This is a genomic window from Bradyrhizobium sp. URHD0069 (assembly GCF_000701345.1).
In the GTDB taxonomy this organism is placed as follows: domain Bacteria; phylum Pseudomonadota; class Alphaproteobacteria; order Rhizobiales; family Xanthobacteraceae; genus Bradyrhizobium.
The window spans coordinates 56,154-99,638 of record NZ_JNIJ01000024.1; the positions used below are offsets into that span (position 1 = coordinate 56,154).

General features: G+C 61.9%; 42 protein-coding genes and 1 pseudogene (1 of these 43 cut by a window edge). 12 read left to right on the top strand and 31 right to left on the bottom strand.

What is annotated here, in order from left to right; all coding sequences use genetic code 11:
- A protein-coding gene (locus N554_RS0116110; protein WP_029584404.1) for a cystathionine gamma-synthase family protein crosses the window boundary here: on the bottom strand, positions 1 to 1,220 show its 5' portion. It extends 64 nt beyond the left edge of the window; 1,220 of the gene's 1,284 nt are visible here — the first part of the coding sequence; its start codon is at positions 1,218 to 1,220; its stop codon lies off the left edge, out of view.
- A 63-nt stretch (positions 1,221 to 1,283) separates the two neighbouring features.
- Positions 1,284 to 1,531: pseudogene (locus tag N554_RS42060) on the bottom strand (ATP-binding protein); the annotation flags it as partial.
- Between the two features lie 268 nt (positions 1,532 to 1,799).
- Between N554_RS42060 and N554_RS40015 the strand changes: the two are divergent.
- Entirely contained in the window at positions 1,800 to 2,030 is a 231-nt protein-coding gene (locus N554_RS40015) for a hypothetical protein (protein ID WP_029584405.1), read from the top strand.
- Positions 2,031 to 2,499: 469 nt separating this feature from the next.
- Here the strand turns inward: N554_RS40015 and N554_RS0116125 are convergent, their stop codons facing one another.
- The gene (locus tag N554_RS0116125) at positions 2,500 to 3,270 is read right to left on the bottom strand and encodes an AAA family ATPase (protein WP_029584406.1); all 771 of its coding nucleotides are present in this window, start codon (positions 3,268 to 3,270) and stop codon (positions 2,500 to 2,502) included.
- A 250-nt stretch (positions 3,271 to 3,520) separates the two neighbouring features.
- Between N554_RS0116125 and N554_RS0116130 the strand changes: the two genes are divergently transcribed.
- The gene (locus N554_RS0116130) at positions 3,521 to 3,895 is read left to right on the top strand and encodes a hypothetical protein (RefSeq protein ID WP_245283625.1); all 375 of its coding nucleotides are present in this window, start codon (positions 3,521 to 3,523) and stop codon (positions 3,893 to 3,895) included.
- Between the two features lie 133 nt (positions 3,896 to 4,028).
- Here the strand turns inward: N554_RS0116130 and N554_RS0116135 are convergent, their stop codons facing one another.
- The gene (locus tag N554_RS0116135; protein ID WP_029584408.1) at positions 4,029 to 4,433 is read right to left on the bottom strand and encodes an SPW repeat domain-containing protein; all 405 of its coding nucleotides are present in this window, start codon (positions 4,431 to 4,433) and stop codon (positions 4,029 to 4,031) included.
- Between the two features lie 268 nt (positions 4,434 to 4,701).
- Between N554_RS0116135 and N554_RS0116140 the strand changes: the two genes are divergently transcribed.
- Both N554_RS0116140 and N554_RS0116145 read left to right on the top strand, forming a co-directional pair.
- On the top strand, positions 4,702 to 4,980 hold the full coding sequence (locus N554_RS0116140) for a GNAT family N-acetyltransferase (RefSeq protein WP_029584409.1): 279 nt from the start codon (positions 4,702 to 4,704) through the stop codon (positions 4,978 to 4,980).
- A 70-nt stretch (positions 4,981 to 5,050) separates the two neighbouring features.
- A complete protein-coding gene (locus N554_RS0116145; protein ID WP_029584410.1) occupies positions 5,051 to 5,329 on the top strand; it encodes a GNAT family N-acetyltransferase in 279 nt (92 codons plus the stop codon).
- A gap of 114 nt (positions 5,330 to 5,443) precedes the next feature.
- Here the strand turns inward: N554_RS0116145 and N554_RS0116150 are convergent, their stop codons facing one another.
- Positions 5,444 to 6,235: a fumarylacetoacetate hydrolase family protein gene (locus tag N554_RS0116150; protein WP_029584411.1), complete on the bottom strand. Its 792-nt coding sequence runs from the start codon at positions 6,233 to 6,235 to the stop codon at positions 5,444 to 5,446.
- Positions 6,236 to 6,382: 147 nt separating this feature from the next.
- Complete coding sequence (locus N554_RS0116155) at positions 6,383 to 6,778, bottom strand: DUF3597 domain-containing protein (protein ID WP_029584412.1); 396 nt, start codon at positions 6,776 to 6,778, stop codon at positions 6,383 to 6,385.
- Between the two features lie 324 nt (positions 6,779 to 7,102).
- Between N554_RS0116155 and N554_RS0116160 the strand changes: the two genes are divergently transcribed.
- Positions 7,103 to 7,918, top strand: coding sequence for a lytic murein transglycosylase (locus N554_RS0116160; RefSeq protein WP_029584413.1), 816 nt, complete (start codon positions 7,103 to 7,105; stop codon positions 7,916 to 7,918).
- Between the two features lie 73 nt (positions 7,919 to 7,991).
- Here N554_RS0116160 and N554_RS35945 read toward each other — a convergent pair whose 3' ends face one another.
- Complete coding sequence (locus N554_RS35945) at positions 7,992 to 8,252, bottom strand: hypothetical protein (protein WP_029584414.1); 261 nt, start codon at positions 8,250 to 8,252, stop codon at positions 7,992 to 7,994.
- Between the two features lie 807 nt (positions 8,253 to 9,059).
- Between N554_RS35945 and N554_RS38380 the strand changes: the two genes are divergently transcribed.
- The 3 genes from N554_RS38380 (at position 9,060) to N554_RS0116190 (ending at position 11,835) form a co-directional block, all read left to right on the top strand.
- The gene (locus tag N554_RS38380) at positions 9,060 to 9,212 is read left to right on the top strand and encodes a DUF1127 domain-containing protein (protein ID WP_081851287.1); all 153 of its coding nucleotides are present in this window, start codon (positions 9,060 to 9,062) and stop codon (positions 9,210 to 9,212) included.
- Between the two features lie 84 nt (positions 9,213 to 9,296).
- Positions 9,297 to 10,730 (top strand): methylenetetrahydrofolate--tRNA-(uracil(54)-C(5))-methyltransferase (FADH(2)-oxidizing) TrmFO, encoded by a 1,434-nt coding sequence (gene trmFO / locus N554_RS0116185; protein WP_029584416.1) that lies wholly within the window; start codon positions 9,297 to 9,299, stop codon positions 10,728 to 10,730.
- 7 nt (positions 10,731 to 10,737) lie between these two features.
- Positions 10,738 to 11,835 (top strand): serine/threonine protein kinase, encoded by a 1,098-nt coding sequence (locus tag N554_RS0116190; RefSeq protein WP_029584417.1) that lies wholly within the window; start codon positions 10,738 to 10,740, stop codon positions 11,833 to 11,835.
- Positions 11,836 to 11,919: 84 nt separating this feature from the next.
- Here the strand turns inward: N554_RS0116190 and N554_RS0116195 are convergent, their stop codons facing one another.
- From N554_RS0116195 to yajC, 5 genes are read right to left on the bottom strand one after another with little or no spacing between them, the layout of a single operon-like run.
- On the bottom strand, positions 11,920 to 12,765 hold the full coding sequence (locus N554_RS0116195) for a phytoene/squalene synthase family protein (RefSeq protein ID WP_029584418.1): 846 nt from the start codon (positions 12,763 to 12,765) through the stop codon (positions 11,920 to 11,922).
- Positions 12,762 to 13,145 (bottom strand): Mth938-like domain-containing protein, encoded by a 384-nt coding sequence (locus N554_RS0116200; protein ID WP_029584419.1) that lies wholly within the window; start codon positions 13,143 to 13,145, stop codon positions 12,762 to 12,764. The genes N554_RS0116195 and N554_RS0116200 overlap by 4 nt, the downstream gene beginning before the upstream one ends.
- A 2-nt stretch (positions 13,146 to 13,147) precedes the next feature.
- The gene (secF, locus tag N554_RS0116205) at positions 13,148 to 14,149 is read right to left on the bottom strand and encodes a protein translocase subunit SecF (RefSeq protein ID WP_029584420.1); all 1,002 of its coding nucleotides are present in this window, start codon (positions 14,147 to 14,149) and stop codon (positions 13,148 to 13,150) included.
- A 16-nt stretch (positions 14,150 to 14,165) separates the two neighbouring features.
- Positions 14,166 to 15,767, bottom strand: a complete 1,602-nt coding sequence (gene secD / locus N554_RS0116210; protein WP_029584421.1) for a protein translocase subunit SecD — start codon at positions 15,765 to 15,767, stop codon at positions 14,166 to 14,168.
- Between the two features lie 44 nt (positions 15,768 to 15,811).
- Positions 15,812 to 16,177: a preprotein translocase subunit YajC gene (yajC, locus tag N554_RS0116215; RefSeq protein WP_029584422.1), complete on the bottom strand. Its 366-nt coding sequence runs from the start codon at positions 16,175 to 16,177 to the stop codon at positions 15,812 to 15,814.
- 181 nt (positions 16,178 to 16,358) lie between these two features.
- On the opposite strand from yajC, the gene N554_RS0116220 reads away from it, so the two are divergent.
- Entirely contained in the window at positions 16,359 to 17,330 is a 972-nt protein-coding gene (locus N554_RS0116220) for an ATP-binding protein (protein ID WP_029584423.1), read from the top strand.
- 142 nt (positions 17,331 to 17,472) lie between these two features.
- Here N554_RS0116220 and N554_RS0116225 read toward each other — a convergent pair whose 3' ends face one another.
- Complete coding sequence (locus N554_RS0116225) at positions 17,473 to 18,807, bottom strand: peptidoglycan DD-metalloendopeptidase family protein (RefSeq protein ID WP_029584424.1); 1,335 nt, start codon at positions 18,805 to 18,807, stop codon at positions 17,473 to 17,475.
- Between the two features lie 108 nt (positions 18,808 to 18,915).
- Positions 18,916 to 19,566: a protein-L-isoaspartate(D-aspartate) O-methyltransferase gene (locus tag N554_RS0116230; protein WP_029584425.1), complete on the bottom strand. Its 651-nt coding sequence runs from the start codon at positions 19,564 to 19,566 to the stop codon at positions 18,916 to 18,918.
- Positions 19,567 to 19,875: 309 nt separating this feature from the next.
- Between N554_RS0116230 and N554_RS0116235 the strand changes: the two genes are divergently transcribed.
- On the top strand, positions 19,876 to 20,253 hold the full coding sequence (locus N554_RS0116235) for a response regulator (RefSeq protein WP_029584426.1): 378 nt from the start codon (positions 19,876 to 19,878) through the stop codon (positions 20,251 to 20,253).
- A 28-nt stretch (positions 20,254 to 20,281) separates the two neighbouring features.
- Here the strand turns inward: N554_RS0116235 and surE are convergent, their stop codons facing one another.
- The 11 genes from surE to N554_RS0116290 all read right to left on the bottom strand — a co-directional run bounded on the left by surE (position 20,282) and on the right by N554_RS0116290 (position 31,836).
- Positions 20,282 to 21,049, bottom strand: a complete 768-nt coding sequence (gene surE, locus N554_RS0116240) for a 5'/3'-nucleotidase SurE (protein WP_029584427.1) — start codon at positions 21,047 to 21,049, stop codon at positions 20,282 to 20,284.
- 138 nt (positions 21,050 to 21,187) lie between these two features.
- Positions 21,188 to 22,519, bottom strand: a complete 1,332-nt coding sequence (gene serS, locus N554_RS0116245; RefSeq protein ID WP_029584428.1) for a serine--tRNA ligase — start codon at positions 22,517 to 22,519, stop codon at positions 21,188 to 21,190.
- Positions 22,520 to 22,731: 212 nt separating this feature from the next.
- Entirely contained in the window at positions 22,732 to 23,556 is an 825-nt protein-coding gene (gene tatC, locus N554_RS0116250) for a twin-arginine translocase subunit TatC (RefSeq protein ID WP_029584429.1), read from the bottom strand.
- Positions 23,553 to 24,065, bottom strand: coding sequence for a Sec-independent protein translocase protein TatB (gene tatB / locus N554_RS0116255; RefSeq protein WP_029584430.1), 513 nt, complete (start codon positions 24,063 to 24,065; stop codon positions 23,553 to 23,555). Before tatB ends, tatC begins: the two co-directional genes overlap by 4 nt.
- 125 nt (positions 24,066 to 24,190) lie before the next feature.
- Positions 24,191 to 24,427 (bottom strand): twin-arginine translocase TatA/TatE family subunit, encoded by a 237-nt coding sequence (locus tag N554_RS0116260; protein WP_029584431.1) that lies wholly within the window; start codon positions 24,425 to 24,427, stop codon positions 24,191 to 24,193.
- A gap of 170 nt (positions 24,428 to 24,597) precedes the next feature.
- The gene (gene scpB, locus N554_RS0116265) at positions 24,598 to 25,314 is read right to left on the bottom strand and encodes an SMC-Scp complex subunit ScpB (protein WP_029584432.1); all 717 of its coding nucleotides are present in this window, start codon (positions 25,312 to 25,314) and stop codon (positions 24,598 to 24,600) included.
- A gap of 21 nt (positions 25,315 to 25,335) precedes the next feature.
- Positions 25,336 to 26,163, bottom strand: a complete 828-nt coding sequence (locus N554_RS0116270; RefSeq protein WP_029584433.1) for a segregation and condensation protein A — start codon at positions 26,161 to 26,163, stop codon at positions 25,336 to 25,338.
- Positions 26,160 to 27,188: a beta-N-acetylhexosaminidase gene (gene nagZ / locus N554_RS0116275; RefSeq protein ID WP_029584434.1), complete on the bottom strand. Its 1,029-nt coding sequence runs from the start codon at positions 27,186 to 27,188 to the stop codon at positions 26,160 to 26,162. Before nagZ ends, N554_RS0116270 begins: the two co-directional genes overlap by 4 nt.
- 46 nt (positions 27,189 to 27,234) lie before the next feature.
- Positions 27,235 to 28,686 (bottom strand): SPOR domain-containing protein, encoded by a 1,452-nt coding sequence (locus N554_RS0116280; protein WP_029584435.1) that lies wholly within the window; start codon positions 28,684 to 28,686, stop codon positions 27,235 to 27,237.
- Between the two features lie 108 nt (positions 28,687 to 28,794).
- Positions 28,795 to 30,573, bottom strand: coding sequence for an arginine--tRNA ligase (gene argS, locus N554_RS0116285; RefSeq protein ID WP_029584436.1), 1,779 nt, complete (start codon positions 30,571 to 30,573; stop codon positions 28,795 to 28,797).
- A 42-nt stretch (positions 30,574 to 30,615) separates the two neighbouring features.
- Positions 30,616 to 31,836 carry a deoxyguanosinetriphosphate triphosphohydrolase gene (locus N554_RS0116290; protein ID WP_029584437.1) on the bottom strand — a complete coding sequence of 407 codons (1,221 nt, stop codon included), beginning with the start codon at positions 31,834 to 31,836 and terminating at the stop codon, positions 30,616 to 30,618.
- Between the two features lie 124 nt (positions 31,837 to 31,960).
- Between N554_RS0116290 and erpA the strand changes: the two genes are divergently transcribed.
- Complete coding sequence (gene erpA, locus N554_RS0116295) at positions 31,961 to 32,293, top strand: iron-sulfur cluster insertion protein ErpA (protein WP_029584438.1); 333 nt, start codon at positions 31,961 to 31,963, stop codon at positions 32,291 to 32,293.
- Here erpA and N554_RS35950 read toward each other — a convergent pair.
- Genes N554_RS35950 through N554_RS0116310 form a run of 3 tightly spaced genes read right to left on the bottom strand, consistent with a single transcriptional unit; the run spans position 32,192 to position 37,421 of the window.
- A complete protein-coding gene (locus N554_RS35950) occupies positions 32,192 to 33,142 on the bottom strand; it encodes an amidohydrolase (protein WP_245283626.1) in 951 nt (316 codons plus the stop codon). The two genes, erpA and N554_RS35950, sit on opposite strands and share 102 nt — an antisense overlap.
- Positions 33,143 to 33,158: 16 nt before the next feature.
- The gene (locus tag N554_RS0116305; protein ID WP_029584439.1) at positions 33,159 to 36,287 is read right to left on the bottom strand and encodes an efflux RND transporter permease subunit; all 3,129 of its coding nucleotides are present in this window, start codon (positions 36,285 to 36,287) and stop codon (positions 33,159 to 33,161) included.
- Between the two features lie 3 nt (positions 36,288 to 36,290).
- The gene (locus N554_RS0116310) at positions 36,291 to 37,421 is read right to left on the bottom strand and encodes an efflux RND transporter periplasmic adaptor subunit (protein WP_029584440.1); all 1,131 of its coding nucleotides are present in this window, start codon (positions 37,419 to 37,421) and stop codon (positions 36,291 to 36,293) included.
- A gap of 177 nt (positions 37,422 to 37,598) precedes the next feature.
- On the opposite strand from N554_RS0116310, the gene xth reads away from it, so the two are divergent.
- On the top strand, positions 37,599 to 38,390 hold the full coding sequence (gene xth, locus N554_RS0116315) for an exodeoxyribonuclease III (protein ID WP_029584441.1): 792 nt from the start codon (positions 37,599 to 37,601) through the stop codon (positions 38,388 to 38,390).
- Between the two features lie 42 nt (positions 38,391 to 38,432).
- Here the strand turns inward: xth and N554_RS0116320 are convergent, their stop codons facing one another.
- The 3 genes from N554_RS0116320 to N554_RS0116330 all read right to left on the bottom strand — a co-directional run bounded on the left by N554_RS0116320 (position 38,433) and on the right by N554_RS0116330 (position 42,454).
- The gene (locus N554_RS0116320; protein ID WP_029584442.1) at positions 38,433 to 39,245 is read right to left on the bottom strand and encodes a tetratricopeptide repeat protein; all 813 of its coding nucleotides are present in this window, start codon (positions 39,243 to 39,245) and stop codon (positions 38,433 to 38,435) included.
- Complete coding sequence (gene ilvD, locus N554_RS0116325; protein ID WP_029584443.1) at positions 39,232 to 40,956, bottom strand: dihydroxy-acid dehydratase; 1,725 nt, start codon at positions 40,954 to 40,956, stop codon at positions 39,232 to 39,234. The genes N554_RS0116320 and ilvD overlap by 14 nt, the downstream gene beginning before the upstream one ends.
- A 253-nt stretch (positions 40,957 to 41,209) precedes the next feature.
- Positions 41,210 to 42,454, bottom strand: a complete 1,245-nt coding sequence (locus N554_RS0116330; RefSeq protein WP_051677520.1) for a cytochrome P450 — start codon at positions 42,452 to 42,454, stop codon at positions 41,210 to 41,212.
- Positions 42,455 to 43,485: the final 1,031 nt, after the last annotated feature.

Below are 43,485 nucleotides of genomic sequence, written 5' to 3' on the forward strand. Positions count from 1 at the left end.
GACAGCCGGATCGTGGAGTCGAGAATGCCTATTTTCTCGCGGATGTCGACGGGAACGCCGGAGTGGGTCATGCTTGCGGGCAGGCTGGCAAGTGACTCGGTGCCGCCGAGGCTCACCGCCAGCTTGAAGATTTGCAGCGCGTTCAGGAATTGGAAGGCGGCGGCCTGGCCGCCGACGATGTCGAACGAGAAGGTCGAGCCCGCGGCGGTGCATTGCCTGGCGAACAGGCGGCCGGCCGGCGAGTCCGCTGCGTGGTAAGGAAGGTAATGGACTTTTGCCACCTTGGCGTGGTCGTGCAGGTAATCCGCCACGAGCCGCGCATTCTGGTCGGCTTTTTCCATGCGGATACCAAGCGTTTCCAGCGACCGGCTGATCATCCAGCAGGAATGCGGATCCAGTTGGGTGCCGATGGCGCCTCGCAGCGCCCTAATGTCCTTCATGATGGCTTTTGAACCGAGCGCTGCGCCCGCGATCAGGTCGGAATGACCGCCGACATATTTGGTCAACGAGTACAGCGAGAGATCGGCGCCGTGTTCGATCGGCCGCTGAAACACCGGCCCGAGCAGCGTGTTGTCGCAGGCGACGATCGGCCTGTGCCCCTGAGCTTTGCCGATCATCTCGGCGACGCCGCGGACCATCGCGATATCGACCAAGCCGTTGGTGGGATTGGCTGGGGTTTCGATCAAGATCATCGCAACCCGGCCCTTGTGCATGGCGTCCTCGGCCGCCAGCCGGACGGCGGTTTCGTCGATACCGTCGGCAAAGCCCACCGCACCGATGGAGAGACCTGCAAGCGTCTTCGCAAGCAGCGTTTCCGTCCCACCATAGAGCGGTTGAGAGTGCAGAATGACGTCGCCGGGCCGGACGAATGCGAGGATCGTGGTCGCGATCGCCGCCATGCCGGATGAGAACAGCGCGCATTTCTCGGTGCGCTCGTAGACAGCGAGCCTGTCCTCGACGATCTCGCTGTTGGGATGATTGAACCGCGAATAAACCAGGCCCGCGCCCATCCCCTCGGGGGGTTCGCGCCGGCCCGAGACGAAATCGAAAAAATCCTGTCCGTCTTCGGCGGTCCTGAAGACGAAGGTCGAGGTCAGGAAAACCGGTGGTTTGACGGCGCCTTCTGACAGTTGCGGATCGTAGCCGTAGTTCAGCATCAGCGTTTCCGGATGCAGCATGTGGTTGCCGATGTGGGTCTTCGACGGAAACGGTTTCACCATGGCCTGCCTCCCTGTCTGGATTCGGAACGTCGATGTGCGCGGGAGAGGCGTATTCCGACCATCTCACTCCTCTATCACCGCCTTCACAAACCATACCGGATCGTCGCAGAATTCGCGCATGACCTTGTAGTGATCCGTCTCTCCGAATGGCCGATATTGTCCATCCGCCGCATCACTTCAAAAATTCGATCTGACGCGAGGGAGACAGCGCCGATTCCGGTTCGTCGAAAATGAAGATGTCTTGCCGCTGGCAGCGGCTCTTCGAAGAAGCGCAAAAAGCCTTCGCCATGCGAGTGCGAGAGGAAGTCAGGTTGGGTGATGCGCAAAAGACCGATCGGCCGTTCCGGTGGCCAATCCCTTTATATCCGAACTCATGCCCGACGTTCATTGTCTCGAGTTGGCTGGCGCCCTCACTCGCAACGCTACTTCCGTCGGCGACGTGTTCGCTTAAGCACACGCTTTCGGCTTCGGCCCGAACTGAGCCCGCCCAGCCGTTTCGCGTTTGCCGCTACTTTCCGTCGATATCGATGAACTATTGCATCGCCCGAAGCACCAGTCATTAGGCTTGTGGTGGCCTGCATGGCAGCGTGGATCTTTTCGCTGACCATTCGTTCAGCTTCGCGCCGGGCGCGTTTGCCGCCGCGCATCAGCTTCATCATCCGCAGCGCGACCACGCCATTTGCTTCTAGCGCCAACATCATCAACGAGTTGAACATCCGCAGCCCTCTCCACAACTGTCGCACCAGGACGAAAGGTTTGCATGTTCCGAACGCGCACTTGATCCCCGAAACAGGCTTGGTGGAAGCCTAAGCAAACGCTTCCGCCCCTCGGTGTGTGCCGCTTACATGAAAAGCCTCGAAGATAGCCTTCTGGCCTTTTCAGATCGGCGTAGATCCGGCCGTGTCCAATGTTCCTCGCCGCACATCAGTTGTGCCAGAACAACACTAAAAGAAGAATGATCGGGAGCGGAACTCCCAACAACCATAACAAAGCGCCTCTGCCGAAACCCATGACGTGCTCCACAGCTAATTTGCATTACTCAATTAAGCCGCGACGCTTCCGAGCGTTCCCCTCAGAGGATGGGCCGCTCGGCAAATCTTGTATTGGGCACGTCGTTTTTGTTGGGAACAAACGTCAGGGTTGATGAATAGCGCGCGGCGCAGAGTGGCTCAGCCTATCCGTTGCTTTTGCTGATTGGATGAATGTGGCGCAATCGGTTCACCACGCGCTACTGCCTGGCGAAGGCGGACGACCAGAGCCGAGCAAGACGGCAGAGTGACTATTCATCCATCACCGCTTCCACGAACCCCGCCGGATCGGCGCAAAATTCGCGTATGACCTTGTAGTGATCCGTCTGTTCGACGGTCACCGTTTCCAATCCATACTTTGACAACCGCAGCAGGCGCGCATTGGGATAAGCCATCAGCATCGGGGAATGCGTGGCCATAATCACCTGGCAATTTTGGGAGTTATCCATCCGCCGCATCAACTTTAGAAACTCGATCTGGCGCGAGGGCGACAGCGCGGATTCCGGTTCGTCGAAGATGAAGATGCCCTGGCGCTGGCAGCGCTCCTCGAAGAAGCGCAAGAAGCCCTCGCCATGCGAATGGGACAGGAAGTCCGGCGGGGGTGGGCCAGGCGTACCGATAGCGGCTTCATCCAGATATCTCGCCAGCGAGAAGAAACTCTCGGCGCGGAAGAACCAGCCGTTGGTGATCTTCGGCAGCCAACTCGCGCGCAGCGCCGTTGAAAGCTGTCCGCCCATCTTCTCCAGCGCGTTCGAGTGATCGACCGGCATGTACCCCTTGCCGCCCCCGGCTTCGTCGTATCCGGCGAGTACGGCGATCCCCTCCAGAAACGTGGATTTGCCGGTGCCGTTTTCCCCGGCGATGATCGTGATCGAGCGATCGAATTCGAGCTCGAAGTCATCCTGCAGGAACGGCAGACAGAACGGATAGGCCGCGCGGTCGGCGATGCGCGATGGATCGAGCCAAATGCGCCTCAGGTACGGCGCCGGCATCCGAATTGTGCGGTTTCGTCTCGAACCCATGCAGTCAGGAACTGCCTAATACCCGGTGGTTAAACCCAGTATCATTACAACCTGGCCGGGTCACGGGTTTTCAGACCGTTCAAGTCGATTGCCGCGGTCCGGATAGTGCTTTGGATCCGGCCGGCAACTCATGAGCGCAATCTTCGGCATCACGCCCTCTGTTGGGCGAAAGATTTTGCATCACCCCGGCGCATTGCGCCGCAGGATCGCGGAGCTTCTTGTCAAAAAGTCTGACATTCGGCACCTTTGATTGCAAAATGCCAGACCATGCGAAGCTTGTAGCGATTACACCGCAATGCCCAGCTCCACCTACGCCCTCTTCCGCAACGCGATTCTCGCCGAGCAGCAGGTAACCTGCACTTATCTGGGCCGCCCGCGCGAAGTCTGCCCGCACATTATCGGCAAGGACAGAGACGGCGCGGAAGCTGTGCTGGCATGGCAATTTGCAGGAGAAAGCAGCGGCAAGCTGCCGCAATGGCGTTGTCTAAAACTTGCTAACGTCAGAAACGCCCGCGCCCGTGAAGGCCGATGGCATGAAGGCGGCGGCGCGCACACGACGCCGCAAAAATGCGTCACCAGGATCGACCTCGACATTAACGTGCACGTGCGCAAGCGGCGAAACTAGCCGGAATTCGGCGCTCGTACACGGTCTCGAAGCAAAGTTTTGGTTATAGCAGCCGCATTGCTTGCCGCCGTCTCCTGAGCTATCCCAACAAAAGCCGGCCGGTCTGTTGCCCTGATTGCAATCTGTGAGTGCGTCATTGGCCGTGCTTAAGCATGTCGTCGTCGCTCAAGTCCCAGTCCTGCCACAACTGCAGGGCCGCGAGCAGCACCACGAGTCCGCCAAGACTTGGATGCCAGAATCGCAGCAGACCGTGGCCGGAATAGCCGAAGACGTAGGGCGATGCGATCAGCCACAGGCCAAGCAGGATTTCGGCGACGTGCTCCCAACGCTGCAACGCAACATACTCCAGCTGGGCAAGGCCGAACACCAGGATGCCGACCGTAAAGGTATTCAGAATCACGAAGCTGCGTTCGGCATCGACAACGCCATGGTCTCCCTGCATGGGAAACCATGGCGACAACACGATCAGCACGCCAAGCAGCATGCCGCACCAGTCTTCCCATGTTCGGTGAGTTTTGAAAAAACGAAAGTCCGACATTGTCGACCTCCCCTGATAAGAGGCATACGTCGGCGGCTGGCGAGCATGACACTGCGATTGTCGAACGACCTGTCCGGCCGCATGGAGGGCGTATGTCCGTTTTGAACGTGGGGATGGCATTCGTTCCTGCAAGGCCCATTCAGAGCAATTTCGTGATCTGCAAGGGGTCTGAAAAAGCGCATCACCGCGAATCTGAAGATGCGGGCCCTGGTTTTTCGCGGGTGAAGCGAATAACGAGAACACCGAATACACCGACGGATTGGCTGACATGAACAACACGGTTTCCAACAACCCATCGCTTCACCGTTACGAACTGAAGGTCGACGGCCATGTCGCCGCGACTTATTACGCGATCGCCGACGGCGTCATCACCTTCGAGCATACCGAGGTGCCGCCTGAACTCGGCGGCAAGGGCATCGGATCGAAGCTGGTCAAGGGCGCGCTCGACCAGGTGCGGACCGAGGGATTGAAGGTCATCGCACAGTGCCCGTTCGTCAAAGCCTGGATCGAGAAGCACCCGGATTATACGAGCCTGCTGAAGGCCTAGATCGCCGGTTTGCATCAGTGGGTTCACGCGCCTAAATGACTGGCGCAATCGTTCTTTGGAAATGGCAATCATGAACACAGGCAACGTCCGCGACAACAAGGCGCAAAGCCGTTTCGAACTCGATGTCGGGGGCGCGGTAGCCTTTGCGAATTATCGCCTCGCGTCGTCGACTGTCGTCATCACTCACACCGAGACGCCCCGCGCGCTGCGCGGCCAGGGCATCGCGTCAGAACTGGTGCAAGGCGCCTTGAAACTGATCCGCGACGATGGGCTAAAGGTCGTCGCCGGCTGCAGCTTCGTGGTGGATTATTTGCGCAAGCATCCCGAGTACGCGGATCTGATGGGGTGACCAACGGCGGCGTCGCCACAACGTCGCTGTCATCCCACGCGAACGCGAGGTTAGGGGTCCCTGCGTTCCGCGGGGATGACCACGGAATATGATGGCGCGCTGCGGCTGGTAGCCTCACACAATCTTAATGGACATGTCCGGCAGGCCATCCAACTTGCACAACAGCACGTCGCCCTTGACCACCGGACCGACATTCTCCGGCGTGCCGGAATAGATGATGTCGCCCGCCTTCAGCTCGAAGGCTTCGGACAATTTCGAGATCTGCTCCGCGACGCTCCAGATCATGTTCTGCAGGTTCGAGTTCTGCTTGACCGTATTGTTCACGGCCAGCGAGATCGCGCCCTTGGTGAAATGCCCGGTTTTCGCGACCGGGTGGATCGGACCGAGTACGGCGGAGCGGTCGAAGCTCTTGCCGATCTCCCATGGCTTCTTCTCGTCCCCCATGGCGCGCTGCAGGTCGCGTCGCGTCATATCGAGACCGAGCGCATAGCCGTAGACATGTTCGAGCGCCGCTTCCGTCGGGATGTTGGTGCCGCCCGACTTCAGTGCCGCGACCAGCTCGACCTCATAGTGATAGTTCTTGGTCAGCGACGGATAGGGATGATCCCCGACCGTCCCGATCGCGACGTTCTGGATCGCATCGGTTGGCTTTTGAAAGAAGAACGGCGGCTCCCGCGTCGGGTCGGAGCCCATTTCGCGCGAATGCGCGGCATAGTTTCGCCCGATGCAATAGATCCGTCGCACCGGAAACACATCGGTCTCGCCGACGATGGGGATCGTGGTGATGCCCACCGGAAAAATGACTTTCGGGCCGGCTTGCGCTTCGGCCGAAGCGCTTTGCGTGGCGGCGCCCGCCAGCGCCAGTGCGCCTGTTGCGAGGACGGTTCTGCGATCGACGGTATCCATGGCGTTCTCCCCTGTCTTGTCGGTTTCTTGTTCGAGGGCTTATCTAAACCCGCGCGATGCCGGGCAGGATAAAGCCTGCGGCTGCACTGCGACACAAAAAAGGGCCCGCATAGAGGCGAGTTTCTCAGTCTATTCCCGGACGAGCGGTTAGTGCTTGATCTCAGGCGGCAGCTTGCCGCCGTTCGCGGCGAGCTTCACCATCACCTGTTTGTGCAGCCAGACGTTCATCTTCGCGGAATCGTTGCTGTCGCCGGTGTAACCGAGCTCCTTGGCCAGATCCTTGCGGGCGGCAAGGCTGGAATCGATGTCGAGCGCCTTCATCAGATCGACGATCGAGGTGCGCCATTCCAGTTTTTCCTTTTTAGCCGCAACCGCCTTGTCCAGAATGGGCGCGACGTCGACGGTCTGCGCCGGAGCGGCCGGTGTAGCGCCCGATCCTGCGGTGGTCGTGGTCGTGGTCGCACCGCCGCCTGCGGGCGCGGCGCCGGCGGTGGTGGTGGTGGTGCCGAAGATTGCGCCCATGATTTTGCCGAAAATACTCATCGTTTTCTCCCTTGAACTTGAGGATATTGTGAAGGGCTTGAACGGCACTTTTCTGCGCTGCCGGCAACACCGGGCCGGACCAGTCCGAAGCTTAATCTCCTCAGATGCGCTTGCCAATGCGGACCGGCGCAATCTGAACCATCGGCGTGTTCCGACCTGCGAGAAGCCCTGTGGCGCGGCTAGGAAGACTTCAAGGCGGTGCCGTCGCTTCGCTCCCTTGCAATGACGAGAAGCAGCCTTGTTTTGGCCGCGCTTGCCACGGACATTTGTGTTGTCCGGTCACAACTCGTCATGGCGAATCGATTGCAGGTGCTGAGAGCCCCGATGACCCTTCGTTCTCTTTCCAGAGCGTTAGCGGTGAGCGCCGCTCTGTTCATACCGGGAGCGTCGGCACTAGCGGCATCCTGCGGCACCGGCAACTTTGATGCATGGCTTAACGAATTCAGGAGCGAAGCCGCAGCCAAGGGAATTTCCCAATCGGCCATCGCATCCGGCCTGGCTGGCGTGACGCTGGATCAGGCGGTGTTGTCGCGGGATCGTTCGCAGCGGGCCTTCAACCAAAGTTTCGAGGAGTTTTCGGGGCGTATGGTCCCTCCCCGTCTCGCTCGCGGCGCCAACATGATGAAGCAATATGGTTCGGTGCTCGCCCGCATCGAACAAAGTTACGGCGTGCCGGGCGAAGTGCTGGTAGCGATCTGGGGGCTCGAGACCGACTTCGGCGTCAACATCGGAAAATTTCCGACCATACGCTCGCTGGCGACGCTGGCGTACGACTGCCGGCGCTCGGAGATGTTCCGTGCGGAATTGATGGATGCGCTGCGCATCGTCGAGCGCGGAGATCTCGCGCCATCGGAAATGCGCGGCGCTTGGGCCGGTGAGCTCGGCCAGACCCAGTTCATGCCCTCGTCCTACATCAAATTCGCTGTCGATTTCGACGGCAACGGCCGCCGCGATCTCTTGCGCAGTGCGCCCGATGTGCTGGCATCGACCGCGAACTACCTTGCCGGTCACGGCTGGCAGCGCGGCAAGGACTGGGAGCCCGGCAGTGCGAATTTCGCTGCCATCCAGCAATGGAACAAGAGCGAGGTCTATTCGAAGACGGTTGCATATTTTGCAAGCCAACTCGGACGCGCATCCTGAACTTTCTGAGTACTACCGTTAGGGCTTGCCTCCTGAAGGGCCGGTCGCCCGGCGCAACCGGCCCTGCGTAGGCTTACTTCGTTCCGCCCGCGTGCATCGCCTTCGTCAGATGCACCGCGCATGCACCCATCTTGCCGCTGAGCATCGCGGCCTGCGCCTGCGCGACTTCCTTTTGCGCCGTGATCTTGCCAGCGCCGTCGGCCATGGTTTCGATTGCGGATTCGGTTTTCGCCAAGTTATCACCGCTGCAGCCTGCCATTTTCGCGGCCGATGCCGGAACGACTGCGGAGGCAACGACAGCCATTACGGCTGCTCCGAGTAGCTTGTTGAGCATGTTACTTTCCCCATTTCAGAACAGATTCCGGCATCATCGCCGAATGCTGTGAAACGATTGATCGCCGATCGATGGAAAGTTTCGAATGAATTTCGCGCGATACAAATGTGATCGGCGCGCGATGCAAAGCCTCATGCGTGAAGGCGCATTCTCATTACAGGTTCGTAACAAGTCTCTCACCGCGGCGCCGGGCGCGTTGATACCGACGTGACGCTCGCATCTGCTCGACGTCGAAGCCTACGGCACCGGATGCATCCTTGATCGCGTCGTCGCGGCTTGACGTCGGCTGGATTAAATGCGGCCGCAGCATCCCGGCGACATGTGCAGCGATCGCCGCAGCGCCGTAGGGTGATGCGACCGCGCCGCCGGTGGCTCCGTGGGTCCAAGCGGGTTCCACCCACGGTCCCCAAATGGTGCAGTACGGTAGACAATAATGAATGTGTATTCATTCTGAAAGTCCGCATGCGACTTGCGCATGACCACTTCTTGATTTTTCCTCGGGTCGGATTCCGCGGTAACGCACCGCTTTGACGCCAGCTCTGGTTCCGGATCGGCCTAGGCTACCTTTGATCTCTGGTACTTTGGGGTCTTGCCGATATTTTTCGCCATGGCCAAGGGCTTGGACGCCCGATCGTCGTTTGGCCAGTTCTGCCGAACGGTTAATCGAACCTTACCGCAGCTATGCATTTGAAGCTTAGCTGCATCGCAGCATTTTGGCTTTTGGAACTAGGAACACTTCTCTATATTCATTTCAACGGTGAATGGCTCCGTCCAAGCGCTGAGCCGCAAATATTAAGGAGAACTATTGTGTTGCTCTCACTCATTCGCATGATCCAGGCATTCCGGAACTATCAGCGCAATGTCAGCGAACTTTCCCGGCTCAGCGACCGCGAACTGGCCGATATCGGTCTTGATCGCTCGGACATTCGGCGCATTGCAGCCGGCTCCTACAACGGCTGATCCGTGCTTCGGCCGACCAACGGATAACCGCCCGCCTCGCCGCGGGCGTTGTCGTATCTGGCGCTACGCGCTACCTCTGTGCCTATGACAGGCACCAAACCTAACCCTGAACCCGTACATATCGTTGGCGCGGGCCTTGCGGGCTCGGAAGCCGCTTGGCAGGTCGCCGAATCAGGCGTCCGCGTCGTCCTGCACGAGATGCGCCCCCACCGGATGACTGAGGCGCACCGCACCGACGGCCTCGCCGAACTTGTGTGCTCCAATTCGTTTCGTTCTGATGACGCCGCCAACAACGCGGTCGGGTTGCTCCATGCCGAGATGCGCCGGCTCGGTTCGCTGATCATGCGCGCCGCCGACGCCAATCAGGTACCCGCAGGTGGCGCCCTGGCGGTCGATCGCGACGGCTTTTCGGCGGCCGTTACCAAAGCGCTCAACGAGCACCCGCTGATCGAAATTCATCGTTCCGAAATTCAGGGTCTGCCGCCCGCGGATTGGAGCAACGTCATCGTCGCGACCGGACCCTTGACCTCCGCGCCGCTCGCGGAAGCCATCCGCGAACTCACCGATGAGAACGCGCTGGCGTTCTTCGATGCGATCGCCCCGATCGTGTACAAGGATTCCATCGACATGTCGGTGGCGTGGTTTCAGTCGCGCTACGACAAGATGGGACCGGGCGGTACCGGCGCCGACTATATCAATTGCCCGATGACCAAAGAGCAATACGACGCTTTCGTCGATGCGCTCATTTCAGGCGAGAAGACCGACTTCAAGGACTGGGAAACCAATACGCCCTATTTCGATGGCTGCCTGCCGATCGAGGTGATGGCCGAGCGCGGTCATGAGACGCTGCGTCATGGGCCGATGAAGCCGGTCGGGCTCACCAATCCGTACGATCCCACGGTAAAACCCTACGCCATCGTGCAACTGCGCCAGGACAACAAGCTCGGCACGCTCTACAATCTGGTCGGCTTCCAGACCAAGCTGAAGCACGGTGCGCAGCAACGCGTCTTCCGCACCATCCCCGCACTCGAGAAGGCCGAATTCGCCCGCCTCGGCGGCTTGCACCGCAACACCTTCCTGAATTCTCCGAAGCTTTTGGACGCGCAATTGCGGCTGCGGGCGCAACCGCAGCTGCGCTTCGCAGGTCAGATGACCGGCTGCGAAGGCTATGTGGAATCGGCAAGCATCGGGCTGATGGCCGGCCTCTATGCCGCGGCCGATGCGCGCTCGCAGACGCTGGCGCCGCCGCCGGCAACGACCGCGCTCGGATCGCTGCTCGGCCACATTACCGGCGGCCACATCGAAACCATCGAGCCGGGTGCGCGCTCGTTTCAGCCGATGAACATCAATTTCGGACTGTTTCCGCCGCTCGCCAGCCTCCCGACACGAAATCCCGACGGCACGCGGCTGCGCGGCAATGAAAAGACCGTTGCGAAGAAGCAGGCGATCAGCGCCCGCGCACTGACGGATATCGATCGCTGGATCGCTGATAATCTGCGCGTCGCGGCGGCGGCGTGAGCGTTTCATGAGCCTTCCCAATGAAGACGCCGCGGTTCTCTCGGCGCGATGGACCGAAGGCGTCTTGCTGAAGCGCGACGTATTTTCCACCGTCGAGCGTGGCCGCTTTCACAGCGACAACGGCGAAGTCGATGCGGTGTTGCGCCGGCTGGATCAGGTGCCCTGGTGGTCGTATATCCCGGCCCGCCATCTGTTCGCCCGCGAACGGCGCGCGCTGGCGCTGGCGCGCGACCTCGATGTCGGGCCAGAGCTATTGTGGGCCGGCCGGCAGGCGTTGGTGCGCGGATTTATCGACGGGGTGGCGCTGCATCTGGCAAAACCCTTTGGCGATGTCGCCTATTTCCATTCCGCAAAGCTTGCGTTACGCAAGCTGCATCGCGCCGGCATCTGCCACAACGATCTTGCCAAGGAGCAGAACTGGCTGCGCGGCAACGACGGCCGCGCCTACGTCACGGATTTTCAACTCGCCGCCTGCTTCAAAACGCGCGGCCGCCTGTTCCGCATCGCGGCGTACGAGGACCTCCGGCATCTGCTGAAGCACAAGCGCAGCTACGCCCCGGATGCGTTGACGCCAAAGGAACGCAAGATTCTCGCGCGCAAATCGCTGGTTGCCAGCGTCTGGCTCGTTACCGGCAAGAAGGTCTACCAAGCCATTACCCGCGGCCTTTTCAATTTTACCGATCGGGAAGGCGGCGGCCGGCGGCTGGTCAATGACGCGCCGGTACTGACAGAGCTGATCCGGAAAAATCCTGCCGTCCGCGATACCGCGATCGTCGCGTTCGCCGACCGGCGCAGCGGCGTCGGGCTCTACGCCTTTGTGGAGGCCGACCTGACCGCGCTCGAAGCGCAACTGCGCAACGAACTTGTGGCAGCGAAGGGTCCGAAACCGCCGGAGCATATCCAGGTCGTGCAGGCCTTGCCGCGCGACAGCGCCGGAAAACCCCGCACCGAGATCCTGCAGCTTGTCGCGATGAACCAGCTCGATCTGATCGAGCCGTTGATGGCGAGCGAGACCGACCGCGCGTTCATGAAGAGCATTCTAGAATCGCGGAAGAATTTGCGGGACCGGTTTAACTTTGAGGCGGCCGATTTGAACTCGCAATAAGCGCCTCCGCGTCATTGCGAGGATCGCAGCGACGAAGCAATCCAGTCCTTTCGCGCGGCTCTGGATTTAGCCTCTAAACTGCCGCTACTTCGACGCCCGCCACAACGTCCACAACGTCCGCAACCTCGAGGCAACATGAGGCGCGAACGGATCGTTGTCCGCCCGTGACATCCGCTTGAGATCGCGGGCGACCAGCGCCAGCGGCAGGAATATCGGCTTCAGCTCCGGTGGCGCGTTTGCCAAAAGCGCGAGCGCGGTTTTCAGATGGCTACGTGCTTCGCCGATCAGCTGATCCAATGCAGCGCGCAGGTTTGGGGTTTGCCTGCCCGCAAACACCTGTTCCATGCTGCTGCCGTGGCTTTCCAGCAATTGCTGCGGCACGAACAGTTGTCGCCTCGATGCGTCCAGCGGCAAGGCCGCCATCACCTGCGTCATGCCTTGCGCCAGTCCGGCATGGCGCGCGAGGTGTTCGATCTCATCGGACTGCCACCCGGCGATGGCGGCGCCGAGGGAGAACAGCGCCGACGAAGTATCGTTGATGTAGCCCTCCAGCGCCGCCATGGTCGGCATCGGATCGTTGTACAGATCGAACTGATGCTCATCGATCAGCCGCGACAGCCGCTCGACTGGCAGATGCCACGTGCCGATCGCCAGCTTCAGTTCGGCCGCAACCGGATTGCCTTCGACACCGCCATGGCCGGCGCCCGCGAGCATATCGGTCCACCATTGCAGGCGTACTTCGCCCGGCAGCGGCTGGCTCACCTGTTCGCGCACGCGGGAAATTTCCACATTGAACGCGTAAACCGCCAACAGCGCGCGACGCTGCTCAGGACGCGCGAACAGCGTGGATGCGTAGCGGGCAAAATCGTGCGTCCGCACCAAGTCAGCGCAGAAGTCGGCGGACGCCTTGTCTCCGCCCGCGCCGCTCATGGCACCGCGATCAAGGCCGCCGCCACTCGCCGCCGCTCGCCGATCATGATGTTGTAGGTGCGGATCGCGGGACCGGTCTGCATCGAGTCCAGCACCACCTTCACCGCGCGCAGTGCATTGCGAAGCTCCGGCGGAGGCAACCAGACGTCCGTGCCGGTACCGACAATCAGCGTATCGATCCCATCGGCGGCGGCGAACACCCGCGCCAGCGAGGCCTTGTCGATTTCTTCAGGTCGGGTGACCGGCCAGGCCCAGATCGCATCCGGCAGGCACAGCAGAGAGCCGCGATGCGACATCTCGGCGAAGGCGAAGCCGCCATTGCCGTAGGCCTCGATCGGCGCCGATCTCGGAAGATGCGGAGCGTCCGAGCGGTCCGCCATTGTCACTTCTTCGAAGGCTTGTCCGGCGCGTCGCGGTGCTCACCGACGCCGAGATAGATCAGGATCGGCGCCGCGATGAAGATCGAGGTGTAGGTGCCGACCAGCACGACGCCGAACATCATCACGGCGGTGAAGCTGTGGATGGCATGGCCGCCGAACAATAGCAGCGCCAGCAGCGCCAGCGTCACCGTGACGTGGGTGATGATCGATCGCGACAGCGTCGAGTTGATGGACTCGTTCAGCAGCTGCGGCATCGGCATTTTCTTGTAGCGCCGCAGCATTTCGCGAATCCGGTCATAGATCACGACGGTGTCGTTCAGGGAGTAGCCGAGAATCGTCAAAAGCGCCGCGATACTGGTGAGATCGAAATCGACCTGGCTGATCGACATGAAGCCGATGGTCAGCACGATATCGTGGACGTTGGCGATCATGGCGCCGAGCGCGAACTGCCATTCGAACCGGAACCAGAGGTAGATCAGGATGGCGAAAATCGCGAGCATCAGCCCCAGCATGCCGTAAGCCAACAACTCGCCGGAGACGCGCGGCCCCACCACTTCCACGCGGCGGTATTCGACGGCATCGCCTAGCGCGCTGCGAACCTTCTGCACGGCCGCCTGTTGCGCGGCGTCGCCACCAGGCTGTTCGGCAACCCGGATCAGCACGTCGGCCGGCCCGCCGAACTGCTGCAGTTGCACGTCGCCGAGCCCGAGACCGCTCAGCGTTGCCCGCATCTGGGCGATATCGGCCGGGCCCGATTTGGACTGCACTTCCAGCAGCGTGCCGCCCTTGAAGTCGATACCGAAATTCAAGCCATGGGTGAAGAACAGGACAATCGCGACGATCGAGAGCGCCGCCGAGATCGGAAAGCTGATGCGGCGGAAGCGGGTGAAATCGAAATGCGTAACGTCGGGCACGATTCGCAGCGCCGGCAGCAGGCCGAGACAGCTGACGACCGTCAGCACCGCAATGAGAATGCCAAGCGCGATGAGAACGAATTGGGTCACTGCCGGCTCCGCGTTCTCAAATCGGCACGGTCTTCGGCCGCTTCCACCGCACCCAGCCCGCGACAATCAGGCTGGTAAGCGTAAAGGCGGTGAACACCGTGGTGATGATGCCGATGCCGAGCGTCACGGCAAAGCCGCGCACCGGGCCGGTGCCGATATAGAACAACACGGCGGCGGCAATGAAGGTGGTGATGTTGGAATCCAGAATCGTCGAGAGCGCCCGGCGGAACCCGGCATCGATCGCCGAGATCGCGTTGCGCCCGCCGCGTAATTCCTCGCGGATACGCTCGTAGATCAGCACGTTGGAATCGACCGCTATGCCAACGGTGAGCACGATGCCGGCGATGCCGGGCAGCGTCAGCGTAGCGTTGAGCAGCGACAGTATGCCGAAGATCATCGCGACGTTGATGGCGACCGCGATGTTGGCGAACACCCCGAACAGCCGGTAGGTCAGCAGCATGAACACAATCACCATGATCGAGCCGACATAGGCGGCGAGCTCGCCCTTCTCGATCGAATCCTGGCCGAGGCCGGGGCCGACAGTGCGCTCCTCGATCACCGTGAGCGGCGCCGGCAGCGCGCCGGCGCGCAGCAGGATCGCCAGATCGTTGGCGGCCTGGACCGTGAAACTGCCGGAAATCTGGCCCGAGCCGCCGGTGATCGGCTCGCGGATCACGGGGGCGGAAATCACCTCATTGTCGAGCACGATCGCAAAGGGTTGCCCGACATTCTCCAAGGTCGCCTGCGCGAATTTTCGCGAGCCGGACGTATTGAAGCGGAAGCTGACGATCGGCTCGCCGGTACGCTGGTCGAAACCCGGCTGGGCGTCGGTGAGGTCGCCGCCGGAGACCAGAACCTGCTTCTTGATCACATAAGGGGTCTTCGGCGAAGTCGAACTCATCAGTACTTCGGAGTCCGGCGGCACCCGGCCCTGCTGCGCCTGATCCGGCGGCACGGTCGTATCGACCATGCGGAATTCCATCTTGGCGGTTCTGCCCAACAGTTCCTTCAACCGCGTTGGATCCTGCAGACCCGGCACTTGCACCAGGATGCGGTCTCGGCCTTGCCGCTGGATCACCGGCTCGACCGTGCCCAACTGGTTGACGCGGCGCTCGACGATCTGGATCGACTGCTCGATGGTCTGGCGGATCCGATCGGTGATCGCGGCCTGCGGAACGGTGAGGCGGATCAGCCCGCCGCCGGCATCGGAAACTTCGAGGTTGCGCTGGCCGCTGGAGCCAAGCAGACCGCCGAGCGGCTGCGAGAGTTCGCGCAGTTTTGTCAACGCAGCCGGTGCATCGGTATCCTTGGTGATGCGCACCTCGACGGCCTCGTTGCGCGCGACAAGACCGGTGTAGCCGATCTTGGCGTCGCGCAGCGTACGGCGGACGTCATCGCGGATCTGATCGAGCTTCTCTTTCTTGATATAGTTGGAATCGACCTCGAGCAGCAGATAGGAGCCGCCCTGCAGATCGAGGCCGAGCACGAGGCGGCGCTGCGCCCAGGCGGGCCAGCTCTTGACCTGCTCCTCGGGGAAGAAATTGGGAACGGCGCAAAGGCACACCACCAGCGCCGTGAGGATGATCGCCAGCGCCTTCCACCGCGTGAAATACAACATCGAGTTGACCCGTCAGATCTGGGGAATGCGGCGCTTTGGAAAAGCTAGCTCGCGGACGTCTCGTCCTTGGCGGGCTCAGCCTTTTCCTTCGCCGGTTCGCCCTTGGCGCGCACGCCCGAAATCATCTGCCGCATTTGCCGCACGCGGACCCCGTCGGAGATTTCGAATTCGATCTGGTCGTCGTCGACCACCTTGGTCACTTTGCCGACCAGCCCACCCGAAGTTACCACGGTATCGCCACGGCGGATGTTCTTCACGAGTTCGGCGTGATCCCTCACCTTCTTCTGCTGCGGCCGCAGAATCAGGAAATACATGATCACGAAGATCAGCGCGAACGGCAGTAGCGACATCAACATGCTGTTGGTGTCGCCGCCGGCCGCGGCCTGAGCAAACGCAGGGGTAATCAGCATTTCCGAGAATCCTTGTGAAACGGGAATGAACCGGCGACGCGATGGCGTCAGGCCGGTTCGGGCAAATTCGCGCGGACTATAGCGGCCGCGGTCCCAATTGCAACGCTGCCAGACCCCTGATTTGCACCGCTTGCGGCTCCACGCGAGGCCCGATATGGCTGCACGGTCAGGAACCCCAGAGATGTCGAAAAAGTCCCGGAAAGCAGCACCGCGTGCCGCCTCCAAGGCTGCCGCGCCGAAATCGAAGATGACCGCGACAAAACGTCCGCCGGCACCTTCCGAACATGGCACAACGGAAAGAATCGCCCGCGCGTTGGAGGCCATTGCCTCGCACCTGTCCGCTGCGTCGCCGACGGCCAATGCCGGCGACTTGTTTGGCAGTGCCGACGCTTTCGTCTGGCACCCGGATGGCCGGCTCGCGCCGGTGCCGCGCGTCAGCCGCGTCGATCTCGGCCTGCTGAGGGGCATCGACCGGATGCGCGATATCCTGATCGAGAATACCGAACGCTTCGCCGATGGTTTGCCTGCCAACAATGCGCTGCTGTGGGGTGCGCGCGGCATGGGAAAATCGTCGCTGGTAAAGGCCACGCATGCCAGCATCAACGTCAACCGCAAGCCGGCGGACCGCTTGAAGCTGATCGAGATTCACCGCGAAGATATCGAGAGCTTGCCGGCGCTAATGGACCTGTTGCGCCCTTCGGAGTTCCGCTTCATCGTGTTCTGCGACGATTTGTCGTTTGACGGCAACGACGCCTCCTACAAGTCGCTGAAGGCGGTGCTGGAGGGTGGCATCGAGGGCCGTCCCGACAATGTGATTTTGTACGCCACCTCCAACCGCCGCCATCTCCTGGCGCGCGAGATGATCGAGAACGAGCGCTCGACGGCGATCAATCCCGGCGAGGCGGTCGAAGAAAAAGTGTCGCTTTCGGACCGCTTCGGATTGTGGCTCGGCTTTCACCGCTGCAGCCAGGACGAGTACCTCGCAATGGTGGTGGGTTATTGCGGCCATTACGGCATCAAGCTCGCGGCGGACCAGCTCGAGCGGGAGGCGCTGGAATGGTCGACCACACGCGGCTCGCGTTCGGGCCGCGTCGCCTGGCAGTTCACGCAGGAATTGGCGGGCCGGCTGGGGGTGAGGCTGGCGGGGAAGTAGTTGCGGGAGCTCAGCGTCACCCGGACGCTGCGCGGCGCGGTGTGCTGTCGAGGCGGGGCCCACACGTCACAACTCGCGGCTATAGGTCCCGGCTCCGCGGAGCAGCGTGAAGAACGCTGCACCGCGTCCGGGACACGCAGGCTCACGCCCCGTTGAGGAATTGAAGCGGGTCAACCGGCGAAGACCCCTTGCGGATCTCGAAGTGGAGCTGCGGCGACCCCACCTCACCCGATTGACCCGATTTGGCAATGATCTGGCCGCGCTTGATCGTGTCGCCGCGCTTCACCAAGAGTTCACTCGCATGGGCATATGCGGTGACGTAACCGTTGGAGTGCCGAACCAGAACCAAATTGCCATAGCCCTTGAGCTCATTTCCGGAATAGGCGACGACGCCATCCTCGGCCGCCTTCACCGGGGTGCCTTCCGGCACCGCCAGATTGATGCCGTCATTGGCCTTGCCATTAGTCTTGGCGCCGTAGCTGGTGATCACCTTGCCGCGCACCGGCCAGCGGAACGTCGGCAGCGCGCCGGTTGCTTCATTGGCCTTGGCCGGCGTTTCAACTGAAGCGTCTTCCACCTTCGTTGTCGCCTGTGCCAGGTGCGCACTTTGCGGAGGACCGCTCGTGACGGCGGCCATTTTGGTCGCGGGCGGCGCTGACGCGGCAGCGGGCTGAGCGGCAGCAACAGGTGCCGGTGCTGCGGCCGGCGCAACCGCCGCCGTCTTCGCACCTGGCACCGTGAGCTTCATGCCGAGCTTGAGCTTCGCCGACGGATCGAGCCTGTTGGCCTTGGCAAGCTCTGCGACCGGCACATGATTGCGGCGCGAGATGCTGAGCAGCGTCTCGCCGGGATTGACGACGTGAACGGCTGGCGCTGTGCTCGTGGCAGCAGCGGCTTTACCCGCCGGCGCCGCCGGGGTGGCAACAGCGGCGGTCTGACGCGGAATGATCAGCTGCTGGCCCGGCGATAAGGTGCGCGGCCCTTTATAGCCATTGGCCTGCAGGATCGCGGCGGCCGATACGTTGTAGCGGCGCGATAGTGTTTCGAGCGTATCGCTGGTGCCGACGATGATCGTTGTGCCGCCCTGTGCCGGTCCGCGGGTCGCCGCGACCGAACGCGGCGGGACTGTGCCGGTGCTCTCAAGCGGGTGCGCTGGCGGAGCATAGGAACTTACCCCGCGTCCGGCTCCGGAAACGCCGCCACTCGCCGCCGGATGGGATTGCGGCGCCGAAACGGCCGGCGGCGGCAGGGCCGAAGACTGCGGACGGGAATATTGCGGAAGCTCGCGACGCTCGACCGCGGGGGCTGGCACCGAGCCCGTGGCTTCCGGTTGCGAGGCAAAGGGGTTGGAAAAGGGATCCTGCGAGAGGCGCGTCGACATGTCGGCGCTGCATCCCGCAAAACCGATCGACATCAGCGCCAGCGCCGCGACCTGCGGCACGCGGCGCGAGCAAAGCAACTCGACGACACGGGACATGGTTACTCACTCGTACGCAACAAAGTACTGTTTTGAGTAAACACCTCCTCCAGTAAACAACCGCTTAACCTCAGAATAAGAGGTTGGCGGGACAGCCAATCCGTCCTTTTACAGTTCGCGGGCGATGCCCGGCAGCGCCGGGACGAAACGTACGTCCACCAGCTCCTTGCGCTCAAAACCGGCATCGGTCCTGATGATCCGAACCAAGGTCTGGGTGTCCTGCGGCGGTCCAACCGGGGCGATCAGGACGCCGCCGGGATCAAGCCGTTCCGTCAAGCCTTCAGGAATTCGCTCCATCGCCGCGGTGACGATGATGCGGTCAAAATTGCCGGCGCTGGCCGGGACGTCGAAGCCATCGCCAAGCAGCACCTCGACATTGTCGCAGCCGACCTTGCTCAGCCGCGCCCGGGCGCCGTCGGCCAGCGTCCGAAAACGCTCGAGGGTCAGCACCTGGCTGCACACCCGCGACAGGATCGCCGCCTGGTACCCCGAGCCGGTGCCGATCTCCAGCACGCGATGGTGCTTCTGCAGTTGCAACTGTTCGGTCATGTAAGCCACCACAAACGGCTGGCTGATGGTTTGCCCGCAGGCGATGCCGAGCGCGCTGTCGCGGTAGGCATCGGCCCGGTCGGCCGGCTCCACGAAAAGCTCGCGCGGAATCTCCTCCATGGCGCGCAGCACCGCCTGATCGCTGATCCCGCGTCGCCGCAGGGTGAGCTGAAACATCATCTTTTCCGGCGGGTACTGAGCAGTGGGCATGTCCATCTCGCAAGGAGGCGCCAACCTCGGATTCGGGGCAAGCTTCGGTTCGCGACACTAGCGCGCCTCGGCCGAACACGTCGCTGCAATCTATGCTTCCGGTTTAGGGAAAATTTCCCCTGAATTGGCGTTCCGGCCATGGAACCGGACCGGCTATGACGGCATTAAAGCGCCGGGCGAATCGATCCTGCTCATTAGCCGTGATATGGCGCACGAGGAGCCGTCAGCGTGCATATTGCTCACGTTTGCATTGCGCCCGATGGCGTTATTTGCGAACCTCGAATCTCGGGGACGGGCAAGGACTCAATCATGACTGCGACGCGGCCGCCGGGCGGTTCTGTGTTCCTCGTCGAGGACGAGGTCATGATCAGAATGATGGTCGCCGACATGCTGGAGGAATTGGGCTACAGCGTTGCTGCCGAAGCCGGCGAGATCAACGAGGCGATCAGGCTGGCGCAATCCGCGAAGTTCGACCTCGCCATTCTCGACGTCAACGTCAACGGCAAGGTGATCTCGCCGGTTGCCGAATTGATCGATGCGCGCAACCTCCCCTTCATCTTTGCCACCGGCTATGGCTCCTCGGGTCTTCCCGAGGAATACCGCGACCGTCCGGCGTTGCAGAAGCCCTTCCAGATCGAAACATTGGCGCGGATGATCGACACCACGCTGCGGAGCGCGCCGGTTTAAGACCCGGCGGCGGGTATGACGCTTCGCGTCACTTCAGCGTCGCCGTCAGCGCCTGCGAAAATTCATCGTCGGTGCGGTCGAGGCGGAGCGGCGTCACCGAGACATAACGCGCAGCCAGCGCCGCAAGATCGGTGCCCTCCGCCGGCACGTCGATTTGCACCAGCCGTTCGAAACCAATCCAGAAGTAAGGATTGCCGCGGCCGTCGCGGCGCTGGTCGACTTTTAGAAAACCGAGATTGCGCTTGCCCTGCCGCGTCACTCGAATGCCCGCGACCTCCTCCGGCGCGCAGGCCGGAAAGTTGACGTTGATAACGGTGTTCTTGGGCACGCCGGCATCGATCACCTTGCGCACAATCGGCGGGCCGAATTTCAGCGCCGTATCCCACTGCGGCGCGTTGCGGTTTTCCACGCTGAATTCCTGCGACAACGCGAACGACGGCAGTCCTAGAATAGTGCCTTCCAAAGCGCCGGCGATGGTGCCGGAATAGACCACGTCTTCCGCAACGTTACGGCCTTTGTTGACGCCGGATAGCACCAGGTCCGGCATGGTTTCGCCGAGGATGTGGCGCGCTCCCATGATGACGCAATCGGTCGGCGTACCCCGCACCGCGAAATGACGCGGGCCGACTTCGCGCAGCCGCAAGGGGTCGTTCAGCGACAGCGAATGCGAGACCCCGGACTGATCGAGCTCCGGCGCCACCACCCAGACGTCGTCGGACAGCGCGCGGGCGATTTGCTCGACGATCGTGAGCCCGGGAGCATGGATGCCGTCGTCATTGGTGCAGAGAATTCGCATCCGTGCAAACGCCTTTTCCGATCGATTCCGTGCGGGTCAGGGCGCCGTCTTATCCCTCTCACGGCTTTGAGGCAAACTCAGCCAGATCCGGGCAAAGCAGAATGGGCCCTCCGGCATCTGATGCGTGGATTGCTTCACCTACTTTTCTCGCTCGATCACCTTCAGCCCGCCCATATAGGGCTGCAGCACATCAGGCACCGCGATCGAGCCGTCTTCCTGCTGGTAGGTTTCCATCACCGCGATCAGCGCGCGGCCGACGGCTGTGCCGGAGCCGTTCAGCGTATGCACGAAGCGCGGCTTGCCGTCGGGACCGCGATAGCGCGCATCCATGCGCCGCGCCTGGAAATCGCCGCACACCGAGCAGCTTGAAATTTCGCGGTAAGCTCCGCCCTCGCCCTGGCCGGGCATCCACACTTCGATGTCGTAGGTCTTCTGCGCCGAAAAGCCCATGTCGCCGGCGCACAGCGTCATCACGCGGTAATGCAGATCGAGTTGTCGCAGCACTTCCTCGGCGCTGGCCAGCATGCGCTCGTGCTCGTCGCGGCTGGCCTCCGGAGTCGTGATGGAAACCAGCTCGACTTTTGTAAATTGATGCTGGCGGATCATGCCGCGGGTATCGCGGCCCGCAGCCCCGGCCTCGGCGCGGAAGCACGGCGTCAGCGCCGTCAACCGCATCGGCAGTTCTTTCTCGTCGAGGATGGATTCCCGGACCAGGTTTGTCAGGGGCACTTCGGCGGTCGGGATAAGCCCGAGGCGTTCGCTCCTCCATCTGCCATCGGAAGCGGCGAGCAATTCACCTTTGATGGCCCAGAACTGATCATCTTCGAACTTCGGCAACTGCCCGGTGCCAAACATCGCCTCATCGCGCACCAGCAGCGGCGGGTTGATTTCGACATAGCCGTGCTCGTTGGTGTGGAGATCGAGCATGAACTGCCCGATCGCACGCTCCAGCCGTGCGAGGCCTTTCTTTAAGACGACGAAGCGCGCGCCGGACAATTTCGCCGCCGTCTCGAAGTCCATGAAGCCGAGCGCGTCGCCGAGATCATCATGCGGTTTTGGCTTGAACGCATAATCGCGTACCTTGCCGAACACGTGATGCTGTATGTTGCCGTGTTCGTCGACGCCATCGGGCACCTCGTCCAGCGGCAGGTTGGGAATCGCGGCCAATTCCCTGGCGAGTTCTTCGTCGGCTGCTTTCGCCGCGGCTTCAAGCTCCGGCATGGTGGTCTTGAGTTCAGCGACCTCAGCCATCAGCTTGGCGGCACGTGCGTCCTCCTTGGCTTTCTTGGCCTCACCGATTTCCTTTGATGCCGCGTTGCGCCGCGCCTGCGCCTGCTCCGACCTTAGGATCGCCGCGCGGCGCTTTTCATCGATCGCCAGCAGCGAGGCGGACAGCGGCTCCAGCCCACGCCGCTTCAGCGCAGCATCGAAGGCGTGAGCGTTGTCGCGGATCCATTTGATATCGTGCATGGGCGTTCGGTCCAAAACTTCCGCTCGTCAACTATCAACGTTTGCGTTGATATTTGACAGCGCGTTCCCAGTACCACATCCGTCATCGCCCGCGAAAGCGGGCGATCCAGTATTCCAGAGAAAGCGGTGACCGAGCCGTAAAGCCGCGGCGTACTGGATACTCCGCTTTCGCGGAGTATGACGGCCAGCATTGGAGCAGCGCAGTTCGTCCCCTACTCGGCCGGATTGGCTTGCGGCGGTGGTGGGGCCGCAGAAGGTGGCGTGCCGGCAGCAGCAGCCGCCGCGGCCCTCTTCTCGACCATGCGGACGGCGACGATCGAGCCTTCGTAGAGCAGCAGCAGCGGCAACGCGAGCGATGCCTGGCTGATGACGTCAGGCGGCGTCAGGATCGCTGCGATGACGAAGGCGATCACAATGAAATAGCGGCGCTTCTCACGGAGCTGCGTCGAGGTGATGATGCCGATCCGCCCCAATAGCGTCAGGATCACCGGCAGCTGGAACGCCACGCCGAACGCGAAGATCAACGACATCATCAGCGACAGATATTCGCCGACCTTCGGTAACAGCTGGATCTGCGCGGTCTCCGAGCCGCCGACCTGCTGCATGCCGAGGGAGAACCGCACCAGCATCGGCAACACCACGAAGTAAACCAGCATCGATCCCAGCACGAAGAAGATCGGCGTCGCGACCAGATAAGGCAGGAACGCGCCGCGCTCGTGCTTGTAGAGGCCCGGGGCCACGAACTTGTAGATCTGGGTTGCGACAATCGGGAACGAGATGAAGGCGGCGCCGAACAGCGCCAGCTTCAACTGGGTCAGGAAATATTCCAGCAGTGCGGTGTAGATGAACTTCGAGTTTTCCGCGCCGGCGATCCAGACGAATGGCCATACCAGCACGTTGTAGATCTGCTTGGCGAAGAAGAAGCAGAAGATGAAGGCAATGCCGAAGCCGAGCAAGGCTTTGATCAGCCGCGATCGCAGCTCGATCAAATGATCCATCAGCGGCGCCTTGCTGGCCTCGATATCTTCGGCGCTCATGACGCTTTGGCGTCCTTGAGTATGTCAGGGGTTGCGGGAGCGATCTCCTGCGGTTCGCGCTGAGCTTCGCGCGTGATCGCCAAAGGCTCCGTCGCGGCCGCATGCGCGTCGGCTTCCCTGAACGTTTCCGGGATTGGCGCCTCCGGCGCGTCGATCTTCGGCGTCACCGGAGGTTCGATCGCCGCCGTTTCGGTCGCTGCCGCCGCCGGCTTATCGATGTCATCGATGCGTAACGCGTTGGAGACGTCCTTCTCCAGCGAGGTCATGACATTGCCGCTGGCGAAGCCGGTCGCGGTGTCCTTGACCTCATCGAAGCTTTTTTTGAGGTCGGCCATTTCGGCCTCGCGCATCGCTTCCTGGAACTGGCCCTGGAATTCGGCGGCCATCTTGCGCGCCTTGCTCATCCATTGCCCGACCATGCGCAGCACGCCCGGCAATTCCTTCGGGCCGATGGCGATCAGCGCGACAACCGCGATGACGACCAGTTCACTCCACCCGATATCGAACATGAAAAAATCCGCTCACGCGAGGCGATGTCACCCCAATCCTTACAGAACAAGATCGAGGCGGCCCGCGTCTCTCTCAACCGTCTTGCAGCGAAGCTCAACGCAGAGCCCGCCGCAGACTTCGTCGTTCAGACAGCCTTGCTGCCGACATCCGACCGCGTCGCCGTAGGCGGCGTTGCGTTATGATCGATCGACTTCACGGGCTCGGACTTTTCCGCAGTCTTGTCATCGTCCTGCATGCCCTTCTTGAAGGCCTTGATGCCCTGCGCGACATCACCCATCAGGTCCGAAATTTTGCCGCGACCGAACAACAGCAGGACGACTGCGATCACGACGATCCAGTGCCAAATGCTAAGTGATCCCATCCTGCAACCCTCCAAAAACGCGAGGCCGGCGACCCGGCCTGATCTTTAGCGGAAACTAGGCTCTGGGGGTGTCAAAAACAAGGACCTAAGCCGCGTCAAATCGCTGTTAACGCGCTACCGTTAGCCGGCGGCGGCAGATCGGTCGCGCGTCTGTCGCAGCCGGGAGCAGATCAGCTTCCGCCCCCGCTTTCCGGCTCGACGGCGGGGGCCAGCGCGAGTTCCAGATCGCCGACCTCAAGGGGATCCTCGTCGTCGCGCAAGGCCGGATCATCGGAGGGCGTCGGAACGCTGAAACCCGAAGGCAGCCGAGAATCGAGCAGCCCCGTCCCTTTGAGTTCCTCAAGGCCGGGCAGATCGCCGAGCGCCTCCAGGCTGAACTGCGACAGGAAGGCTTCCGTGGTTCCGAATGTCAGCGGACGGCCCGGTGTCTTGCGGCGACCTCGCGGACGAATCCACCCCGTCTCCAACAACACATCCAGCGTCCCCTTGGAAGTAACCACTCCGCGGATTTCCTCGATCTCCGCGCGCGTGACCGGCTGGTGATAGGCGATGATCGCCAGCATCTCGATGGCCGCGCGCGACAGTCGCCGCGTCTCGGTGCTCTCCCGCGTCATTAGCCACGACAGATCACCCGCGGTGCGGAAGGTCCATTTATTGGCAACGCGAACCAGATTCACCCCGCGCGAGGCGTAATCCGCCTGCAGTTGAGCGAGCGCGACTTTGATGTCGACGCCATCGGGCATTCGCTTCGCGAGCGTGGCCTGGTCCAGCGGCTCGCTGGAGGCAAACAGCAGCGCTTCCAAGAGCCGCAATTCCTCGGGCCGCGCTTGCGGATCGATAGAACGCTCCTCGGCATCGACTTTGCGTTTTTCCGCCAGGCTTGCCATGGCACGGTCTCCTTCTTCCACTTACTCGGTCGACAGATTTGGCGCGGTCATCGCGTCGGATGCTTGCGGCGGACGCTTTCGAAAATACAGCGGCGCGAACGCCTCGTTCTGGTGCAACTCCACCTGGCCTTCCCTGACCAGTTCCAGGGCGGCTGCGAAGCTCGACGCAAAAACGGTGGCCTTTTGCGAGGGATCGACGACGTAGCTGATCAGGTATTCGTCGAGGCGGCTCCAGTCCTCGGCCATTCCGACCAGGCGCTCCAGCGACGCTCTCGCCTCGCTCAATGACCACACCGTGCGTTTCGCCAGATGCACCGTCGCCAGCACCCGCTGCTGGCGTTGCGCGGCATAGGCGGTGAGCAGGTCGAACAGGGTCGCGGTGAACTGGGGATGCTTGACCTCGGCGATGGTTTCAGGATTGCCGCGCGGAAAAATGTCGCGCTGCAATTGCGGGCGGTTCATCAGCCGGTTCGACGCTTCGCGAATGGCCTCAAGCCGGCGCAGCCGGTTCGCCAGCGCTGTCGCCATTTCCTCGGCGCTCGGTCCGTCCGCGGTCGCGGGCTCGGGCAGCAGCAGCCGCGACTTCAGGAACGCCAACCATGCCGCCATCACCAGATAGTCGGCGGCGAGTTCGAGACGAATCTTCCGCGCCGCCTCGATGAACACCAGATACTGATCGGCGAGCGCCAGAATAGAAATCTTGGCGAGGTCGACCTTCTGCTGCCGCGCGAGCGCCAGCAGCAAGTCGAGCGGACCCTCATAGCCCTCGACGTCGACGACCAGCGCCGGCTCGTCCTCGGCCAGTTCAGCGGGCCGTCCGGTTTCAAATGATAGAATTTCCGCGCTCATGCGCCCGCCGTTCCCACTCGTCCAACCAACGCATCGAGCTCTGCCCGTGCCGCCAGCCGATCGAAGGCTTGCGGAGGTTTGCGCGACGCCAGGGCGCCTCTGGCGCGTTTCAGCGACTTGCCCGACAGTTCGGGCGCCTCGGCGGCGACTTCACGCATTTCGTCAAGCTTGCCGTTGCAATGCAGAACCATGTCGCAGCCGGCCGCAAAGATCGCTCGGGTCCGCTCGGCGATCGATCCCGCCAACGCATTCATGGACACGTCGTCACTCATCAACAAACCCTGGAACCCGATCACACCGCGAATCACTTGCTCGACGATTGTCGCAGAAGTCGTCGCCGGATGGGCGGGATCCAATGCGCTAAACACAACATGTGCGGTCATCGCCATCGGCAGGTCCGCCAGTGGCTGGAACGCGGCGAAATCGGTCCGCTCCAGCTCCGTTTTCGATGTTTCGACCACCGGAAGCCTGAAATGGGTATCCGCGGTCGCCCGTCCATGCCCGGGGATGTGCTTGAGCACCGGCAATATGCCGCCCGCTTCGAGTCCCTCGGTAACGGCGCGCGCGATCGCTGCGACCTTGTCGGGCTCCGTTCCGTAAGCCCGGTTGCCAATGACCGCATCAGCGCCGAGAACCGGCACATCCGCCAGCGGCAGGCAATCCACGGTGACGCCGAGTTCCATGAGATCCGCCGCCATCAATCGCGCGCTCAACCGTGCTGCTGACAGGCCAAGCTCGCGATCGAGGTCGTAAAGCGCCCCGAAGACGGCGCCTGGTGGATAGACCGGCCAATACGGCGGACTGAGCCGCTGCACCCGACCACCCTCCTGGTCGACCAGAACCGGCGCGTCCGCTTCCCCGATCGTATCGCGAAATTCTTGAACAAGATTGGCAACTTGCGCTGGCGAATCAATGTTCCGCTTGAATAGGATAAATCCCCACGGCTGCTCGATGCGGATGAATTCGCGCTCAGCGGCGCTTAGCTCCAGTCCGGATACGCCTGTGATGAATGCCCGCGAGCTCATGCGGCCGCTTTGCCCGCTGATGACCTGAGGGTCAAGGAAACGACCGTTAATTCCTTTGGACGACGCACTGCCCGCCGGCGGTCTTGAGGCTGCCGCAAAACTGCGAGGCTTCGTCGGGCGAGCCGAACGGACCTACCATGGCACGGTAGTAGACGCCCTTGTCGCCGAGGTCGGCGCGTTTGATCACCAGCGCGCGCGATCCGAGCACGCTCGGGAACTTGCCCTGCAGGGCACGATAGGACGCCTGAGCGTCGGCTTCGTTTCGCTGCGAGGAGACCTGAACCAGGTACCCGGCGCTGCCTCCACCGCTACTGGGCGCGGTCTGGACCGGATTATTGGCCGCCACCCGGGTCGCCCCAGTTGCAGGCGCTGATTGATTGTCCTGCGGAACCAGCGACATCGGCCCATTGGCGCTGGCGTTGGCCGCCGACGGCGGGTTCTTCGGCGCAGCCGGTGCTGGCGCAGTAGTCTTCGCGGTAGTGGCTGCTGGCTTTGCCGGTGTTGGCGGTGCCGCGCCGACCGGCGTCGCGGCGCCATCAGGCTGGTCGCCGCGGACCGAAAGAGTCCTGATCTTTCGCGGCTCGCTGTTCGGGAGGGTACCGTTCGCGGCATTGGCCAGTACCGAACCGCTCGGCGCCACGCTCGCCGCAGACGGCGGATTGCCATTCTGGTTCAGCGGTGGAAACACCACGCGGGGGCCTGACCTGGCATTGACATCGACGGGGGCTTCTTCACGCGGAACAATTTTCTCGGTGCCGTCGCCTGCCGCCATGCGGTCCGGCACTTTGGCGGTCGCGTCCGCCGGGGCCGGCACGATCTTGGTCGGACCCGCGTCGGCCCTGATGATCGGTGGTTCACCGATACGGGGCGATCCGACATAGGTGCGATAGGCAAATGCTGCGCCCGTCCCGACCGCCGCCAGCGCAAGCACGACTACCACAGTGGCGAGGCCGCCGCGACGCTTCCGTCGCTTTTCTTCGGCTTCGTCGCCATAGTCGTCCTGATAGGCAAAGGGATCATCCGAATAGGCCTGATCGTATTGCGATTGCTGCGCGCCGGAGTCGAGCGGGCCGTACAGCGCATCGTCATAGCGCGACGGGTCGGGCTCCTGCTCGGCCTCCGCAAACGCCGGCGCCTGCTGATATTCCGGTTCGGGTGCCGCAACGGGCGTCGCATAGCGACGCAACGGATGCTCGGCACTCGGGTAATCCTGCTGCGGAGCTTCCTGCCTGTTGGCGCGTTGCATCCACGGCGGTGGCCCCGCGGGAAGGGCGTCATCCGCCTCCGGCGGCTCCTCGTATTGATCGCGCGCGCTCGCGCGCGGCTGGACCTGGTGATTGGCCCGCCCCATGCTGCTGCCGAACGGATCGGTCTGGCCGATCAACCGCGCAAGCTCAGCCAGCGGGTCGGTCTCCTCCCTCGCAGATGTGTGCGGGTCACCGCTGCGATGATAGTCGTCATCGGCGGGAAACGGTTTGTTCTGATATCGATCAGCCATTGTGATGATGCATCCCCTTCGGGAAAGCTGCCAATTCGTCCCCACGACAAAATTAGCTGCTGTCAGATGCCCCCACAGGTCCCCATGTGAGCGGCCTTTTGCCCCTTACTATCGCATCTCGTCCGGAGCATGGACGCCAAGAACGCCTAGGCCCGATGCTAGAACCGAGACGACGCCCTGGACCAAAGCCAATCGCGCCTTGGTAATCTCTGCATCATTGTTGATAATGAAGCGTAAATAGGGCAAATCGCGCCCTCTCGTCCAAAGGGCGTGAAATTCGCTGGCAAGGTCATAGAGGTAAAAAGCGATTCGGTGCGGCTCATGTGCCACCGCCGCCGCCTCGATCATCCGGGGGTAGAGCGCCAGGCGCCGCAGCAAGTCGAGTTCCCCAGGGTCGGTCAGCCGCTCCACGGCCGCCTGGCCAAGGAATGCCGCCCGGGCGTCTGCCTCCTCCGGCAGTTCCGGAATGACCTCGCGGGCATTGCGGAACACCGAGTGACCGCGGGCATGGCCGTACTGGACGTAGAACACCGGGTTCTCGCGCGACTGCTCGATCACCTTGGCGAGATCAAAATCCAGCACCGCATCATTCTTGCGGTACAGCATCATGAAGCGGACGGCATCCTTGCCGACCTCGTCCACCACTTCACGCAAAGTGACGAAATCGCCGGAGCGTTTCGACATCTTCACCGGCTGGCCGTTGCGCAACAACCTGACGAGTTGCACGACCTTCACGTCGAGCGTGGCTTTGCCTGATGTGACCGCCTTGATCGCCGCCTGCATGCGCTTGATGTAGCCGCCGTGGTCGGCGCCGAACACATCGATCAGATTGCTGAAGCCGCGATCGAACTTGTTCTTGTGATTGGCGATATCGGAGGCGAAATAGGTGTAGCTGCCGTCGGATTTCTTCAACGGACGATCGACGTCGTCGCCATAGGCGGTGGCGCGAAACAGCGTCTGCTCGCGATCCTCATAGTCCTCGACCGGTGCGCCTTTCGGCGGCGGCAGGCGGCCTTCATAGACGTCGCCTTTGGCGCGCAGGAACTCGATGGTGGCGGCGACCTGATCGGCCCCGCCTTCGATCAGCGAGCGCTCCGAGAAGAAAACGTCGTGCCTGATATTGAGCGCGGCGAGATCGCCCTTGATCTCATCCATCATCATCGCGATCGCCTTGTCGCGCACGATCGGAAGCCAGCGCTCCTCGGGCATCTGCTTGAGGGCGGCGCCGTACTCGCCGGCCAGTGCCTGACCCACCGGCTTGAGATAGTCGCCGGGATAAAGCCCTTCCGGAATTTCGCCGATGTGCTCGCCGAGCGCTTCGCGATATCTGAGATACGCCGAGCGCGCGAGCACATCGACCTGGGCGCCGGCGTCGTTGATGTAATATTCGCGGGTCACATCGTAGCCCGCGAATATCAAGAGGCTCACCAACGCATCGCCGAATACCGCGCCGCGGCAATGCCCGACATGCATCGGTCCGGTCGGATTGGCCGAGACATATTCGACATTGACCTTCTCGGCTGCGCCCGTCGTGTTTCGGCCATAAGCAGCGCCCTCGCGCAGCACGGTGCGCAGCGCGTCTGACCAGGCCGATGGTTTCAAAGTGAGATTGATGAAGCCGGGGCCGGCGATATCGACCGACGCAATCAAATCATCGTTGCGCAATTTGGCTGCGATCCGCTCGGCCAGATCTCGCGGTTTTGCCTTGGCCTCCTTGGCCAGCACCATCGCGGCGTTCGTCGCCATGTCGCCATGGGACGCGTCCTTTGGCGGCTCGACCACGACGCGCGACAGATCGACGCCAGCTCCAATCTCTGCTGCGCAGACGGCGTGCACGCGCGCGAGTACGTCGGCGAAAAGATGCGGCGATGAAGCTTTGTCGACCATGGGCGTTGATGGGACCGGGGAATTCTGCCGTGGATGCAGTACCTAAGCCGCCGCGTAACGCAAATCCGGGGTCGAGTCAAAAAGCCTTTGATGTTCGGTCATTGCGAAGCGGTCGGTCATCCCGGCGATGAAGTTGCCGATCCGTCGTGCACGCTCGGTGTCGGCGTCCTTGCCATCCGGCGGCAACCATTCGGCCGGCAGATCGGCCGGCATCTGCTGATAACGCGCGAACAGGTCGAACAGGATCTGTTCGGCATCGTTCATGACGTGCATCACCCGCGGATGCCTGTACATATGCTGTTTCAGGAACAACTTGATCTCAGCCTCCGCTTGCGCGGCGACCGCCGGAAACGCGATCAGCACGTCATGGTGGCGGCGGACATCGTCGACCGATTTCGGCTGCAGGGCTTCCAAACGCCGGCGCGCCTCGGAGACGACCGCCCCGATCAGGTACGAAATCAGCTCGCGCACCAGTTCCGCGCCGCGCCGGCCGTCATCGAGATCGGGATGCTGCTTCGCGACCTCGGCGATCATTCCCGCTGTGAGCGGCATGACTTTGAGATCGTCTACCCCAAAAAGGCCGGCGCGCAGGCCATCGTCGATATCATGGGCGTCATAGGCGATGTCGTCGGCGATCGCCGCCACCTGCGCCTCCAGCGACGCAAAGCTCCACAGTTCGAGGTCGTATGCCCTGATGTAGTCGGATATCCCTACGGGAATGCCGTGTTCCCGATACCGTCCGATCGGGGCTCCGCTTCGCTCGGTCAGCGGGCCGTTGTGCTTGACGATGCCCTCCAACGATTCCCAGGTCAGGTTGAGCCCGTCGAATTCGGGATAGCGATGTTCGAGCGACGTGATGACGCGCAAGCTCTGCGCATTGTGATCGAACCCGCCATGGGCCTGCAGACAGGCATTAAGCGCGCGCTCGCCGGCGTGGCCGAACGGCGGATGGCCTAGGTCGTGCGCCAGTGCCAGCGTTTCCGTGAGATCCTCATCAAGGCCGAGTTGGCGGGCCAGCGCGCGGGCAATCTGCGCTACTTCCAGCGAGTGGGTCAGCCGGGTACGGTAATGATCACCTTCGTGGAACACGAAAACCTGGGTTTTGTGCTTCAGGCGGCGAAAGGCGGTAGAATGAATGACCCGGTCGCAATCGCGCCGGAACGGGCTCCGGGTCTTGCTCGGCGGCTCCGCGAACAGCCGTCCGCGGCTGCGGTCGGGATCGCAGGCATAGACTGAACGAGGAGCAGCCATTCCGACCGACACGGTGTATTAATCCCCTCAAACGTTTGATTCCGGTGCCTGGTGCACTTAACTACCACTTGCGGGTAATTCAAATTACCTGAAAAGCTCGCATTGGGATCTCGCAATGGGGACTACGGAGCACGTCATGACTTTGACCAGTGTCGCTATCAGCGAGCGGGCGGCCCGCCGCATCGGCGAAATCCTCAAGAGCGAGGGCGACGGCGCCATGCTGCGGATCAGCGTCGAGGGCGGCGGCTGCTCCGGCTTTCAATACAAATTCGACATCGAGCGCGCGAAGGCTGAAGATGACATGGTGATCGCGCGCGACAACGCCGTGGTCCTGGTCGATCCCGCCTCGGTGCCGTTTCTGGCGGGGTCAGAGGTCGATTTCGTCGACGACCTGATCGGCGCGTCGTTCCGGGTGGTCAATCCCAACGCCACTGCGTCCTGCGGCTGCGGCACCAGCTTTTCGATCTGAGAAGTTAGCGGTTATCGGCGAACAACGCCCTTGCGTTACCATGCGCGATCTGCCGGGCCACCTGCAGCGGCAACTGCGCCAACCAGGCGCGATAGCCGGCCATGATTTCTCCATAGCTCGCCCAGCGTTCCGGGACCCATGTGTCCGAACCAAGCAGGAATCGGTCCGGTATCGCTCGAACAAGACCCGCCATTCCGGCGTCAGCTTCCCGGCCCCGTCGGTGATGCCGCTGCGGTACGACAGTTCTCCCCAAAGATCAGGATATTTGGCCAGCAGCGCGGAGACGCGCTCGCTTGGCAGTCCGAAGCCGGTATGCGCCCAGATGATCCGGGCACGAGGATTGTGCCGCATCAGGATTTCAACGGCCTCCTCGTCCGCGTGGGCATGTAGATAGAGGTTGTTTGCCACGGCGAAGTCGACGGTCTTCTTCACCCACTCGTTTTCCGCCGACTTCCCCGACAAGTGAAATTCACCGATGCCGCGATAATAGCCGCGTTTGAATTCGTCCTGCACGAGATCGAAAATGACGGGGTCGCTGAACCAGCTGCCGATATCGGCGCGGACACGGTACGGCCGAATAAAAGGCACGACCTGCAGGCCATCGGGCTTCGCATCCATCAGCGCGTGGGTGCCGGTGTTGGGGCGGCTGGTCGCGAGGATACCGGTCACCCGATGCTTCCTGAACAGCGCCAGAACCTCATCGGGCTGATAGAACGGCTTTGGTTCCCAATTGTAGTGCAGATGGGCGTCGAAGATCTCGATGGGTTCGGCCGCGTGTACGCGCGTGTCCATGCCGGCGAACAGAAACGCGGCAATCAGGGTAGCGATGCGCCCTCGATGAGGCTTCATCTTCACTCTGGCGCCATTACTCCGCCGCGACGACGTGCGGCCGCTCGACGTTCTCGACCTCGTCGGCCTGCGGTTCGAGACGGCGCTTCAGGCGGCGGTCGATCCGATCGAGATAAATGTAGATCACCGGCGTGATGAATAGCGTCAACAGCTGCGACAGGCAGAGACCGCCGACCACGGCGACGCCAAGCGGCTGACGCAGTTCAGCACCGGCCCCGGCACCAAGAGCAATCGGCAGCGTGCCGAAAATCGCTGCGAATGTCGTCATCATGATGGGCCGGAAGCGCAGCAATGCGGCTTCGCGAATGGCATGCTCGGCGCTCAAGCCCACCCGGCGACGCTCCAGCGCGAAATCCACCATCATGATGGCGTTTTTCTTGACGATGCCGACCAGCATCACAATGCCGATCATCGCGATCACAGACAGTTCCATATTGAACAGCATCAGCGTCAGGATCGCGCCGATGCCCGCCGACGGCAGGCCGGAAATGATGGTGATCGGATGGATGAAGCTTTCGTAGAGAATGCCGAGGATCACGAACGCCGCGAACACTGCCGCCAGGATCAGCACGCCCTGACCGCGCAGCGAGTCCTGGAACACCTGCGCCGTGCCGGAGAAGCCGGTCGCGATCGTGACCGGCAGGTTCGATGACTGTTCAAGCGAAGTGATCTTGTCCACCGCGTAGCCCAGCGAATGGCCCGGCGCGAGATTGAAGGAGATTGTCACTGCCGGCTGCTGGCCCTGATGATTGATCTGCAGCGGGCCGACCGTCGGCACCAGTTTCGCGACCGCAGCGAGCGGAATCGTCTGGCCGTTCCCGGTCTTCATGTAGAGCTTGGAGAGATCGGAGGGATCAACGCGAAACTGCGGCTGCGCCTCCAGGATGATCTGATAGTCGTTCGATGGCATGTAGATGGTGCCGACCTGTCGCGAGCCATAGGCGTTATAAAGCTGGTTGCGTACCTGATCGACGGTGATGCCGTAGACAGCAGCCTTCTCGCGGTCGATATCGACCGTCATCTGCGGGTTCTTGATGTAGAGGTCAGTAGTGACGTCGAGCAGGCCCGGGATCTTCTCGATGTTGTCACGCATTTGAGGCGCCAGCCGATACAGCGACTCGGTGTCGCCGCTCTGCAGGACGTATTGATACTGGCTCTTGGAAATCCGCCCGCCGATATTCAGGTTCTGGATGCTCTGGAAGAACGCCTGCACGCCCGGAATTTCCCGCGCCTTCGCGCGCAGGCGTCCGACGACAACACTGACGGGGTCACGCGTCTTCTGAGACTTCAAGGCAATGAACAGGCGGCCGTAATTCGCGGTGGGATTGGGGCCGCCGGAACCGACGGTGGAGTTGATATAGTCGATCGCCGGATCGGATTTGAGCACATCGACCAGCGCCTGCTGCCGCACCTTCATCGCCTCGAAAGAGGTGTCGGTCGCAGCTTCAGTCACGCCGATCAGGAAGCCGGTGTCCTCCTGCGGAAAGAAGCCTTTTGGCACGATCATATAAAGGTAAATCGTGCCGCCGAGCGTTGCCAGCGTGACCAGCAGCATCAGCCCCTTTCTCGCCAGCACCAAGTCGAGTGTCCATTCGTAGGCGCGAAGCCACGACTCGAACACTCGTTCGAAGAGACGGAGCACGATGTTCGGCTTCCTGGTCGCGTCATGCGCCTTCAGTACCCGCGCGCACAGCATCGGCGTCAGCGTCAGCGACACGAAGCCGGAAACCACGATAGCGACCGAGATCGTGACCGCGAATTCCCGGAACACCCGGCCGACAATGCCGCCCATCAGCAGCACCGGAATGAACACCGCGATCAGCGAGAAGGTGATCGAAATGATGGTAAAGCCGATCTCGCGTGCGCCCTTCAGCGCCGCCTCGTAGGGCCGCATGCCGCGTTCGATATGGCGGACGATGTTCTCGAGCATGACGATGGCGTCGTCGACCACAAAGCCGACCGACAAGGTCAGCGCCAGCAGCGTCATGTTGTTGATGGAATAATCCAGCATGTACATGACGGCACAGGTGCCGAACAGCGAGATCGGCACCGCCAGCGCCGGAATGAACGTCGCGGAGGCCGAACGCAGGAACAGGAAGATCACCAGAATGACCAGTGCCACCGCGATCAGCAGGGTTTCCTCGACGTCGGCGACCGCCTGCCGGACCGAAATGGAACGGTCCATCATCACGTTCATGGAAACCGAGGGCGGAATCTGCGCGCGCAGCGCCGGCAATTTGGCCAACACGGAATCGACCACCGCAACCGTATTGGCGTCCGGCTGCTTCTGAATAGCGAGCACGATCGCGCGTTCGTCGTTCAACCAGGTCGCAACCTTGTCGTTCTCGACGCTATCGTAAATCTTGGCGACTTCATCGAGCTTGACCGGCGAACCGTTGCGCCACGCAACGACCACCTGCCGGTAGTCGGCAGCCTTTTCCATCTGGCCGGAGGCCTGAAGGGCGACGTCCTGCTTCGGTCCGTTCAACGTGCCGACCGGCGTCGAGGAATTGGCGCGCGAAACGGCGGTCCTGATGTCCTCGAGCGACAGCCCGCGGGCGGCCGCAGCTTCCGGGTCAGCCTGGACGCGAATGGCGAATTTCTGTGTACCGTAGATCAGCACCTGCGCGACGCCGGGAATTTGCGACAGCGCCTGCCCGATGGTGATGTCGCCATACTCGTTGACCGCCGACAGCGGCAGCGTCGCCGATCCCAGCGCGATGAACAGCACCGGGAAGTCGGCCGGATTCACCTTCCGGAAGCTCGGCGGAATAGTCATCTCGATCGGCAACCGGCGCTGCGCGATCGTCAAGGCGGTTTGCACGTCGAGTGCGGCTGCGTCGATATTGCGATTGAGGTCGAATTGAATGGTGATTTGCGTCGTGCCCTGCGACGAACTCGACGACATCGAGGAGATGCCGGCGATGGTCGATAGCTGACGTTCGATGATGCCGGCGACAGACGCCGCCATCGTGTCCGCGCTGGCACCTGGCAGGGTCGCGGTCACCGCGATGGTCGGAAAATCGACCCGCGGCAGCGCCGACACCGGCAGCAGGCGGAAACCGAAGACGCCGAACGCGATGATTGATGCCGTGATGAGCGTCGTCATCACGGGCCGGCGAATACAAAGCTCCGAGAGGGTCATTGCTCAGGCCCCGGCTTTGCGAGCCCGCGGTTCCGCCCGCGTGCCGTCCGAGAGCAGCAACTGCCCATCGACAACAACGTCCTCGCCACCCAACAGCCCCTCGGCGATCACGGACATGCCCTGGGAGGTACGGTCGACCTTCACCGGCTGAACCTTGGCCACTCCATCCTTCACCACGAACACGTAGTTCCCACTCTGGCTGCGCTGGACCGCCACCGTCGGCACCACGACGGAATTCTCGGTGCGGATGATGAGCTTGGTCGCGACTAGAATTCCCGGCCACAATGTCTCGTTCGCATTGCTCATGATGCCGCGCACGGTGACCATGCCGGTAGTGGAATCCACCGAGTTTTCGACCATCGCCACTTTGCCGTCCTCGGATCGCTGGTGGCCGGGGATGGTTGCGATCACCTTGGAGGAGCCGGTCGCCATCGCCTCGCGCAGGTCGACCAGAACACGCTGTGGAATGGCAAAGGTCACATAAACAGGCGCCATCTGGTTGATGACGGCCAGCGACACAGTGTCGGCCGGACGCACGAAGTTGCCGATCTTCACATTGGCTGCGCTGATCCGTCCCGAAAACGGCGCGCGGATGATGGTAAAGCTTTTCTGGACCTTCAGATTGTCCAGCGCGGACTGATCGGCCTTGATCGTGCCGATCAGGATATCGGCCTGGGTCTTGGCGTTATCGAGGTTGACCTGAGTGGTGGCGCCCTTGGCGATCAGATCGCTGTAGCGCCTGACATCGCGCTGCACGCCCTCAAGCTGCGCCTGGTCCCTGGCAAGCACGCCTTCGGCTTGCTCGATCTGGGCGTCGATCTGGCGCGCGTCGAGCGTAAACAAGAGATCGCCTTCATTGACCTTGGCGCCGTCTTCGAAGTGGACCGAGACGATAGTGGTTTCTAACCGCGATTTCAGCGCCACGCTCAAAATCGGCGTTACCGTTCCGATTGAATCGACATCGACCGGCACCGGCTTGCGCTCAGCTTTCGCCAGGTCGACCGAAATCACGCGGGCGCGTTGCGGAGCCTGCGCGCTGGCGCCCCCGTCAATCCATGACGAGCGCGTTACAAAGGCGGCCAGCGCTGTTATGCCCAGCACGCCTGCGAAAAAAATCAAATGACGCTTTTTCATGACATTTCACGTCAGCCGGTCCGCACGGACCGGGACAGTCCGGTTTCCTGCCCCCATGACGGCGACTTCTACGCCTCGCTCAAAATTGTTATCACAGTTTCTAAACGGTTATCACAGCCCCGCGATGGATGGTATGCCACAGAAGCGAAAATGTTGGTTACCGACGGGAACCTTTTGATGCGTATTGCTACATGGAATGTTAATTCGATCAGGCAGCGGCTCGACCACCTCCTGACCTGGCTGACGGATTGCGGGCCCGACATTGTCTGTCTGCAGGAGACCAAGTGCCTCGATGAGGCGTTTCCCCGGGAGCCGATCGAGGCGATCGGCTATAACGTGGTCACCCATGGCCAGAAGACCTTCAACGGCGTCGCGCTGTTGTCGAAGTTGCCGTTCGAGGAAACCAGGCCGCGCCTTGCTGGAGACGACGAGGATATCCACGCCCGATTTCTGGAGGGCGTGGTCACGCTGAAGCAGGGCGTGCTGAGGGTTGCTTGCCTCTACCTGCCCAATGGCAACCCGCCGGAAACCGAGAAATATACCTATAAGCTCAAATGGATGTCACGACTCCTTGAATATTCAAAGCAACAGCTGAAGGCGGAGGAGCCGCTGGTGCTCGCCGGAGATTTCAACGTGATCCCGGCGGCGCAGGACGTCCATAATCCGGCAGCCTGGGTCAACGACGCCTTGTTCCGCCCCACCACCCGCGAAAGCTTTCAATCCCTGCTGGGGTTAGGGCTGACCGACGCGCTGCGTGCCGCTACCGACGCCCCCGGCCAATACACCTTCTGGGATTACCAGGCCGGCGCCTGGCAGAAAAACCAGGGATTGCGCATCGATCACCTGCTGCTATCGCCGCAGGCCAGCGATCGGCTGATCGATGTCGGGGTCGACAGCTATGTGCGCGGCTGGGAGAAGCCGTCGGACCATGTGCCGGTGTGGGCCGACTTCGATTTGAAGGTCGCGTAACAACCTGGCTGTTGAGAGCGTCGTTGCGAGCGCAGCGAAGCTTCAGTCCTTGCGGCCCTGCACCCAGTGCTCGAGCATCTGCAGGGCCATCGCGCGGTCATCGTCAGACGCCCTGGCTATCGCCTTGTTGTAACTTTCCTTGATCCAGGTTTCGTCCGGTGCGGCGCTGTCCCGCGCCAATGTCAGCCACATCAGCCCGCGCGCGGCCTGACGTGGCAGCTGGTCGCCGTTGAACAGCATCTGGCCGAGCAAGGCCTGCGCCTGATGCTGACCTTTCTGGGCGGCAAGGCCGAGCCAGCGGGCGCCATAGCGGAAATCATCCCGCGACGAGCCGGCGCCCTTCAGATAGAGCCGGGCCAGATCGTATTGCGCGTCGGCATTGCCGAAATAGGACGCCGCGTAGGAGAACATCTCCCTCGCCCGCTCCGGATCCGACCTGATCTTCGAGTTGGGAATGCCGTTGAGGTAGTACCGCCCCAATGCCACAAAGGCGTTAGCGACGATCGCCGCCTGCGGCGCCGAGGGGCTGTCTTCGGCATGGGCATTGGCAATCCGGCTGAAATACTCAAAGGCGCGCAGATCGTCCTGGGTGACGCCATCGCCATTGGCGTACATCCGGCCCAATTTCCACTGTGCGACCGGATGACCGCCTTCTGCGGCGTATTGCAGCGAGGTCAACGAGGTCGCCGACGGCGGGATCGCCTTCTTCAGGGCAGCAGCGGCCCCGGGTTGGGCCGAAACGACGGGAATCGCCGCATCTGGAGCCACCGGCGCTCCGTCGAAAGCGAATCCCTGTGTGGCCACAGGGGTGGCCCCTAAAATCAACGCAAGAATGATACGCCTAGATATCCGCATAACACTGTTTCTCGTGCGCCCCGCCCGGATGAGTGACGGCGCCATCCACCGCCGGCCCAACCTGTTGGGCATATTTCCAGAGTGCACCTGACGTATGATTGGTCTCGCGAGCCCTCCATTTGGTTCTGCGTTCGGCCAGCTCTTTGTCAGTCAACTTTACGTTAAGTGTCCCGACGACAGCGTCGATTTCGATGATGTCGCCGTCCCGCAGGAGCGCGATCGGCCCGCCCACGGCCGCTTCCGGCCCGACATGGCCGATGCAGAAGCCGCGGGTGGCCCCGGAGAACCGGCCGTCGGTGATCAGTGCGATTTTACCGCCCATGCCCTGCCCGGTCAGCGCCGCCGTGGTCGAGAGCATTTCGCGCATGCCGGGACCGCCGCGCGGCCCCTCATAGCGGATCACGAGAACCTCGCCCTCTTTGTAGGTCTTCTTCTGCACCGCCTCGAAGGCATCCTCTTCGCGATCGAAGCAGCGGGCCGGTCCGGTAAATTTCAGGTTCGACATGCCGGCGACCTTCACGATCGCGCCTTCGGGCGCAAGATTCCCCTTCAGGCCGACCACACCGCCAGTGACGGTGATCGGCCTGTCAGCGGGCCGCACCACATCCTGGTGCGGATTCCATTTTACGCTCGTGAGGTTCTCGGCGATCGTACGGCCCGTGACTGTCAAACAGTCGCCATGCAAGTGGCCGTTATCGAGCAGCGTCTTCATCAGAAGCGGTATGCCACCAGCTTCAAACATGTCTTTGGCGACATAACGGCCACCCGGCTTCAAATCCGCGACATACGGAGTCTTTTTGAAGATTTCGGCCACGTCGAACAGGTTGAATTTAATTCCGCATTCATGGGCAATCGCCGGCAGATGCAGGGCCGCATTGGTCGACCCGCCCGATGCGGCGACAACCGCCGCTGCGTTTTCCAGCGACCGGCGCGTGACGATGTCGCGCGGGCGGATATTGGCCGCGATCAGCTCCATCACCTTCTCACCCGCGGTCATGCAAAACGCATCGCGGATCTCGTAGGGCGCCGGCGCGCCGGCCGAGTACGGCAGCGCAAGCCCGATCGCCTCGGACACCGTCGCCATGGTGTTGGCGGTGAATTGCGCGCCGCACGCACCGGCTGACGGGCAAGCCACCCGCTCGATTTCGTCCAGATCAGCGTCGGACATCTCGCCGACCGAATGCTTGCCGACCGCCTCGAACATGTCCTGCACCGTGACCTGCTGGCCGCGGAAATTGCCGGGAAGGATCGAGCCGCCATAAATGAAGATCGACGGCACGTTGAGCCGGACCATCGCCATCATCATCCCCGGCAGCGACTTGTCGCAGCCGGCGAGACCGACCAGCGCATCGTAGGCATGGCCGCGGATCGTCAATTCGACGGAATCGGCGATGCATTCGCGCGATGGCAGCGACGAGCGCATGCCGTCATGCCCCATGGCGATGCCGTCGGTCACGGTGATGGTGCAGAATTCGCGCGGCGTGCCGCCGGCGGAGGCGACGCCCTTCTTGACCGCCTGGGCCTGACGCATCAGCGAGATATTGCAGGGGGCGGCTTCATTCCAGCACGACGCCACGCCGACGAACGGCTGATGGATCTGCTGGGTGGTCAGCCCCATGGCATAAAGATAAGAGCGGTGGGGCGCCCGTTCCGGGCCCTCCGTCACATGACGGCTCGGTAGTCTCTTCTTGATGCTGGTTTTGGCGTCCATCGCGAACCTGTTTCCCCAGCCAACTCTTAGACCCGGAAAATGTAGGATTTTCCTTCGCCTTCGCGAGCGCCGTGGCCGTCAGCCTACGAAGAATGATTTCATGGAGGGGTGTGGCCAAAAAGCGGCGCGCGCAAGAGGTTGCTGAAATGACAGTTAAATCTTCGGTGAGTGTTGCGATCAAGCAACAATCGTGGCGTGCAGGCAACCATCCGGCCGTCCAATCAAGGAACCTGCCGACCCGCCAAGCCGCTCCTCAACCGGCTGCGCGCTGCGGAATCAGATGCGGCTTCTCCTGGCCAGCCACCACAGGCAGGTGATCGATCGCCCTGAGGCCAGGCCGTTTGCGCCACATGATTTCGGACTCATCCACCGCGAGCGTCAATCCGGGCCAGCGCTGGAATAAGGATTTCAGCGCGCATCTGCCTTCAATGCGCGCGAGCTGATGGCCAAGGCAGAAATGGATGTCCGTGCCGAAGGCAATATGCCGGTTCGGCCTTCGTTGCAGATCGAGCCGCTCCGGATGCGGATTTGCCTGAGGGTCCATGTTGGCCGCGGCCAGCATGGCCATGATCTTCTCGCCTTTTCTCAATCTGACGCCGCCGAGTTCGACATCCTTGCCCACATAGCGCGGCTTGGTGAATTGCACCGGCGTGGTGAAGCGCAGAAATTCCTCCACCGCCAGGTCGGCGCGGCTCCAATCTTCTTTCAGCCAGTCTCGCAAATCCGGATTTTTCAAAAGCTCATGCACCGATCCGCTGATCAGGTGCGTCGTGGTCTCGTGCCCGGCAAACAGCAACAGGAACATCATGGACACCATTTCGTCGCGGCTGATTCGACCGCCGTCTTTCTCGACGCGCACGATCTCGGCGATCAACCCTTCCCCACCCTGCCGCCGCACGGTCTCGATATGCCGTTCCATATATCGCTTCATCGCAAGGATCTTCGGCATCATGCCGAGGAATCCGAGCGCGCCGGTGAAGCGGGTGAAGCCGCCGGCCCATGCGACGAATTTCGTCCGGTCGGCCAATGGCAGCCCGAGCAGTTCGCAGATCACCGACAGTGGCAGCTTGCGCGCAAAGCGATCGACGAGGTCGGCCGGACTTCCCTCGGCAAACAGCTCATCGGCGAGTTGATCGCCGATCGCCTGGATATGCGGTTCCATGTCGAGCACGGCGCGGCGGCGAAAGGCCTCGTCGACGATGTCGCGCAACCGCTTATGGTCCGGCTCGTCCATCGACAGCATGCTGTTGGCCAGCGTGCGCACGATGCCCGGCATCCACCACTGAAGTCCGGCGACAGTACCGTCTTCCTTGCGAATGGTGAATGTCTCGGTGTCCTTCAGCACCTGATCGGCGAATGCCTGCGTCGTCGTGGCCCACACCGTGCCGATGATCGGGAACCGAACTTGCACGACCGGACCCATGGCGCGAAGCTTTTCGATCGCGGCGGCGGGATTACGATAGTAGTCCTGACTGGTGAAGTCTGCCTGAAGCGTCATGAGCGCTACCCTCGCCGAAAGCCGCGTCAAAGATGGCAAGTTCGCCGTAGTAATTCCAGATCAGGCAGATCGAGAACCGCATATGAATTCCATAAAGAATTCTGCGCCGGTGCACGCGGCCACGGCTTTTCGGCATAGGTACGAGTCCGCGTTCCCGCGGCGCGATGCGCCCGAGGCTTTGACTGAATTTGGACCCTCTTCATAAACAGAGGGCGCAGGGAAAGCCGGGTGCCCGCTGCACCCGCAGCCCGTGTGCATTGGTAGTAAGCACACGGTAGTCACCACAGGTACCCCGGAACACCCGGCCTTCCCTGCGCAATGGTTTTAACGGCTTATGTCGTGCTCTCCCCGGCGACGAATTCGTTTTGTCACCGTCGTCGGCGGATTGAAGGTTTTGCCGAACCCGGTTGGGCTCGCAAAACCTCCGCCGACTTGACACCAGCAACGGGTGCCAGGACCACACGGTTTTGCCGTACGCGCCCCGTCTTCGCCAAGAGGCTTCGCCGGGCTGTGCACCTCCGGCGAAACTTTAGTGAAAACGGAAGCAGCGCCGTCCGTCTGCGCGCCGGTTGTTCGCTCACGAACTCTTTGACAAGCCGCCCTGCGATTCCGATTGCGCGCCCGACGCTGCCGCGTCCACCGCATCCCACCGCGCGTTCGTGACGATCGCGAGCCGCCCCTCTTGTCGGGTGAGACGGGCGAGCTTGTAGGCGTGATTTGCCCGACAGCGAAAGCGGTTTATTTTGAGCGGCCGGACTGGACAGGCCAAATCACGTTGGATTCGCTGAGACAATTGGCGTTTCCGCGCGATGCTGAGCGACGCCCTCAGTCCTCGTGGTGATGAGCGCCAGCGCGTGTGACGATGCTTCGCATGGGGCGGGAGAACCATGAGGCCTCGACCTTACCCGCAGCCATCCTTCGAGACGCGCGCGATGCGCGCTCCTCAGAGCCTGACCGAAAAAGAAAGTTGAGTGATTCCAGCCCGTTGTGATTCCTTCGTGTTTGCGAAGACTCGAGGGAGCACAACATGT

Coding starts and splice junctions, on each gene's coding strand:
- serS (WP_029584428.1), bottom strand. CDS start 22,519: ATGCACGATATCAAATGGATCCGCGACAACGCTCACGCCTTCGATGCT.
- N554_RS0116330 (WP_051677520.1), bottom strand. CDS start 42,454: ATGACGCTTCAGGCAGACTTCACCAGTCAGGACTACTATCGTAATCCC.
- scpB (WP_029584432.1), bottom strand. CDS start 25,314: ATGGCAAGCCTGGCGGAAAAACGCAAAGTCGATGCCGAGGAGCGTTCT.
- N554_RS0116135 (WP_029584408.1), bottom strand. CDS start 4,433: ATGTCGGACTTTCGTTTTTTCAAAACTCACCGAACATGGGAAGACTGG.
- N554_RS0116125 (WP_029584406.1), bottom strand. CDS start 3,270: ATGGGTTCGAGACGAAACCGCACAATTCGGATGCCGGCGCCGTACCTG.
- nagZ (WP_029584434.1), bottom strand. CDS start 27,188: ATGAGCTCGCGGGCATTCATCACAGGCGTATCCGGACTGGAGCTAAGC.
- N554_RS0116220 (WP_029584423.1), top strand. CDS start 16,359: ATGTCGAAAAAGTCCCGGAAAGCAGCACCGCGTGCCGCCTCCAAGGCT.
- N554_RS0116155 (WP_029584412.1), bottom strand. CDS start 6,778: ATGAGTATTTTCGGCAAAATCATGGGCGCAATCTTCGGCACCACCACC.
- tatC (WP_029584429.1), bottom strand. CDS start 23,556: ATGAGCGCCGAAGATATCGAGGCCAGCAAGGCGCCGCTGATGGATCAT.
- N554_RS35945 (WP_029584414.1), bottom strand. CDS start 8,252: ATGCTCAACAAGCTACTCGGAGCAGCCGTAATGGCTGTCGTTGCCTCC.
- argS (WP_029584436.1), bottom strand. CDS start 30,573: ATGGTCGACAAAGCTTCATCGCCGCATCTTTTCGCCGACGTACTCGCG.
- erpA (WP_029584438.1), top strand. CDS start 31,961: ATGACTTTGACCAGTGTCGCTATCAGCGAGCGGGCGGCCCGCCGCATC.
- ilvD (WP_029584443.1), bottom strand. CDS start 40,956: ATGGACGCCAAAACCAGCATCAAGAAGAGACTACCGAGCCGTCATGTG.
- N554_RS0116225 (WP_029584424.1), bottom strand. CDS start 18,807: ATGTCCCGTGTCGTCGAGTTGCTTTGCTCGCGCCGCGTGCCGCAGGTC.
- N554_RS0116145 (WP_029584410.1), top strand. CDS start 5,051: ATGAACACAGGCAACGTCCGCGACAACAAGGCGCAAAGCCGTTTCGAA.
- surE (WP_029584427.1), bottom strand. CDS start 21,049: ATGCGAATTCTCTGCACCAATGACGACGGCATCCATGCTCCCGGGCTC.
- N554_RS0116195 (WP_029584418.1), bottom strand. CDS start 12,765: ATGAGCGGCGCGGGCGGAGACAAGGCGTCCGCCGACTTCTGCGCTGAC.
- secD (WP_029584421.1), bottom strand. CDS start 15,767: ATGTTGTATTTCACGCGGTGGAAGGCGCTGGCGATCATCCTCACGGCG.
- xth (WP_029584441.1), top strand. CDS start 37,599: ATGCGTATTGCTACATGGAATGTTAATTCGATCAGGCAGCGGCTCGAC.
- N554_RS0116200 (WP_029584419.1), bottom strand. CDS start 13,145: ATGGCGGACCGCTCGGACGCTCCGCATCTTCCGAGATCGGCGCCGATC.
- trmFO (WP_029584416.1), top strand. CDS start 9,297: ATGACAGGCACCAAACCTAACCCTGAACCCGTACATATCGTTGGCGCG.
- N554_RS40015 (WP_029584405.1), top strand. CDS start 1,800: ATGGCAGCGTGGATCTTTTCGCTGACCATTCGTTCAGCTTCGCGCCGG.
- yajC (WP_029584422.1), bottom strand. CDS start 16,177: ATGCTGATTACCCCTGCGTTTGCTCAGGCCGCGGCCGGCGGCGACACC.
- N554_RS0116305 (WP_029584439.1), bottom strand. CDS start 36,287: ATGACCCTCTCGGAGCTTTGTATTCGCCGGCCCGTGATGACGACGCTC.
- N554_RS0116150 (WP_029584411.1), bottom strand. CDS start 6,235: ATGGATACCGTCGATCGCAGAACCGTCCTCGCAACAGGCGCACTGGCG.
- tatB (WP_029584430.1), bottom strand. CDS start 24,065: ATGTTCGATATCGGGTGGAGTGAACTGGTCGTCATCGCGGTTGTCGCG.
- N554_RS0116190 (WP_029584417.1), top strand. CDS start 10,738: ATGAGCCTTCCCAATGAAGACGCCGCGGTTCTCTCGGCGCGATGGACC.
- N554_RS0116280 (WP_029584435.1), bottom strand. CDS start 28,686: ATGGCTGATCGATATCAGAACAAACCGTTTCCCGCCGATGACGACTAT.
- N554_RS0116230 (WP_029584425.1), bottom strand. CDS start 19,566: ATGCCCACTGCTCAGTACCCGCCGGAAAAGATGATGTTTCAGCTCACC.
- N554_RS0116310 (WP_029584440.1), bottom strand. CDS start 37,421: ATGAAAAAGCGTCATTTGATTTTTTTCGCAGGCGTGCTGGGCATAACA.
- N554_RS0116140 (WP_029584409.1), top strand. CDS start 4,702: ATGAACAACACGGTTTCCAACAACCCATCGCTTCACCGTTACGAACTG.
- N554_RS0116235 (WP_029584426.1), top strand. CDS start 19,876: ATGACTGCGACGCGGCCGCCGGGCGGTTCTGTGTTCCTCGTCGAGGAC.
- N554_RS0116320 (WP_029584442.1), bottom strand. CDS start 39,245: ATGCGGATATCTAGGCGTATCATTCTTGCGTTGATTTTAGGGGCCACC.
- N554_RS0116270 (WP_029584433.1), bottom strand. CDS start 26,163: ATGAGCGCGGAAATTCTATCATTTGAAACCGGACGGCCCGCTGAACTG.
- N554_RS0116160 (WP_029584413.1), top strand. CDS start 7,103: ATGACCCTTCGTTCTCTTTCCAGAGCGTTAGCGGTGAGCGCCGCTCTG.
- N554_RS35950 (WP_245283626.1), bottom strand. CDS start 33,142: ATGAAGCCTCATCGAGGGCGCATCGCTACCCTGATTGCCGCGTTTCTG.
- N554_RS0116260 (WP_029584431.1), bottom strand. CDS start 24,427: ATGGGATCACTTAGCATTTGGCACTGGATCGTCGTGATCGCAGTCGTC.